The organism is Paenibacillus aurantiacus, assembly GCF_042431225.1.
Classification (GTDB): domain Bacteria; phylum Bacillota; class Bacilli; order Paenibacillales; family Paenibacillaceae; genus Paenibacillus_Z; species Paenibacillus_Z aurantiacus.
In genome coordinates, this window is sequence record NZ_JBHMDO010000055.1 from 1 (window position 1) to 57671 (window position 57671).

The following is a 57671-nucleotide window of genomic DNA, read 5'->3' on the forward strand; positions in this document are numbered from 1 at the left end:
GATCGGAAGAACATGCGACCGCGCAGTGGGTGCGGTAACCCAGTCATTTTTTTAAAAAAAACGGGGGTATCCCAAGGTCATCTTTTGATGACTTTTGGGACACCCCCTTCTTTCTTTGGCGTCCGGCAGCTACTCCCGGACTTGCCGGCGGGCGACGTCGGTTGCCGCGGCCGCCTGCACGACACGTCGGCGCACTTCCTCGACGACGCGTCCGTTGAACACGCTCGGCACGATGTAGAGCGGGCTTAGTTCATCATCGCTGATGACCGAGGCGATCGCCTCGGCGGCGGCCAGCTTCATCGCTTCGTTGATATGAGTGGCCCGGCAATCGAGCGCGCCCCGGAAGATGCCCGGGAAGCAAAGCACGTTGTTGATCTGGTTCGGATAATCCGACCGCCCGGTGGCCAACACGGCCACAAGATCCTCGGCCTGCTCGGGCCGGATCTCGGGCTCGGGATTGGCCATGGCGAATACGATCGGATCGCTTGCCATGGTCTGGATATGCTCCCGCTTCAGGATGCCGCCCGCCGACACGCCGATAAAGACGTCGGCGCCTTCCAACGCCTCCGCAAGACCGCCTGTTCGGCGTTCTTCGTTGGTGTTCTCGGCGTACCATTGCCAGGAAGCGTTCGCATACGTCTTGTCCCGCGTCAGAATGCCTTCGCGGTCGACGCCGACGATATGCTTGGCGCCGCCGGCCAGCAGCATCTTCGTGCAGGCCGTGCCGGCCGCGCCGATGCCGCAGATGACGATCCGCGCCTCGCTTAAGGAGCGTTCCGTCAGCTTGAGCGCGTTCAGCAGGCCGGCATACAGGACGACCGCCGTGCCGTGCTGGTCGTCGTGGAAGACCGGGATGTCGAGCTCGGCCTGCAGCCGGCGTTCGATCTCGAAGCAGCGCGGCGCGGAGATATCCTCCAGGTTAATGCCGCCGAAGCCGGGCGCCAGCGCCTTGACGGCGGCGATGACCGCTTCCGTGTCCTGCGTATCCAGGCAGATCGGGAAGGCGTCCACGTCGGCGAACTGCTTGAACAGCATCGCCTTGCCTTCCATGACCGGCATGGCGGCGTAAGGGCCGATATTCCCGAGGCCGAGGACGGCGCTGCCGTCGGAGACGACCGCGACCGTGTTGCGCTTGATCGTCAAGTTGAACGCTTTCGACGGATCCTCGCTGATCGCCGTACATACTCGCGCCACCTCCGGGGTGTACACCCGGGAGAGGTCGTCGCGATTCTGAATCGGCGTCTTCGGCGCGATCGCGATTTTGCCGCCTAGGTGAAGGAGGAACGTGCGGTCGGATACGTTGACAAGACGAATGCCCGGCAGCTCCCCGAGCGCCTCGGAGATGCGATCGGTCGTACCTTGTTCGGATACTTTGACCGTCAAGTCCCGCACGCTCAATCCGCGTCCGGTCGATATGACGTCGATGGCGATAATGTCGCCTCCGGCCCGCTCGATTGCGGTCGCCGCCTTGCCGAATTGGGCGGTCGCCGTGTCGAGCTCCAGCCGCAGGATGATCGTTTTCCCGTCCAGCGAGCGGTTGTTCATTTCAGTTGCTCCTTTCGTCCATCGCGAGGTGCCAGGAGCGGCACCCTGCATCGATAACATACCTAAGGTATATTTACCCCTTGCGGGGAATGCGCTATGCAGGGAAACATTGCCTCGGCTCGCATCAAAAAGAAAAACCGTCACTGCATAAACTGCAGGACGGCACGGGAGCATTGCATCGGATTATAATATTGATTCCGCTTAGTCAGCAGCTTTCGTCTAAATTGATCGGAGGCATACGGCTCCAGAATTAGCGCGAACCATCGTTTGATCGTGTCTGCGGACTCAAGCATTTCGCCGAACCCCTGCTGCACGAAATATTCGCAGTTCTCTTCTTCCTGGCCCGGTATGGGCTCGTAGAACAGCATCGGGATGCCTTTGCTGAGCCCCTCCGTGCATGTCATGCCGCCCGGCTTCGTCACCAGCAGATCGGAAATATCCATCAGCTTGCTTACTTCGCGGGTAAAGCCGATCACCTGAACGTTAGGGTGCTGGAATCTCGGATCGGCGAGCAGGCGCGCGCGTGCTTCCTCATTATTGCCCACGCAATAGATGAGCTGGACGCGATCGCGGTATTCGGTCATGTGCGCGAGCAGGTCGTCGCTGTTCATCAGACCCCAGCCGCCGCCCATGATGAGTACCGTGGGCATCGGCTTCAAGCCGAATTGGGCCCGGATCTCGGCTTTGTCGTGCGTGTGCCAGAAATTCGGATGGACGGGAATGCCCGTCACTTCGATTCTATGGGCCGGAATGCCGCGTGCGAGCAGCTTCGACATGACGACAGGGGTGGATACGAGGTACTTGTTCACTTCGCCGCTCGTCCACGTGCCATGGGCGTCGTAATCCGTAATGAGCGTGAACAGCGGCACGTCCAGCCCCAGACGCTTCAGGCGGGAGACGACCGCGTTCGGCACCGGGTGGGTGCAGACGATCAGATCAGGCTTCAGTTGTTCGATCACTTGTGAGGTATGGGTATAAAAAATGCGGTGCAACGCAAGCTGAGTGAGCCGGTTGAGCGATTTTTTGTATTGTCTGCGGTACATGATGCCGACAAGCTTCGGCTGTTTGCTGACCGTTTTGCGGTAAGCGTTCACAATCATCGGTCCCAGCACCGGATTCAGGAACTTCCCGAGCTCGATGACGCGAGTCTGAATTCCCGGATCCAGCTCGCGCAGACCGACAGCCAGCGCGTAGGCGGCTTGGGTATGTCCGGAACCGAACCCCTCCGAGAGCAACAGCACTCGTTTCTTGCGCATCTTCTCACCTGCTTTTCTGTATAAAGACGAAGGACTTCGGATCGCCCGCCATCTATTCCCCGCGGCTTATCTTATACCATATTACTTCGGCAGAAGCGCTAACACAAGATTGCAGCGCCTATCTTAGCTGTAAACCGGTGCGATTTGTGCCTAAAAATTAGGTAAATTACCAAGGTGGCGCACACGTCCCCATGAATACGACGAGTGGGATGGGTAAAAAGATGATAACGCTTGCTTTATTCCATAACTTGCTTCCGCTTCGGCAATTCCGATATGCTAAGGGAAACAATAGTCCAAAGGAGCGTGAGCATGTCATGCGAGCAGGCGAACCATATCGTCCCGAAGCGGGCGAGCTTGTCCTTGCGCAGGTGAAGACGGGAGAATATATCGGAGAAGTGGTCGAAGCGGGCGGACCTCGCGCGCTCGTGAAGATTCTGGCGGTACGCAAGCATCCGGAGCAGGGGGATCTGCACCATCCGTACGACCCCGACGTGCCGATGTTCCATGAACGCCGGGCGCTCAGCTACACGGAGAAGACGAACGTGCCTTACGGCGACCTGTCGCCTTACCGGGGGGACGTGCCGGACTATAAGAGCTCGCTCTTGGCCGCGCTCGCGCGCGAGATCGAAGGGCTGGACCGGCTGAAGCGCTGGGCGGAGAAGGGCTTAAGTTCGCTCGAAGCGCTCGGCCGGGAGTACAAGTAGCATGGACGCCGCCGGCGGCAAGCCCCATCGTCCGTTTATCTCAGCGAAGGAGTCGATCTTTCTTACCATGGACAAGCAAATGATGGCCGAGGAAATCTATAAGCTCGCGCATTGGAACGGGGAAGTGCGGATGCGCTCCGGCGCGACGAGCGATAATTACGTCGATCCGTATCGGTTCGAATCCGACCCGCGGCTGATGGGCGCGATTGCCTGGGAGATGTCCACATTCGTGCCGGTCGGCACGAATGTGCTTGCGGGCCTTGAGCTGGGCGGCATTCCGCTTGTGACCGTGCTGTCGCTGGAGACGCGGATTCCGGCCGTGTTCGTACGTCTGAAGGCGCAGCAGTACGGCACGGGACGGGTCGCGGAAGGCGCGGAGATCGCGGGCAAGCGCGTATGCGTCATCAAGGACCTTGTCTCCACCGGCACCCAGGTGCTCCAGAGCGTGAACGATCTTCGCGCGGCCGGGGCGAACGTAACCGACGTGATCTGCGTCATCGCGCAGGACCCGGAAGGACGCCGCAATATCGAAGCGGAGGGCATCCGGTTCCACGCCCTGTTCACGATCGAGGAGTTGACCCGCATTGGCCTGGGCGGAGAGGAAGGCGAGCCGAACATGGAGGAGTAGGGGAAGAAGGGGCCAAGCCCCTTTGACCCCGCTTTTGTTGCTCCCTCTCCCTTCCCCCTCCGCAATGCTGTCAGGTTAAGAAGGGCTCCGCCCCTTTGACCCCGCTTTTGTTGCCCCTCGCCCCTTCCCCCTCCGCCGAGGGGAACCAGAGGACTTCGCCCTCTGGACTCCCTTCTTCGTGCAGCCACTATGGCTCGCGGTCGGCGGTTTGACTTGAGCAGGGCACGCTTTTGTCCTGTCGGACAAAGCTTCAGTGGGTCTTGAAGTCTAAGACATAAGCCTGTCAACTATAGGCCATGGGTGGCTTCACCGGACGTTTTTCCTTAACCTACCAGCATTGGGGGTAAGGCGCAGGAAAACGGAAGTCGCGTTTGCTGCGCGTATAACGCGAACATAATGAGATGAACACGAAACAGCCTGGGAAACGGTCGATAGGCGGCCGATTCCCAGGCTGTTCGTTTTGTGCGCGTATATTAAGGAAAGAAGATTACGGATTAATGAATGCCGTCTTGATTGTTTTGCGATACACGACTTGATAACCGAGGCCTTCCGACAACGCCGCGAGCGGCAAATACGTGGAAAGGGTCTTGCCGTTCTTCGCCAAATAGGCCGGCGTCGCGAGCGGCACCTGCTGGCCGTTCACGCTCATCGTCTTCGCGCCGATCGTGAAGGCGACCTTCTTGCCTCCGGCTTGAATCGTCGCGGTCTGGGTTTTGCCGTCCCACGCGAGCGTGGCGCCAAGGGCGTTCGCGACGTCGCGCATTGGCAGGAACGTCGTATTGTTCTTGATGACCGGCTTGTTGCCGCCCGTCAGCTCCTTGCCGCCCACGACAAGATGAAGCGGCGTGTCCGCGGCCAGCGGAGCGCTCTTGCGGAACTCGCCCCAGATCGTGTTCGCGAATTGCTCGCCGATGACTTCGTAACCGGCATCGTTCGGATGTACGTCTTTGTCGCGAATCGAGGTGAGCACGAATTGTTGGCCGGCGAACGGCGTGGCGATGTCAACGATCGACAATGAAGCACCTTCCCCAGCAAGCTTCGACTTCACGGCCTCGAGCCCATCGTGCAAGGAGGTGACGGCCTTCTCAAGTACGGCATATTGCTCCTCCGTGACAACTTTCACGAATTGGCTCGGCTTCGGTAGAGGCAAATATTGGTCAGACAGCACGATTTTGGCGTCGGGATTAAGGCTGACGATCGCCCGAAGGGACGCCTCTAACGTCTGGGTGTAATTGGCAAGCAGATCGTCGAGCAGCTTCTGCAGCTCGGCCGGTTCCACGGTTCTCGATTGCAGCTCTGTAAATATAGGAAGGAAGTCGTTGCCCCCGATCGTCATGACGATCAGGTCGGCGCCGCTTGCGGCTTCCTTCAGCGCGGCGGTCTTGGCGATCGTCTCGGCCGCGTACGGATACTTGGACAAGCCGCTCTGCGCATCCTCGGCCGCCACGGTCTTGCCTTGGACCGCCGCGTCCAGCCAGTTCTTGAGGCCTGCGCTCTTCAGGCCCAGAACACCGAAGTTCTGTACCTCGGCGGCGCCGTGATAGAGCGCTTGTTCATAGACGCGGCCGACATAACCGTAGAGAGCCGAAGGCTCGGTAATCCCCATTTCGTAGCCGACCGTAAGCGAGTCGCCGATGGCGACGATTTTGTACGGATTGGCGCGGTTGTAAGCGGATACCGGAGCTGCGGCCGCGAGGGGTATTGTCCGGATTTCGGCGAATTGAGCTGACGAGGTCGCGTTCGCATTCGGCGATGCCGCGACGGCTTGCGGGAGCGAGCTTGCGAGCATGACCGCCGCGAGCGAGAGGAGTGTAAGCGGGGTTTTCCTTAAGTTGCTATACAATGAGACCACTTCCTTTTGTTATAGTTAGCCTGTAAGAATGGCCGAAGCTGACACCATGCGTAAAACATCTCTTATCGCGATCATAAAAATATTAAATTGATATCGCAAAGGCCTGATGTTATTATCATATAAATACAAAATTTGCGCATTGGATGTTTGAACTGCGGCACATCGAAGCGATAAAGCGAGATTCCGTACAATCAACATCTGTAGAGCAGGGAATGTTCGTGCTCTCGAAGATGCGGAAACGGTCGAGGTTGCACTCCTTTTCCATTGTAAGCGATTGTGCTTCTAAATTGAAGCGTAGGGCCGTCATGATTTACGTTTGCACAAAAATCTTCTGATAGAAAGGTTGCACGCAATGAAAGAGAATCGTTTCGGATTGCCGCCGAAGCAAGGCCTATACGACCCGCAGTACGAGAAAGACGCATGCGGGATGGGCTTTGTGGCAAACATCAAGGGGAAAAAGTCGCATACAATCGTCCGTCAGGCGCTCACGGTTCTGGAGAACATGGAACACCGCGGCGGCCAAGGCAGCGAGCCGAATACGGGGGACGGCGCGGGGATCATGCTTCAAATCCCGCACAAGTTCTTCGAGCGTGAGATGAAAGGGCTCGGAATCGAACTGCCAGCAAGCGGCGAGTATGCGGTAGGCATGCTGTTCTTGTCCCAGGACGAGACTGTGCGCGGCAAAAACGAGCGCGAGCTGGAGGCGATCATCCGCGAGGAGGGCCAGACGGTAATCGGCTGGCGCACCGTGCCGACGAACGACGAGAAGCTTGGCAAATCGGCGCTTGCGGTCAAACCGTACGTCCGTCAAGTCTTCATCGGTAAATCCGCCGACCTGCAGGACGAATTGTCCTTTGAACGCAAATTGTACGTCATCCGCAAGCGCGCCGAGCTGGCGATACGCTATGCGGGCGCCGAGGGCGGGGACGTCTTCTACTTCCCGAGCCTTTCGAGCAAGAAGATCGTGTATAAAGGCATGCTCACGACCGAGCAGGTCCGCTCGTTCTACGTGGAGCTGAGCGACGAAGCGGTCGAAACAGCGATCGCGCTCGTCCACTCCCGGTTCTCGACGAACACGTTCCCGAGCTGGGAGCGCGCGCATCCGTACCGCTATATGATCCACAACGGCGAGATCAACACGCTGCGCGGTAACGTCAACTGGATGCATGCCCGTCAATCGCTATTCGAGAGCGAGCTGTTCGGCAGCGACATGGACAAAGTGAAGCCGATCATCAATCCGGATGGTTCCGATACGGCGATGTTCGACAACACGCTGGAATTCCTCTTCCTGTCCGGCCGTTCACTCCCGCACGTCGCGATGATGATGGTGCCGGAGCCGTGGTCCAACCACGAGACGATGGACGATACGAAGAAAGCTTTCTATGAATACCACAGCACGCTGATGGAGCCATGGGATGGTCCGGCGGCAATGGCGTTCACCGACGGCACGCAGATCGGCGCGATCCTTGACCGCAACGGCTTGCGTCCGGCACGCTACTATGTGACGAAGGACGATCATATCATCCTTGGTTCCGAGGCGGGCACAGTGCCAATCGAACCGGAGAACATCCTATATAAAGACCGTCTTCGTCCAGGCCGCATGCTCCTCGTGGACACGAAGGAAGGCCGCATCATTTCCGACGAGGAAGTGAAAGCCGCGATCGCAGGCGAGCAGCCATACCGCGAGTGGTTGAACGAGCACCTGATCGGTCTCGACGATCTGCCGGACGCGCCGGAACTGCCGGAGCCGGACCATGAGTCTGTCGAGCGTCGTCAGCAGGCGTTCGGTTACACGTTCGAAGATGTGCGCAAAGTGCTGGAGCCGATGGCGGGCAGCGGCGTAGAGCCGATCGCTTCCATGGGTTACGACGCGCCGCTGGCCATTCTGTCGGAACGCCCGCAGCGTCTGTATAACTACTTCAAGCAGCTGTTCGCGCAAGTGACGAATCCTCCGATCGATGCGATTCGCGAGGAGATCATCACCGCGACGACGACGACGATCGGACCGGAGCGCAACTTGCTTCGACCGGAGGCGGAGAGCGCGCGTCAGATTTCGCTCGCATCGCCAGTTCTTTCTAATGAAGAATTCGCAAAATTGCGCCATGTTCGCCGTCCGGGCTTCAAGTCGATCACGCTGCCGATTCTATTCTCGGCCGCTGAAGGCGAAGAGGGCTTGCGCGCGGCGCTTGAACAGATGAACGAAGCGGCCGACCGCGTTATCGCCAAAGGCCACAACATCCTGATTCTGTCCGACCGCGGCGTAGACCGCGAGAACGCCGCAATCCCGGCGCTGCTGGCCGTCTCCGCGCTGCATCACCATTTGATCCGCGAAGGCACGCGCACGCGCGTCAGCATCCTGCTGGAGTCCGGCGAGCCGCGCGAAGTGCATCATTTCGCCCTGCTGCTCGGCTACGGCGTCAGCGCCGTGAACCCGTATCTGGCGTTCGAAACGCTCGACGACATGATCCGCCAAGGCATGCTGCGCGGCGTGACGCACGAGAAAGCGGTCAAGAACTTCATTAAAGCAGCGACGAAAGGCGTTACGAAAATTCTGTCCAAATACGGAATTTCGACGATCCAATCGTACCGCGGCGCACAAATCTTCGAAGCAGTGGGTCTGCAAGAAGAACTGATCGAGAAGTACTTCACGTGGACGCCATCGCGTATCGGCGGCATCGGCCTCGACATCGTGGCGCAAGAGACGCTGAAGCATCACAACCGGGCATTCGCCGAGCAGGAAGGCCGTGTGAAGGAGCTTGACTCCGGCGGCGAATACCAATGGCGTAAAGACGGCGAAGACCACCTGTTCAGCCCGCAGACGATCCATACGCTGCAGATGGCTTCGCGTACGAATAACTATGAGCAGTACAAGAAATTCTCCGCGATGGTGCAAGGCGAAGACAAGAAGCATCTGACGCTTCGCTCGCTGCTGGACTTTAACTTCGATGCCCAGCCGGTACCGCTCGACGAGGTCGAATCCGTGGAATCGATCGTGAAGCGTTTCAAGACGGGCGCGATGTCGTTCGGCTCCATCAGCAAGGAAGCGCACGAAGCGCTTGCAATCGCGATGAACCGCATTGGCGGCAAGTCCAACACGGGCGAAGGCGGCGAAGATCCGGCACGCTTCATCCCGGACGCGAACGGCGATTCCCGCCGCAGCGCGATCAAGCAGGTAGCATCCGGTCGCTTCGGCGTCACGAGCAACTACCTCGTCAATGCCGACGAGATCCAGATCAAGATGGCGCAGGGCGCGAAGCCGGGCGAAGGCGGTCAGCTGCCAGGACGCAAAGTCTACCCTTGGGTTGCCGAAGTCCGTGGTTCGACGCCAGGCGTAGGTCTCATCTCGCCACCGCCGCACCATGATATCTATTCGATCGAGGACTTGGCGGAGCTGATCCACGACCTGAAGAACGCGAACCCTCGTGCTCGCATTAACGTCAAGCTTGTATCCGAAGTCGGCGTAGGTACGATCGCAGCAGGCGTTGCCAAAGGCCGCGCGGACGTCATTCTCGTATCGGGTTATGACGGCGGCACCGGCGCTTCGCCGCTGGCATCGATCCGTCACGCAGGTTTGCCGTGGGAGCTTGGTCTTGCCGAGACGCACCAGACGCTCATCCTGAACAACCTCCGCGACCGCGTCGTGGTGGAGACGGACGGCAAAATCATGAACGGCCGCGACCTTGCAATCGCAGCGCTGCTCGGCGCCGAAGAATACGGCTTCTCGACGGCACCGCTCGTCGTATTGGGCTGTATTATGATGCGCGTGTGCCAGCTGGATACTTGTCCGGTCGGCGTCGCGACGCAGAACCCGGAGCTGCGCAAGAAGTTCATGGGCGATCCGAGCCACATGGTCAACTACATGCTCTTCGTCGCGCAAGAGTTCCGCGAGATCATGGCGCAGCTGGGCTTCCGCACGGTGAACGAGATGGTCGGCCGTGTCGATCGTCTGAAGACGAAAGACCTGATCGATCATTACAAGCTCAAAGGCATCGACCTGACGCCGCTGCTGCATCAAGTCGAGCTGCCGGAAGGCTCCGAGCGTTATCAAGTGCAGGAGCAGAACCACCTGCTGCACGAGTCGCTCGACATGCAGAAGCTGCTGCCGGCAGCGCAGCCTGCGCTTGAGAGCGGCGAGCAAGTACGCGCGACGTTCCCGATCGCGAACACGAACCGCGTTGTTGGCACGATCGTGGGCAGCGAAGTGACGCGCCGATATGGTGCGAAAGGTCTGCCGGAAGACACGATCTCGTTCCACTTCGTCGGCTCCGCAGGTCAAAGCTTCGGTGCGTTCGTGCCGAAGGGCATCACGCTCTCCATCGAGGGTGATTCCAACGACTACGTCGGCAAAGGCCTCTCGGGCGGCAAGATCATCGTCGCGCCGTCGCCGAAAGCGACCTTCAAGTCGGAGGACAACGTCATTATCGGCAACACCGCGTTCTACGGCGCGACGAGCGGCGATGCGTACATTCGCGGCATCGCGGGCGAGCGCTTCGCGGTCCGTAACTCCGGCGTGCGCGTCGTCGTCGAAGGCGTGGGCGATCACGGCTGCGAGTACATGACCGGCGGACGCGTCGTCGTTCTCGGCGGTACGGGCCGTAACTTCGCGGCCGGTATGTCTGGCGGCGTAGCCTATGTCCTGGACGAAGCAGGCGAATTCTACAACAACTGCAACCTCGAGATGGTCCTGCTCGAGCGTGTCGAGACCGAAGCCGAAGCAGCCGAGCTGCGCGGCATGATCGAACGCCACGTGCAGAACACGGGCAGCGAAGTCGGCGACCGCGTCCTGAGCGATTGGTCGACCTACCTGCAGAAGTTCGTCCGCGTTATTCCGAAGGACTACAAGCGGATGCTCGAGCAGATCGAGAAAGTCGAAGCAACCGGCCTCACTGGCGATGCAGCTCTTCTGGCGGCTTTCGAAGCCAATATGAAAGAACTGGCCCGGGTTGGCGGGAATTAATACAAGTAACAAAAAGAGAGCCTCTAGATGGCTCTCTTTTTGTTTACTCGCCATCATACGACAAAAATAGAACGGCATTCTATGGAATAGCATCTCAAGCTTCGACACATTCTGTAGCAAGAATGCGGTATAATAAATCCGTAAAATTAGAGAGAAAGTGTTACAGATTGGAGACAAGGGAGAGACGGTACATGGGGATGGCGGAGCATTCAAAGGTTGTAAGGTTGAAGCAGGAAGAGAAGAGACCGATCTCGCTCGACATCCATACGGTACTCATGCAATTAGGGCTGCGAGAGAAATGGGAAGCGAAAATGCAACGGCAGAATACGCCGGAGACAAAATAGAGATGATACCGTTTGCGGCTTCGGAGGAAGACTTTATTCCTAGAAGCCGCTTTCCTATTCATAGGAGAGGCACTTCGACAAAAAAAGAGGAAAATAGCCCCAAAAATACGACAGCCTTTGAAAAATGGATTGGCTATACTGAATGAGGTCGAGCAGGCGGCATGAAGCCGCTGAACCATGAAGAAGGCGGGAACTAGAGAATGGATCACCCGAAGAGCTCTCCAGAATCAGAAAAGACACAGAGGAAAATGGTGTTATGTATCGCAGACATTGTCGATCAGCTCGGTATAGATCGTAATAAGCTACCGGCCGAGTTCGTGCGGGTGAGCATAAATAAAGAAAGACGCGGGAATAAAACCATAGCCCGGCAAACCGTGCCTGGCTATGGTTTTATTCCCGCGTATAGGATGCGCGAGGCTTAAGGTTTCATCATGCGTTCCGCGCGGACGAATGCAATGAAACGACGCGCTTCATCGGCGGAGAGTTTCATGCCGTCGATCGTAAGATCGTATTTATCGAGAAGTTCTTCGTCAGACAGCTCCAGCTGGTCAACGAAATCCTTAATCGGTTCATCTAGCGTCATTTGGGTCGAGTTCGTTCGGCCTACAAGGTAATCAACAGACACGTGGAACAGATTAGCGAACTTCAGCAAGGTCTCGCTATCGGGTTCCCGGCGGTTCTTCTCATAGTGCGAAAGAGCTGCACGCGAGATCCCCAGAGAGCCGGATGTCTGTTCCTGCGTCCACCCCCGATCCTCCCTCAATTTCGCAATACGGCTGCCAATATTCATAAAACGCCTCCTAAATTACTGCTCGTTCTTTCATATTAATACGAAACGCTTACAATTGCATTGAATGCGACGAAATGTCGCAAACTTGCAAAAACTATGAAAAACGTATTGACTTGTTACGTTCTGTATCGTAAAGTAAACCTTGCAACAGATACACACTGTATCATAAATTATTTCCTGCGCTAAAACGACCTATACATTCAATTTCAAACTAAATTTTTATTATGCATGTCGTTTCGTCAAAAAACGAAGCGTAGCTTGAAAATCAATATTAATTGGAGGCTTGGGACGTGGAACTTAAGCGATACCTGCAAGTTATTCAGAAAAAATTATGGCTTATCGCATTAATTGTCTGTTGCGCGGTAGTTTTGTCGGTTGTGAAATCGGTCTTTTTCTCGACGCCGGTCTATGAGGCTGAAGCGAAACTAATCGTCAACCAAACGACGCAAACCGAGGGTCAAGAAGAGGAACCGACGATTAACTCGGTCCAGACGAATATTATGCTGATCAATACATATAAGGAGATTCTTCTTACAGCCGCTATCTTAGGCAAAGTCTCCGAGCAATATCCGCAGCTCGAAGCGAGCGCGAGAGAAATTTCGGCGCGCACGACGGTCAGCGCCGCGGCTGAATCGCAAGTGATGCGTTTGACATACCGGGATACGTCCTATAAGAACGCAGTTATGGGTGTCAACGGCATTGCAAAGGTCTTCCAAGAACAAATTCCTTCCATTATGAAAATTAACAACGTGACGATCTTGAATGAAGCGTCTGCTGACGAACCGGCTGCGCCGATCAACTACAATCCCGTCATGAGTGTTCTCCTGAGCTTTATTGTCGCATTGATCGCTTCCGTCACACTCGTGTTCTTCATTGACTACCTGGACAATACGTTTAAAACGGAACAAGAGCTGGAAGAAGAGTTGGGCTTGCCGGTCTTGGCTCTCATCACGAAGAACGACAAGGAAGATCGCAAATATAGGAACAACGCGAAAACTTCTTTAATGGAGGAAGGTAAATATGCCACGATCAACCAGTAACCGTCTTATCGCGCTCGCCAATCCGAGCTCTCCGAACTATGAATCATACCGGACGTTAAGAACGAACATTCAGTTCTCCTCCGTTAATATTCCGACTAAGGTCATCATGGTTACTTCCTCCCAGAAGGGAGAGGGGAAAACGATGACGGCAAGCAATCTGGCCGTCGCGTATGCGCAGGACGGCAAGCGGGTGCTGCTTGTTGATACGGATCTCCGCAATCCTTCTCTGCACAATGTATTCTCGCTTACGAATCGCGCCGGACTTTCGAGCGTGCTGGCCAATCAGGCTGGTTGGCAGGAAGTTATTCGGGACACGGGGGTCGAGAACCTCTCTATCCTGACTTCCGGACCGATTCCGCCGAATCCGTCCGAATTGCTAGGGTCCAGCCGCATGCAAGGATTAATGGAAGACTTGAAGGAACGATACGATATCATTATCGCCGATACGACATCGGTAGTTGCGGTTACGGATACTCTCGTGCTTAGTCCGTTATGCGATGGCGTCGTCCTGGTCGTGGCGGCTGGCAAGGTGGAAAAGGATTTCGTCAAGAAAGCCAAAGCCAACCTGGAGCACGCGAATGCAAGAATTCTCGGTCTGGTGCTAATTAAAAGCAGCCGCAAAGATCCGGGGATGATCAAGCAGGCGAAGTAGTTTTGGCGCATGCCTCCGAACTGCATAGCTTCAGGTAATGTCTACTATACCTTTATCATTGTAGGCACTCGATTACGCTGTGGGTGGCAAACCTTAGACTTCCATAGTCAATGGTGTAATGTGAGGATGGGTTAAATGCCCTTTAATTGGATAAAAGAAGATAAATTATGCCCTTTATCCAAGGGCATGATTTATGTTTTTTTATGGAAATAAACAAGATAGGGTGATGGTAATGAGAAAAGTAAGAAAAGCGATCATTCCCGCAGCAGGGCTTGGCACTAGATTTCTCCCCGCAACAAAAGCTATGCCTAAAGAAATGCTCCCAATCGTAGATAAACCTACTATTCAGTACATCGTCGAAGAGGCCATCGCTTCCGGGATTGAAGACATCATTATTGTCACCGGTAAAGGGAAGCGCGCGATCGAAGACCATTTCGACCATGCGTTCGAGTTGGAAAATAACTTGTTCAGCAAGGGGAAATTCGAGCTGCTGGATGAAGTGCGGCGATCTTCAAACGTTGACATTCACTACATTCGTCAAAAAGAAGCGAAAGGACTTGGACACGCCGTATGGTGCGCCCGCAATTTCATTGGTGACGAGCCGTTCGCCGTCCTGCTCGGCGACGATATCGTGCAGGCGGAGACGCCATGCGTTAGACAACTCGCGGAGCAATACGAGCGCACAGGCAAGTCGGTCATCGGCGTGCAGTCCGTTCATCCTGAGCATACCGATCGTTACGGCATCGTCGATCCGCTGGAGGCTATTGGCAGGCTTTATCAAGTCAATCGTTTCGTTGAGAAACCTAAAAAAGGCAACGCTCCATCGAATCTTGCCATCATGGGACGCTACGTCTTGACTCCCGAAATCTTCGAATTCCTGGAGGAACAGGAGATTGGCGCCGGCGGAGAGATTCAGCTAACCGATGCGATTCAGAAGCTGAACGAGAAACAAGGCGTTTACGCGTATGATTTCGAAGGCGTGCGTTACGATGTGGGCGAGAAACTGGGCTTTATTCTGACAAGCGTCGATTTTGCGCTTCGCAACGAAGAGCTTCGCGCTCCGCTGCTGGATGCATTAGAAGAGATCGTGCACAAGCAAAAACTGGATGAACTTCTGGTAAGCCGAGGTGATCGAGTATGAGCTTGAGGAATCATACGAATGCCGATGTGAAAGCAGCGCCGCGTTCGCTCACGTTGAACAACGCGGTGAAGCGGACCTTGGATGTTACGGGCGCGTTCTTCGGACTTATCTTCCTGCTGCCCGTCATGATTCTGATCGCCATCTTGATCAAAACCAATGATCCCAAAGGCAGCGTATTCTTCAAGCAGAAACGGATCGGTCAACACGGTAACGTATTCGGCATCTACAAATTCCGTTCGATGGTTAGCAACGCGGAGGAGCGGCTGAAGCAAGACCCAGCGCTTTACGCGAAATACATCGCCAATAACTATAAGCTGGATCAGGACGAAGATCCGCGTATCACGAACATCGGCCGGTTCCTGCGGAAGACGAGCCTAGACGAACTGCCGCAGCTGGTAAATGTACTCAAGGGTGAGATGAGTCTTGTCGGCCCGCGTCCGGTGGTCAAGGACGAACTGATCGAGTACGGCAATCGCGTATCGGAATTTTTATCCGTCAAGCCCGGCGTAACCGGATATTGGCAGGTATGCGGCCGAAGCGACGTCGGTTACCCGGAGCGCGTCGATTTGGAACTGCATTACGTCTACCACCAATCGGTCTTCTTCGACATTAAAATCCTATTCAAAACCGTATGGACCGTATTGCTCAAAAGAGGCGCCTACTAATATTCGTTCTGTGAGGTACTAGATGAAAATCGCAATTGTGCATGACTGGCTGGTTACCTATGCCGGTTCCGAGAAAGTGCTTGAACAACTGATCCATTTGTATCCGGATGCGGATATATTCTCTACCGTTGATCATCTGCCAACCGGCGAACGCGGGTTTATTAAGAACAAGCCGGTCACGACGTCATTTATTCAGAAACTCCCGATGAGCAAGAAAAAATATCGCACCTATTTACCATTCATGCCGCTTGCCGTCGAACAGTTCGATCTTTCGTCCTACGACTTGATCATCTCCAGCTCGCACGCTGTGGCAAAAGGCGTGATCACCGGTCCGACGCAGCTGCATATCTCATACGTCCATTCACCGATCCGGTACGCCTGGGATTTACAGCACCAATATTTGAAGGAATCCGGCTTGGATAAAGGCGCGAAGGGCCTTGTCGCCAAATGGATGCTGCATAAAATGCGGCTGTGGGATGCAAGAACGGCGAATGGCGTCGATCATTTTATCTCCAATTCGGGCTTTATCGCCAAACGAATTTATAAGACGTACCACCGTGAAGCGCATGTGATTTATCCGCCCGTCGAGGTGGACCGATTCCAGTTCGGCGCTGCCAAACAAGACTACTACCTGACCTTCTCCCGCATGGTGCCGTACAAAAAAATCGACCTCATCGTCGAAGCATTCTCGACCATGCCGGATAAGAAGCTGATCGTCATTGGCGATGGTCCGGATTTCAACAAGGTGAAGTCCAAAGCAGGCCCTAACGTTCAACTGCTCGGTTTCCGTCCGACGAGCGAAGTGATCGAATACGTGAAGAACGCCCGGGCGTATGTGTTCGCGGCCGAGGAAGACTTCGGCATCAGCATCGTGGAAGCCCAGTCGGCCGGCACGCCTGTCATTGCTTACGGCAGAGGCGGCGCGCTCGAAATCGTGCGGGGGATGGATACCGCTCGTCCGACCGGCATTTTCTTCGATGAACAGACCGTTGATTCGATCGTCGACGCGGTTGAGAGATTCGAGCAGCACGAAGACGCTATTGATTACTACGCTTGCAAGGAGAATGCGGTTCGCTTCTCGACCGAAAGGTTCAGGGATGAATTCAAGTCTTTCGTTGATGAGAAATTGGGCGTCCGCGTCACAAAATTACCGGCTGAGGGTGTATTCGTTTGATTAAAGTCATGTATTTCGGTCATCAAACCGATATGGCCGGAGGCGAAATCAGCCTTCTGCAGCTCATTGACAGCATCGACAAAACTGCCGTCAAACCCGAGATTATTATCCCTGGTCCGGGCCGGTTCAAAAACGAACTGGAGAAGCGGAGGGAACTGAAGAAGCACGAGCTTGACTTGCCCGACGAATTCGTGAAAGGAACGGCTCAATCGTATGAATCGGGAGGCATCGCCAAGAAAGCGTACAACGTCGTTCACTTGGTCAAAACCGCGCTGCAGCTGCGCAGCATTCTGAAGCAGGAGAAGCCGGACATTCTGCACACGAACACGTTGAAGGCGGCGGTCATCGCGACGATCGCGACGTTCATGGGGAAGACGAAACATATCTATCACGACCGGACGCATACGTACAACGTGGCCAACCGAATGGTCTACCGCAGAGCGGAAAAAATCATTGCAATCTCGGATTTTGTCCGCAGCAAGTATGAAGGGTTGGATAAATCGAAGATCGTTCGCGTCTACAACGGCGTTAAGAACAAGCAGCTGGGCAAAGACGAATTTCAGCTTCGCGAGGCGTATGGCATAGGCGGCGATGAGGTGCTGATCGGCGTTGTAGGACGAATCGTGCCGTGGAAGGGTCACCGGACATTCATTGAAGCGGCGATCAACCTCATGAAGGGGTCCTCGCAGAAGTTCAAATTCATCATCATCGGCTCGGCAGAAATCGAAGCGTCGGAAGGCTACGAGAAAGAAATCAAGCAATTGATTGACAACTCTGGCTTTAAAGAACACTTTATCTTCACGGGCTACCGCACCGACGTGCAAAACTTGATGAGCCAGCTGAACGTCCTGGTTGTACCCTCAATCGAAGAGGAAGCATTCGGGCGCGTCATCATCGAAGGTCAGATGAGCAATGTCATCGTCGTGGCCAGCCGCATTGGCGGCATACCGGAGCTGATCGTGGATAATGAGACCGGTTTGCTGTTCCGGCCTGGCGATTCCGGCGAATTGACGGAGAAGCTGCTGGGCATCCTCCGTGATCCGGAGCGGGCGCTGCGGATTCGGGATAAAGGCTATGCGTCGGCGCACGAAAACTTCAACATCGATATTCATTCCGCGAGAATCAAACGCGTCTACGAGGATCTTCATTATGGTAGCTAATATCCGGCACAATCGAACGCTAATCCTGACGTTGTTGACCGCCGTGCTCGGCGGCGCGGTGCTTGGGGTTAGCAGCAACAACATGATATTGCTTGGGCTTGTCGCCGGTGCCGTCCTTTTCGTCGCGTTGTTCGCGGCCTGCCTGGTCAATATCGAGGTATGGCTCGTCAGCTACGCGATCGCCTTGACGCTTCTCCCGCAAACGAATGTCGCCGGAATGCCGGTCCAATTCGGGGATCTCCTCTTCCTGATCGGCCTGTTGATTTTCATGTACCGGCTGAAACGCTTAAAAGGCAGCATGATCTTGACGGCGACGTTCCTGTTCGTCGTGGCGGTTATCGTATCGGTGCTTGGCGTGTTTCGCTATAATCCCGGCATGGCGTTCACGAGCTTCCTGAACGCAGGCCGCATTATCGAGGTCGTCTTCCCGGTGTTCCTCCTGTCGACGTACGATCGTATCCGGTACGACCGGGTCGTCAAGTGGTTTCTGAGCTTGGCGGTGCTGACCAATTTATTCGGCGTCATTCAATTCCTGATTCAGCTTCCGCTCGACTCCAAGACGGTGTGGATCGGAAGCAAGAAGTTTTATCGGGCAGCCAGTATTTTCATGGAGTCCAATAGTTTCGGCCATTTCACCGCAGCGGTCTCGATCGCGCTCAGCGTCCTGCTGTTCGAGAAGAGCAGACTCCCCGCGGTCCAAGCGATCAAAGGCTGGCTGCTTCCGACGGGTCTGGTCATCAGCATTCTCGCTTGTCTGCTCACCTTCTCCAGAGGCGCCATGGCCATCTACCTGATCGGGATTATCTTCTACGCGCTTATCACGCGAAGAGGGAGCGTCTTGATCAAGTTGGCCTTCACAATCTGCATTCCGCTAGCGGGGCTGTTCCTCATCAATCCGGAAGTGTACCAGCTGCTTGCGGGCCGCATCACGATGACGGTTGCCAACATGTTCACCGATTTCGATTCAGTCAGCGGCGGCCGGGTGGATTCGTGGTCCTTGGCCTTCGACGTCATCGGGCAGAACCTGCTCACGGGCATTGGGTATAAGAATACCGTCGAGTACTTCCTTCTCTATTACGGCGAAGCGAGGGCAGGGGACAACAACTATATTACGATCCTGCTCGAACTCGGCGTTACGGGATTTGTCGCATTTCTGTTCATGTCGATCGGGTTGATCTTCTGGCTCGCGAAGAAGAAAGAACGGATCAACGCGGCGATGCAATCGATTTTGCTCTCGGTTTGGGTGGCTACGCTCATCCAAATGTTCGTGCTGGACTCCTTCACGTTTTGGAGATCGCTAACCATACTGTTCGTTTTCATAGGGATTATGTTGTCGTACAAACCAATTAAAAAGGAAGTCTCGTTATGACAAGTCTTAATTTCGTGGTGGTTGGATGGGAGTTGAATTACTCTCGCACACGCATCTTGACGAGGAATTCGAGCATGGCCTTTCGAGAAGTCAGCCTAAACAAGAAGGGCAACCTGTTCGTCAACTATTGGACCGTCGTCAAGAAGCTGTCGGGACTGCTGTTTAAAACAAAAGTCGTCTATATCCCCGCGTTGAATCAGGGAAGCGCGCCGATTTCCATTTTGCTCTCGAAGCTGATGGGCAGAAAGGTCATTACGGATATGTTGATTTCCTCCTTCGATACCGTGACCGACGACCGGAAGATCGCGAAGAAACGTTCCTTGCGCGCGCTCAAAGCGTACGTGGCGGATTATGTCTGCGTGAAGCTGTCCGACAAAATCATCTGCGATACGGAGAAGCACAAAGAGTACTTCGTCGAGCATTACAAGTGCGGGGAAGACAAAGTGCTCGTCATTCCGGTCGGTTCCGAAGACATTTTCAAGCCGATTCCGGTCAAGCGGTACCGGGAAGACAGCTTCAATGTGCTGTTCTACGGCGGGTTCTCCCCGATGCACGGCATCGACAAAATCCTGATGGCGGCCAAAGAACTCGACGGTAAGGAGAACGTCCATTTCGTCCTCGTGGGCGGCGGGCAAACGAAGGACGAGATGCTCCAGCTGGCGGACCGACTGCGGCTCACCAACGTGGAATTTATCGACTTCGTGCCCTACGAGCAGCTGCCGGCGTTCATCAATTCGTTCGACGCGGGTCTTGGCATCTTCGGCGAGACTGGTAAAGCGTTCCGCGTCGTGCCGAATAAAGTGTATCAGATGGCCAGCTGCGGCAAAGCGATCATTACGCTCGACACGCCGGGCATTCGGGAAGTGTTCAGCGACGATCGGGACATCGTTCTCGTTCCCACGCAGGAGAACAACGCACAGGGAATCGCCAAACAAATCATGCGCTTGAAGCAAGACATGGCCGCGACGAACTCGATTGGCGACGCGGCATACGCCTTGATGGAGCAGCGGTTGTCGCATCCGTACCTGCAGGCTTGCTTTGAGCAAGCGGTAGCGGGACTTGAAGGTGGACGCCGATGAGCGCGGAGGTCGAAGCTGGAGACGTACTCTCCAAGACGATTAACCGGATCAAAAAGGATATATTCGTTTACGGTCCGGCACTACTTATACCGGCGCTGCTGAACTTGTTCTCCACGTCGGTGTACACTCGGATTTTCTCCCCGGATAGTTATGGCGACTATGCGTTACTGCTTAGCACGGCGCTGCTGATGACGACGCTGGTCTCGCAATGGATGCAGCAGTCGGTCCAGCGCTACAGACCGCTGTACAAGAGCCGGGACGAATTGGGCGATTTCAACGCGAAGCTGCGCAACGTGCTGGTCGGGATCATGCTGCTGGTGCTCGCGCTAGGCGCGGCCGCCTATCCGTTGGTGCAGGCGTACTCGAATATGACGACCGCCGTCTACGCATGCGTGCTGCTGCTCATCGCCACGCAGACGCTGTATCTGGTGTGCAGCGCGGTGCTGCAGTCGGATTTGAATTCCAAGACATACCGCAAGGTGAATATCGCCGGAGCCGTGCTTAAGCTCGGATTGGCCCTGCTCTTCATCTATGCGCTTTACAAGAATACGCTCAGCATCTTTATCGCGCTGATCGCGACGAACCTAATCGTGCTGATCCCGATGCTTAGGCTGACGGTGCTCAGCCGGAAGGAGAAGGCGACGGAGCGGGCGAGCTTCGGCAGTACGCTTGCGTTTGCCAAGCAATTCGCATTTTACGGATTTCCGATGGTCGGCTGGTTTCTAGGCAATTCGTTGCTCAATCTATGCGACCGCTATATCATCGGTTTCTTCTACAGCAGCCGCGAGGTCGGCATTTATATCGCGAATTACTCCATTGTCACGTCCAGCATCGGTTTGATTTGCAGTCCGCTGCTGACGGCGGCGCATCCGCTGTTCATGAACGCCGCGAGCCAAAGCGGCGTGACGACGAAGCAATTCGAGAAGCTGATTACGATGTTTTCCAAGGTACTGCTGCTCTTCACGATTCCGATCGTCGGATTCGTGACCGTCTACCGCTACGAAATTTGCCGTATTCTGCTCGGTGAAGCGTACACGGAGGGGGCGCTGCTCATTCCGCTGGCACTGGTCAGCGTGCTGCTGTGGAACTTGTCCATGTACGGACACAAAGGCTATGAAGTGCGGGAGAAAACGCGTTGGATGCTCGTCTTCGTCCTGACGTCGGCGGTCGTGAATACGGCACTGAACTTCCTTCTCGTGCCGCCGCTCGGATACCTCGGCGCCGCGATCGCGGCGATCGGCGGAACCTTCACTTACTGCTTCCTGGTGCATATCAATTCCAAGCGGTTCATCGCTTGGCGCTTACCATGGGCGTCGATTGCGAGGGCGGCTGGCACGACCGCGGTCATGGCCGCGCTGCTCCTCCTGGTGAAAGAGTTCTTCGATGGCGGTACGTGGGCGCAGCTGATCGTCGGAGGGGTGCTTGCAGCCCCGATCTATGCCGCGGGACTGATCGTCACGAAAGAGATCGACCTCAAACGAATCGCACCGCTCGCGAAGAAGCGGGCGAATAAAAAAGTATTGGAGCGTGGATTGGAATGAAAGGCATTATTCTTGCAGGCGGTACGGGTTCCCGGTTGTATCCATTGACGAAAGTAACGAACAAGCACCTGCTGCCAGTTGGCAAATATCCGATGATTTATCACTCGATCGATAAGCTGATCGCGGCAGGCATTCAAGATATTCTGATCGTGACCGGCCGCGACCATATGGGCGACGTGGTCAATCTGCTTGGCAGCGGCTACGAATTCGGCGCGACATTCTCCTACAAGGTGCAGGACCAGGCAGGCGGCATTGCTCAAGCGCTAGGACTTGCGCAAAGTTTTGTCAAGGACGAACCGATGGTGGTTATCTTGGGCGACAACATTTTCGCCGACGATTTGACGACGTACGTGGAGAACTTCAAGCGTCAAGGTACCGGGGCGAAAATTTTGCTCAAAGAAGTGCATGATCCCGAGCGTTACGGCGTGGCCGAGCTGAACGGCAACCTTATCGTGGGCATCGAGGAGAAGCCGAAGCAGCCGAAGAGCGCTTACGCAGTAACCGGCATCTACATGTATGACGCCAACGTGTTCAACGTCATCCGGACGCTGAAGCCGTCGGGCCGCGGCGAACTGGAGATCACGGACGTGAACAACGCCTACATCCAATCGGGCACATTGACCTATGATCTGATGAGCGGCTGGTGGACCGATGCGGGTACGCACGAATCGTGGGCGCATGCCAACGAGCTCGTACGCAACCATCAATTCGACTTGAATTTCGGAAAAGAAGCCGTCGCGGCAAAGTAATCCGACCGAAGGAGACATGGAGCTTGAAAATCATAGAGACGAAGCTGAGTGGCGTGCTCGTGATCGAAACTGCCGTGTTCGGCGATCATCGCGGCTTCTTCACCGAAAGCTACAATAAAAAAACATTCCACGAAGCGGGGATTACCCACGACTTCATTCAGGATAACCATTCTTATTCGGCGGAGGCCGGCACGCTGCGCGGACTGCACTACCAACTCGCGCCGAAAGCGCAGACCAAGCTGGTACGTGTTGCCGCAGGCGCGATCTATGACGTCGTCGTCGATATCCGCCAAGGTTCGGAGACGTTCGGCCAATGGGTAGGCGTCATCATCAGCGAGAGCAACAAACGCCAGATTCTCGTGCCGAAAGGCTTCGCGCACGGTTTCTGCACGCTGACGCCGCATACGCAGGTGATGTATAAGGTCGATGAGCTGTATTCGAAAGAGCACGATCGCGGCATTCTGTGGTCCGATCCGAATCTGGGCATCGATTGGCCGACGTCCAAGGTTGTCCTATCCGGCAAGGATACGGTTCATCCGGGACTGAAAGACGCGGAAATCAACTTTACGATATAGGAGACAAGAGACATGAACCTATTGGTAACGGGTGGAGCAGGATTCATCGGGAGCAACTTTATCCGCTATATGATCGATAAATATCCGCATTACACGATCGTCAACTATGATGTGCTGACGTATGCGGGCAATCTGGAGAATCTCGCATCGGTTGAGAAGCATCCGAACTATCATTTCATTAAGGGCGACATTGGCGACAAGACGCTCGTCAACGACACGGTGAAGAACTACGCTATCGATATCATCGTCAACTTCGCGGCGGAATCGCACGTGGACCGGAGCATTACCGAGCCGGATATCTTCATCAAAACGAACGTGCTCGGCACGCAAGTGCTGCTGGACGCGGCGAAGGACCATAATCTGCGCAAATACGTACAAATCTCCACCGACGAAGTGTACGGATCGCTCGGCGAGACGGGGTACTTCACAGAAGAGACGCCATTGGCGCCGAATAGTCCGTATTCGGCCAGCAAGGCGGGTGGAGACCTGCTTGTCCGCGCGTACCATGAGACGTACGGATTGAACGTCAACATTACGCGTTGCTCGAACAACTACGGACCGTTCCATTTTCCAGAGAAGCTGATTCCGCTCATGGTGACTAATGCGCTTGAAGGCAAAGATCTGCCGGTCTACGGCGACGGCTTGAACGTGCGCGATTGGCTGCACGTGATGGACCATGCTTCCGCGATCGATTTGGTCATCCATGACGGCAGACCAGGCGAAGTGTACAACATCGGCGGACATAACGAGCGGACGAACATTACGATCGTCAAACTCATTCTCGAGCTGCTGGGCAAGACGGAGGAGCAAATCCGCTTCGTCGAGGATCGCAAAGGCCACGACCGCCGCTACGCGATCGACCCGGCGAAACTGACCGGCGAGCTCGGCTGGGTACCGAAGTACACGTTCGAGACGGGCATTAAAGAGACCGTGCAATGGTACCTGGACAATAAATATTGGTGGTCGCGCATCAAGAACGGCGATTACATGAACTATTACGAGCAGCAGTACGGTGCGAAGCTCCATGGCTAAGGGGAAGGCGCTCATAACCGGCGCGCAGGGACAGCTCGGCCAAGATCTTGTCGCTGCTTTGACCAAGCTTGGCTATGAAGTCAAAGGCTGCGGCAGAGGCGAATTGGACATTACGAACTACGAGGAGACGAAATCGATTGTAGCCAGCTTCTGTCCGGATGTCATCGTGCACGCCGCCGCGTACACCAAAGTCGATCAGGCCGAGACCGATCAGGAGACGGCTTACCAAGTGAACGCATACGGCTCGCGCAACCTGGCCGTGGCTGCGGAGAACGTTGGCGCGAAGCTGGTCTACGTCAGCACCGACTACGTATTCAACGGGCAGGGGAGCGAACCGTACGACGAGTTCCAACCGACGATGCCGATCAATGTGTACGGGCGCACGAAGCTGGCCGGCGAACAATTCGCCCAACAATTCTGCTCGAAGCATTTCATCGTGCGTACTTCGTGGGTGTACGGACCGAACGGCGCCAACTTCGTCAAGACGATGCTGAAACTCGCCGATGAGCGGGACACGATCAGCGTTGTGAGCGACCAAATCGGCTGTCCGACGTTTACGCACGACCTTGTGGATACGATATGTAACCTAATTGAAACCGAAAAGTACGGTGTGTATCACGTATCCAATGCCGGACACTGCTCTTGGTACGAATTCGCGCAAGCCATATTCGAACTCGCCGGCAAGCCGGTTGCCGTGGAGCCTGTCGGCACGGATCAGTTCCCGAGGCCGGCGAAGCGGCCGTCTTACTCGGTCTTCGACCACAAGGCGCTGGCATACAATGGCTTCCCGCCGATGCGCCACTGGAAGGACGCGCTGGCCGAGTTTATCCGGAATTACGCGTGAACCGTCAACAACGATGATGAAAGGAGAGACGTCATGAAACTCGTACTTCTCTCGGGCGGATCGGGCAAGCGGCTATGGCCGTTGTCCAACGATTCGCGATCCAAACAATTTTTGAAGGTGCTGACCGACCCGCAAGGGATGGCCGAATCCATGGTACAGCGTGTGTGGCGCCAGCTCGGCGCGGCCGGATTGAGCCGCGACAGTCATATCGCGACAAGCAAAGCGCAAGTCGAAGTGATGCAGAGCCAGCTAGGCTACGAGACGCCGCTCATCGTGGAGCCGGAACGTCGGGATACCTTCCCGGCCATTGCCTTGGCTGCCACCTATCTCTACTCCGTTCAAGGGGTTGGCCTTCAGGAGACGATCGCGGTGCTTCCGGTCGATCCGTACGTAGAAGAGGCGTTTTTCCATAAGGTCAAGCAATTGGACGACGTTCTGCATGAGTCAGGCGCCGACCTGGCGCTGATCGGGGTAACGCCGACCTATCCTTCGGAAAAGTACGGCTATATCATTCCGACGGCCGAGGGCGCTGCTGGTACAACAAGCTATCGTCGGGTCAGCCGCTTCACCGAGAAGCCGCGCGAGGCAGATGCCGTCCGGTTGATCGAAGAAGGCGCGCTGTGGAACTGCGGCGTGTTCGCGTTCAAGCTTGATTACATCATTAACATGCTGATCGCGCTCGAGCTGCCAATTCAATATGACGAGATGGCGAAGCAGTACATGAAGCTGCCCAAAATCAGCTTCGATTACCAAGTCGTGGAGAAAGCCGGTCATATCGCGGTATCCCCGTACGACGGCACATGGCGCGATCTCGGCACCTGGAACACGCTGACCGACGAGATGGAGCACAAGGTGCTCGGCCGCGGGATCGTCAGCGAGGATTGCGAGAATACGCATCTGATCAACGAGCTGGACATTCCGGTCACGATTCTCGGCTTGTCGAACGTCGTCGTCGCGACGAGCCCGGACGGGATCCTCGTCAGCGAGAAGGCGTCCAGTCCGAGAATCAAGGAAGTGTTAAACGGAATCGACAGCCGTCCGATGTTCGAAGAGCGACGTTGGGGTCATTACCGCGTCATCGATTTCTTGAAGTTAGCCGATGGCAACGAAGTGCTCACCAAGCGGATCTGCATTAAGGCCGGGCGGAATTTAAGTTATCAGTATCACGAGAAGCGCGATGAGGTATGGACGATCGTCTCCGGCAAAGGCGAATTGATCCTGAACGACGTTCGCAGCGAAGTCGCGGCAGGCGACGTGGTTAAGATCGCCCGGGGCACTCGTCACAGCATTCTTGCGTCGGAGGACCTGGAGATCATCGAAGTGCAGACCGGTTCGGAACTGGTGGAAGAAGACATTATCCGCCTAAGCGTAGGGTGGAACGAAATCATAGAGAAATGCATGTAGCGGGAGTGGATAACGATGAAAATTGCGGTTATTGGCACGGGTTATGTTGGGCTAGTCTCCGGGGTTTGCTTCTCGGAGATGGGTAACGAGGTCATTTGCGTCGATAAAGTTGAGGCCAAAGTTCAAATGTTGAACGCCGGCCAAGTACCGATCTATGAGCCAGGTCTGCAGGAGGTCATGGTGAAAAATGCGGAAGCCGGTCGCCTGTCCTTCACGACCGATCTGGGGGAAGCCGTCCGGAAGTCCGAGGTGGTCATCATCGCGGTCGGTACGCCATCGCTCCCTAGCGGCGAAGCGAATCTGAGCTTCATCGAACAGGCAGCCCGGGACATTGCGTTGTCGATGGAAGACTACAAAATCGTCGTCACGAAAAGCACGGTGCCAGTCGGTACGAACGGCAAGATCAAAGAGATCATTGCGGGACTTAGCGCGCATCCGTTCGACGTTGTGTCCGTTCCCGAATTCCTGCGGGAAGGTTCGGCCGTGCGGGATACGTTCAACCCGGACCGGATCGTCATCGGAGCGGAGAACGAAGCGGCGGCAGGACGGATCATCGAACTCCATCGTTCGCTTACGGACAACATAATCGTGACCGATATCCGCAGTGCAGAAATGATCAAATATGCATCGAACGCCTTCTTGGCGACGAAGATCTCCTTCATTAACGAGATCGCGAACATCTGCGAGAAAGTCGGCGCCGATGTCACGAGCGTGGCTGAAGGCATGGGTTACGACAACCGGATCGGACCTTCATTCCTGAAGGCGGGCATCGGTTACGGCGGTTCTTGCTTCCCGAAAGACACGCAGGCGCTTATCCAAATCGCAGGCAACGTGGATTATGAGTTCAAGCTGCTGAAGTCGGTTGTCGACGTCAATCGCGACCAGCGCTATAACATTCTGCGCAAACTGGAGACGCTGCTTGGCGATCTGAACGGGAAGATCATTGCAATCTGGGGTTTGGCCTTCAAGCCGAATACCGACGACGTCCGCGATGCGCCAGCGATCGAGATCATTCAGGAGCTGCTAAAGGCCGGTGCGTCCATCCGCGCATACGACCCGATCGCGACGGCAAACTTCCGTCAGTGGGTTGACCATGATTCGATCGCGTGGTGCTCCGGCGCGCTGGATGCGGCAGAGGGCGCAGACGCGCTGTGTCTGCTCACCGAATGGCAGGAGTTCGAGCAGGTCGATCTGAAGACGCTGCAGGAGACATTGCGGAAGCCAATTCTGATCGACGGCCGCAACGTGTATTCCGAAGAGCGGATCGCCGAGACCGGATTCGTCTACAGCTCGATCGGACGTCCGAACATGAATCGCGGGGAGAATCGCCACGCGTTCGCGCTTTAATTCAAAGCTATATGCCGGCTGGCCCACACTGCAAGGGGCCGGCTCGTCCAATGCACGGAAGCTGAAGCATCCGGCAGGCTGCGGCCCAATCGACAGATAAAGAAGGAGTATGGTGTCATGGATAAGCCAATCGCGCTCGCTACCGATAATTTCTCGAATGAAATCCGCCTTATGCTTTCGATTCTTGGCGGCGGAGGGGAAACGAGCGCCCTGCCCGATGAATGTCTATCCGGTATCGATTGGGCGCGGTTCCTGCGGATGGTCAAGCACCACCGCGTATATCCTTTGGTATATTCGAATTTGAAGAAATCGGGGGCGGAAGCCATCCCCGAGTCCGTCATGCAGTCGCTTTACGAGGATTATTGTCGGAATATCTTTCAAATGATGCGGTTGACCGCTGAGATGGAAAGAATCTGCAAGATGCTTCAATCCAGCAACATCCGAACGCTTGTCCTAAAAGGGCCAATTCTGGCCAACGCATTGTACGGCAATATTTCAATGCGAACGTCGAAGGACTTAGATATGCTAATCCCGGCCCAAGATGTGGAGCGGATGGAAGCGATCCTTCGGGAACATGGATATGACCCGACGCATGACGTGCCGCAAGTGTTGAATACGAAGAAGTGGAAGACGCATCACCTGGCCTATTCTCACAGAGACAGCGGTATCCAAATCGAGGTCCATTGGCGCCTCAATCCCAATACCGTCAAGGAGCCGACATTCGACGAATTGTGGGAACGGCGCAACACGAGCACGCTCGTCAGCACGCCGATTCATTACCTAGGCGATATGGATCTTTTCCAGTACCTGATCTCTCACGGAGCCAGACACGGATGGTTCCGCTTGCGCTGGCTGTGCGACATTCAGTGCCTGCTCCATCGTGAGGCGAACTGGGAGCTGACAGCGCGCATGTTCCGACAATATGACGCGGCTCATCTGGGCGGCCAGGCGATTATTCTGGCGAATGGATTATTGGGCGCTCCGATTCCGAAAGGACTTCGCGGTCTTGCGGCTCATCCGCTTGCGCTGCGGCTGGCCAATGATGTGCTGGCCTTCGTTCGCGATATCGTGAACCTGAGTCCAAAACCGGAGACGAAGGAGATGGCCGGGAAGTACCGCCGCTATCTATTCGCCATGATGTCCTACCGGGAGAGAGGACTGTACGTCATGAGTCAAATTTATCCGAGCAGCTGGGACGCGCAAGCGCTACCGCTGCCCAAGTCGCTGCACTTCTTGTATTTTCCGCTGCGACCGTTCTTGTGGTACTGGAGAAGGCGGAAGCAGCAGGCCGGCGGACATACCCAGACTGGTTAAAGCGTTGCTTCACGCGGTTTGGCCGTCCGGCCCCGAGGAACGCACAAACCGTTCATCAGGATGAAATGCCGCTTCGTTTGGCCGGGAGGGTGCAACGCCTTCCGGCTGAACGAAGCGGCCTTTTGCGTTTATGTCTTCTAAATTTTTCCTTCGACAAAGCAGGAAACGGGCTGTTTTTTGGAGAATAATGTAGATAAAAGGAGGCTGGATAGTTCCTGATGAAAAAGGCTGGCATAGATCGAAGGACGTTTCTTAAGGGGATGGGATTAGGTGGCTTGGCTTATTTGATCGGCTCGCATTTCAGGGCTCCAGCCCAAGTAACGGCGGCAACCGCGCAAACCGCAAGAAGCTTGAATATTCTGGACTATTTGAACAGCGATCGAAGCATCCAGGATGCAATCAACGATGTGCAAGCTGCAGGCGGAGGGGAGCTTTATTTCCCGCCGGGCATGTATTTTACGGACGATACCCTTGTAATCAAGGGCGATAATGTCATCTTGAAGGGCGCGAACAAGACCTCTTCCATCATCGCAGTAAGAAGTTTCGACATTTCGAAAAATCTGCTTGAGATCCGCAAGCCAGGCGGCAGAATCGTGAACGTCAAGATCGAAGATCTCACCCTTACTTCGGACGCAAGAAAAGCGAGTGCACGCAACAACGACACATCTTTCTACAATCATGGTATCGTGCTGGACGCTTCACATAACGTTGAATTTCAAAATATCCGCGTGGATCATTTCAACGGAGACGGCCTGCGTTTCGAAGACCGCAACGCGGAAGGCGGCCCTGATCAGGTCAGTATTACCAACAGCACGTTCGTCGCGTGCATGAATGGCCTCAATACGAACGATACGGGCCATTCGACGCATATTTATGGCGGCACCTTCGAATTCAACGCCAAGCACGGCATCAACACCGGCGGGCGGAACAGCGTGTTCATCAAGGACGCCGATCTGGAGCAGAATCATATGGCAGGCCTGCGTATTTCGCATTCCTCGAATATCGTAGTGCGCGATTGCACGTTCGAGAACAACTCGCGCAAAGTTTCGCTCAGCGACAAGAAGCATGCGCATATCGTGGTGGGGGATACGGGGGTCGCGCAGAATATCGTAATCGATAGCTGCTACTTTCACGCCAGAAAAATGCGTTATTTGATCAGCGTGGAGCGTGGAGATCATATCTCCATTTCGAACAACTTTGTCGATTTCGCCGATCAGTTCGGCACGACGGCCGGAGCGTTCGTTCAAGTCGGACAAGGGTGCCGCAATATTTTCTGCGATGACTTCTCTTACCGCCAGAAACCGAATGTGAAACGGCTGAGCAATCACCAATATGCCGTCTCCGACTTGAAGCCTTCCGCGGTTCCCTCCCTGCCGGTTCCGAATGAATCGCTGCGGGGGTTTATCACAAGGGTAGAGGGCGGTTCCGGCACGCGAGATGCTTTCTATGTGTGTATCAAGACCGAGCATGGGAGCTACAAGTGGGCACGCATCAATTTAACCGATCTATGACGACGAAGAGTGTCTGCCGAGACACTCTTTTTTGTTGGATTTGGGGTTGTCAATCCATAAATTTTTTGAGAGGTGTAGATTCTCCGAACCTGACGGTGTAATATAGTTGTTACGATACGATATGTATCGCAGCAATGAAGGAGAGGTGTACAAGATTCATGTTGTTGAATCGTCGCTCCGTGATCGCATCTGTACTGCTGTCGTCCCTTCTGCTCGTTCCCCTTCCCGTCTTAGCCGCTCCGGAATACATTACGATTGAAGAGTTCCAGCCAACCAATGATACCGATTCGCCCGTTTACGTCCATGATCTTGTTAACATTCGGCTAAAAACTTCGTCCCTCGATACAGTCTCACGCGTCAACGTCCATATCGATTCGGTCGCTGCTGAGCTTATCCAGGTTGGTACCGACCCGCGTTGCGGGGCGTACGACGGTTGCGCCGTGTGGGAAGGCAGTCTCCAAATCGGTTCCTTGGCCAAAGGTCCCAAGGAAGCCGTAGTACAAGCGACTGATGCAGCCGGCCACACCGGCGTGAAAAAATACCCCTTATTGTATCATAACCCCCCTCGTCTGCAGATCGAACAGCCTAAGCCTTTCGCAGCAGCCTTGCCCTCGCTCCCGATCAAAGCTTCATGCGCGGACGACCTCGGCTACGTCTGTCAGGTGAAGGTCGAGGTGAGAATTGGCGACGAACCGTCGGACGCGAAGCTGCCGATCGCAAGCTATCGCTCCAATATAGATGGGAACTTCCATCTCAATGAAGCGGCTGCCGGGTTGAACGCCCGCGAGAATGCGTATATCGTGTTCACCGCCCGCGATTCCGTCGGTCAGACGGTAACGGAAGAAAGGTTGATCTATGCGGAGGCGGAGCATGCGAAGCTGGAGGCGTTGGCCTTCGATGGCGCAGCAATCGATTATCAGCCATCCAGTCAGCGTGTCCTGTCGTACAATGCGGCTGTGAATCAGCTTGAAATCAAACATGCGATAACGAATGAAGCGCAGACGATACCGATACTGTTCGCCGACAAGCCGGCCTATGCGTATTTGACGCCGAAGGGCGCCATCTTCGAGTGGAAACAAGCCAATGGCACCAATCAGCTGGTGGAATGGCGGGACGGCAAAATCATGCAGCTGGGCAGCGTCAATCCCACTTCTCTGAAAGTCAAAGGCAGTTATGCGATTTTCACGCAATATGCGGCAGGCAAGGGCCAACTGTTCATTCGCCGCAATCTCATATCAGGCATCAATCAAGTCATTGGCAGCGCGCAGTACGTCTCCAGCGGACAGACGGATTTGGCGGAGAACGGTACCGTCGTATATGCCTTGTCAGAACCGGGTAATCAGAACGTGTACAAGTACACCGGCGCACAACCGATTGCGGTGACTCGTGATCCGCTCAAGATCAGCAGCCAACCCGTCACAGATGGCAGCGGTGTGCTGTTCATGCAGATGAGTCCGGATGGGGCGCAGCGCAAACTTATTCTACTGAAGGCCGATGGGAGCACGACCGTCCTGGAAGCTGACAAATATATCGATCCCCCGCTTAAGCTGAACAATGGTTGGGCTGCGTATCGCGCCGCCGAAGCGGACGGCAAGCGGCGATTATGGGTATGGTCGCCGGGTGGAGACAAGAAGTTGGCGTCTAGCCTATCGCAGACAGCCAAGCTTGAGGCGCTCGCAGGCAACGGCGACGTGGCGTTCTCCACCTTTGATCAAGAGTTATATATTAGCCGGGTCTATGGTGATCATCGAGGTTACTCGCGCGTCTCCTCCTATCATGTCAAGCCGTTCTGGAAAGATGCGGCATGGTATGGCAAACTCGGCGATCATCTTGTACGAATTCGCGTGCCGGAGGAGGATGCGGCGCCGCAATGGCCGCCTGCCAGCACGCTGCAGCGAACCGGGAACGTGTTAACCTGGTCGGCTGCGACCGATGACGTGGGTGTTACCCGCTATCGCGTATACGCTGGCGACGAATTCCTAGGCGAGGTGCCAGGCGATATCCTGACGTTCGCGTTCGATCCGACCGCAGTGAGATCGGGCGGGGATATCCACATAAGAGCGGTCGACGCCGCGGGCAACGAAAGCTTGGATCATCCCGTTAGCAGCGAGTTTATCGAGCCAGACGATGGCGGCAGCCCGCCTTACTGGCCGCTCGGGTCTGAGCTTGTCACGCATGCGGGCGGCGGGGCGGTCCGCCTGAATTGGGCGCCTGCCACGGACGACACAGGCATAGTGGCTTACCGCATCTATCGGGACGATTATCTGTTGGCTGAAGTAGGAGAGTTGACGTTTCAGTTAGACCCGCTTGCGGCCGGCCACTCGTATACGTTTCGGGTAGAAGCTGTGGACGGGGCAGGCAAGCGCTCCTCGGATAGCCTGTCGGCTATCCTGAATTTATAGGGCAAGGTCTATGCAGGCACCTCTAGTCCATTCAGCTGTGACTGTTGGGCAGGGGTGTCTGTTTATGTTCTGTACGCTCGGCATCGGGAGGACGAGCGTCGCGACGAAAGGCCGTATATTGACAACGAAAAGACGAAAGAAGAATAACGGGGGTTTGTTACGAATGACAGGACAATCCAAGCTTTTGGCGGTAGTACTAGCTCTTCTGCTTTTGGTCACGCTGCCTCAGACAGGGGTGGCTGCGGAGGAGTCCGCTGGCGCGGTGAGCATGATCGACATGAATCTGAGCGGTGACGTAGAGCAGCTGGATAACCACCTCGCGGTCGGTACTCTATTCCACATCGAAGGTTACATATGGTGGAGCGGTAATATCCCTCCGGAGTTTGCGCGCGTAGAGGCGGAAGTCGCCGGCAAGGTAGCCGTATTGATGGATAAAGGTATCGGCGACAGCCGGTTTTGCCGGGTGGAGTGTACCCTGTTCGTGGGTGATATTGATTTGAGCGGCGTTCCCAAAGGAAAGCAGAACCTTATCGTCCGCGCGATCGAGACAAACGGCAAGGTCACGGAGCACGCCTTCCCGGTTCTATACCACGAAGCTCCGACCCTGCAGATTGAGGAGCCGCTCGCTTATTCGGCTGCGCTACCGAATCTGCAGGCCAAAGCCAGCTGCACCGACGATCTGGGGTACGTCTGCCGCGTCATGGTTGAGGAAACGGATTTTACCGGGTCTTACAGTCTATTAACGCGCATGCGCATCCCGTACAAGCCGTTGGTGGACGAGCCGATCACGCTGAATACACTGGGCATTCAGTACCTGAAGTTTACGGCGCTAGATTCTATTGGACGAAAGACGATTCGATACGTGCCGGTCTATCCTGAGGTCCCGGATTCGCATTATCGCGTCCTGGCTGCATATCGGGGAGGCGTTGTGCTGGATGCGCAGCCCGCCCAGGAGCAGGTTATTAACTACAACACAATATCGAACCAGCTGGAATTATATCAGCAAGGTGCAGTAACGGTCATTCCGCCAGTCATGTCGGATCTCCCTCGTGCATTCTTGATGCCAGGCGGCGCGATATTCGAATATTCGCCCGCCGGCGAATCCGATCACCGGCTAGTGGAATGGCGGGACGGGCAGCTGGAAGACCTCGGGCCGGTCCAAGCGCAGTCGCTGAAGGCGAAGGGGAATTACGCGGTCTTCATCCAATCGGGCAATGACGCCCTCGGCGAACAGCTGGTGCTTCGCGACCTGGCGGCAGGTACGAATCGGACGATCGCCTCCGCGCGCGACGTCTTGCCGGCGCAGCTCGATCTCGCCGAGAACGGGACGGTCGTGTACAGCCTGCGGCAACCCGGCAGCCGGAATATCATGCTGTACCGCGACGGCAGCTTGAAGCAAATTACGCACGATACGAAAGCGTATAATACGTATCCCGTTACGGACGGCGAATCGGTCCTGCTCATTCGCAATACGTACGATTCGGTTAGCGGCGCGCTCATCGTGGTGAGGCTGGACGGCGGACAGACCGAGTTAAACTCGTTCGCGGATCAGTATATGATCCGCAGCGGATGGATTGCTTACAGGACGATGACAGGCGTGAATGAATATTCACTGCGCATCGTCTCTCCAAGCGGCCAACAAATGACGCTGACGGCGCCATCCAGCCAGCAGGAGCTCGAAGGATTGGGGGATAACGGCGACGTTGCTTTCTCGTCGGGTTATCCCGGCTGGCCTGTCCATGATCTGTATATTAGTACGATGGGGGCGAGCGGTCGCAAAGAAACGAAGATGGCCACGACGAACACGACACCATTCCAGGCGCAAGGCGCTTGGTATGGACGCATCGGTAACACGCTCGTGGAACTTCCCGTGCCGAAAGATGGGCTCGCGCCTACGTGGCCGACCGGCAGCGGCGTGACACGCGAAGGGGCGGAGTGGAGTTGGCCGGCTGCGCAGGATAACGTCGGCATTGCTAGTTATCGGATTTACGTAGCGGGTCAGCCTGTGCTCGAGCTTCCCGGCGATATGTTGCATACGACAGTGAACGAGGCGGATTGGACGCGTTACGGCAGCGGCGACGTGCAGCTCGCGGCGGTGGATGCCGCGGGGAACGAGCGACGCCTGCGCGTCATGGAATACAGCCCGGAAGAGCCGGGCATCCCTCGGAAGCCGGATAGTCTTCGCGCGGAAGCAGACGCGACCAGCGTTCGCCTAAGCTGGTCCAAGCCGGAAGGGGATGATTCGATTCAATCTTTCGGTCTCTACCGGGACGACTTCTTCGTCGCGATCGTGCCGGAGAGCGAGAACAGCTATATGTTTAGCGACTTGCCGGAAGAAACCGACTTTGATTTCCGAGTCATCTCGATCGATAAGAACTTCGGTATCAGTTGGCCTGCAGAGACGACGGCTCGCACGACGTCGGATTACAGCGTTCCCGAGTGGCCGGCCGGAAGCACGATCAGCGCGAGCAAGATCGGTCCGCAATCGGTCGACTTGACTTGGACGGCGGCCTCCGACGATAAAGGCGTCATCGCCTATCGGATTGTGCAGGACGGCGTAGTCGTTCGGCAGACGGAAGACGACGCGCTGGGCGCCACTATAGACGACTTGGCGCCACAAACGTTGTATACGTTCAAGATCGAAGCCGGCGATGCCTCCGGCCATTGGTCGACGAACGGGCCGACGATTGCCGTGCAGACAGGCGCCGACGATATGTTGGCACCGACCTGGCCGGCCGGCAGCGCGGTCGTCTCGGGAGGGACGACGACGCGCATCGCGCTCATCCATTGGACGCCTGCCAAAGACGACGTGGGCGTGACCGGCTACCGGATCATGAGCGGAACGAATCTTCTCGCGGAGGTGGACGGGAATACGCGCAAGAAAGGCATTGAAGGTCTTACGCCGGATACGACGTACGTGTTGAAGGTGGAGGCGAAGGATGCCGCGGGGAATTGGTCGACGGATGGTCCTTCCGTCACCGTGAGAACCTTGAAGTAGAGCCGAACGCAAAACACCGCTGCAAACGGATAGCCACTCCGTCGCAGCGGTGTTTTATTTTTAAAAGGTCATGTTGATCCGGCCCCACTTGTAGCTTCCGTCGGCATCCTTAACGCACATGTACAGCGCGTCGGCTTGGCCAGCCGACGCTTCTACCCGGACCATGAAGCCGCGAATCGCTTCATTCGGTGCGGGCAGCGCCGTCACGCTGGACGGTTTGATGTCCGACAGCGCGTATTGCGGGTTGCTGATCCGGCGAACGTTGGGCGTCACGTTGTACGAGAATTCGTCCACGAAGATATTGCGGCAGGCCGCCGACGTCTGGACGAAGGCGCCGTTAGCTGTTCCGAACTGGTTGGCGAAATCAACGAAATTGTTCTTAATGGATACGCCATCGGCCTTATCTACACGGATCAGGGACCGCATCGACCGGCCGTGGAAAAAACACCCATCGATGACGATACTGCGGGCGACATCGTAATCGCCGACCCAAATGTGGGTTCGCTGCGTGCTATCGTTGGCGAAGCCGCGGGCGTTATTCTCGAAGGTACAATCGCGAATGACGATGTTGCTTTGATGGGAGATGCGGATGCCGACGTTCAAGTTTTGTTCAATGTCCGCATCTTTAATAAAGACGCTATTCCGTCCGCCGGTATTAATACCGTAGCGCGTATTGAATTCGTAAGAACCGCCGTAAATGTGGGTTGAGTGGCCGGTGTTATTCATGCTTACTCCGTCGCGGCAAAGGGAGAGCACGCAGTTGTTCAGCGTCGTCTGGTCCGGTCCCCCCGAGCTGACGGTATCCTGAAAGCTAATGCCGTCGCCGTTGAAGTGGTGGATGCGCACGTTGTCGATAATGACGTTGTGACTGCCGTCCAGCACGACGGCATGGTTCATCGTGGAGATGTCCGGGCCCGCCGTGGCCGAACCGGCCGTATTGCCGAACACGTAGCGAACGTCGGATGTCAGCGTCAGGTCGACCAACTTTGTATTCAGAATGCGGCCGCCGGCTTTGCGGACGAGCAGCAGATTTTGATTGGTTAGCGAACCGCTGGCGGTAATAATGCTCGAATCCCGGTTCGCCCCTCGCAAGATGACATTGTCCCCGGTAATTTGAAGCGTACGGTCCGTCCGATAGACGCCAGGCGGGAAAAACAGCTCCCCTCCGCCGGCGTTCTGTACGGCATTGATGGCATCTTGAATGGTCTGGCCGTTATTAAGGAAATCGTTGATATTAATCGCAGTACCTCCTTCCTCAGTGGCGGCAGATACGCTAAGTGGCATCAATTGGCTTGCTATAACATATGCAGCACTTCCGATTCCGATCCTTTTGAGGAAGGCACGACGGTTGAGTTTTGTCTGGTTCATATCATTACCACCTGTTATTAGAAGTGAAAATCAAGCAACAATATCCCTTTGCGACAAGAAACGAGCGAATTTGTTTTTTTTCGACATGTCTATATTTTCGGTAAAATCTCCCGCAAGCTGAATAAGTAAAAATGCTTATTTTTCCAAAGCGGCTAGTCGGAAAGTAGGGGGAGGGTAAAAAAGCAATATAAAGTCCTACCAGAGGGACGAATGGCGTATGTTGAGAAAGCAGGCGGCAAGAAAGGCGATCCGGCAAAAAAGGCGATCCGGCAAAAAAGGCGATACTGCAAAAAAAGGTAACCTTGCAATCATTCGGGCTTGGCCTATGCTTAATGAGATATTCAAGGTTTGAAGGGAGAAGCAAGACGGTGGTAAAGCTAACCGATAAGTTTCCGAATCGCTTCGTCACGTTATTTGGGTTTCTTTTCCTGGCTATTATCATTGTTACCAGTGCGATCGCGTATTATAGCTCGATTCGGCAGATGGAACGGATGGTCGAGGCGTCCAACAGCGAGCTGCTCAGCCAATTGAACCGCAGATTGGAGTTGTCGCTCACGGAGATCGACAAGACGGTGATTACGCTGTTGCGTTCGGTGGACGCCCGCGGTTTTTTCTATGAAGATTCCGATAACCCGAGGCAAACGCTGCAGCTGCAGACCCAGCTCATTAATATGGTCAATTCGTACTCGAACTTGCAATCGATCTACCTGTATTCGAAGCGCGGCAACAAAATATTGAGCGATACGATTTATACGGATGCCGACCAATTTTACGATCTGGATTGGATTCCGATGTGGGGAGCGGACGATGAGTATTATGCGTGGACGAATTTGAGGCCTATAACTGAACAACCGGGCATTACGAAGGAAGTCATCACGTTGATCCGTTCTTTCCCGCTGACGACCAAGCCGGAGGATCGCGTCGGTCTGGTGGCGGTCAATCTGAAGGCTTCGATGCTTAATGAGATCGTGGGGGATTTGGAGCTGGAAGACGGCCATGCCTACATCGTCGATGGGAAAGGTAGCCCGCTGACCGGCATCAATCGTGACGAGGCGTACCCGGAAGCTGAAATCGTCCGTTTGCTGAAGGAGACGGAAGGGGCATCCTCCGGCTTTTGGAAAGGGACGTTCGCGGGGGACAAAAGCTGGGTATTCTATTGTGCGCTAGAATATACCGGCTGGAAATGGTTCTACGTTGTGCCGGAGAGCAAGGTCGGAAAGACGTTCGCCGCTATCCGCAACCTCCTGCTGCTGATCGCCGCCGTCATGTCGGCCGTTGCGGCCGCGGGGGTCGTGCTCGCGAACCGGCTGTCCTATGGGCCGCTCGAAGCCTTTATCCGCAAGATCGATTCCCGGATGGGCGGCTCGGTCTCGAAGGAAGCGGGCACGGACATCTCGCAGCTGGAATCGAAATTCGAGGCGTTCGTCTCCAATTACTCGGTCGTGGAGCAGAAGCTGCGGGAAACGGTTCCGGCGATGAAGCTGCGTACGCTGCTCGACGTGCTGACTGGAAGCAAGACGGTCTACGCGCAGTCGCTGCCTTATTTCGAGCGAGTAGGCGTCAAGCTGTACGAAACGAATTATACCGTCATGCTGATCGAGTTCGATCACCGTAGGCGCATCGGCAATTTGGAGGAATGGAACTTGTATTCGTTCGGTCTGTGCAACGTCGCCGAAGAGCTGGTGAATGCGGATCCGGGCGGGTGCCAAGGAACGGCCGTGCAGGTAAGCGCGACTCAATCCGCCGCAATCTTAAGCTTCCCGGATTCGGATTCACGTGCCAACCAGCTTTCTGCGATGACGCTCGCGGAATCCATTCGGAAATACATCGACGAACATTTCAAGCAGACGGTTACGATCGCCATCGGCAGGCATTACCCGGACTTCGGTTCCATCCGGATTTCGTACCGGGAGGCAGTGGAGCTGCTTAAGTACAAATGGGTGGCGGGAACCAACACCGTGATCACCTGGGAAGAGATCCAAGAGTATTCCGGCACACAATACATGAAAATTTACGGCATGATCGACAAACTGACCGAAGCGGTCCGAACAACCGACTTGGGTGCGGCGACTCAGCTGCTCGACCAGATGTTCGCCGGGATGGTCAAGCTGAATTTGAACGAGGATAAAATCCGGCATATTTGCCAGCAGATTTTGTTCAAGGCTTCGCAGATCTATACGAATACCGGCGCGGAGGCGGATGATCAGGAGCACGGGGATTTCACGCTCAGCGAATTCGATACGTTCGAGTCGATGGAGGAGATCCGGCAAATGCTGCGCCAGCGGATGGAGGACATTATTGCGAGGCTCACGGTCAAAAGAAGCAATAAGGACAAAAACGAGCTAATCGATAATGTGCTGGCCTACATTGCGGCACATTACAGCTCCAGCGAGCTGTCGCAAAACCAGTTGGCGCATATTTTTGATATTTCCCCGAGCTACCTTAGCCGCATGTTCAAAGAGCATACGTCGATCAACTTCCTGAACTACCTGATCGACGTCAGAATGAAAGAAGCCAAGACGCTGCTGCTGCAATCCCAGCTTCATGTGCAGGATATCGCGCTGCGCGTCGGCTATACGAATTTGTCCAGCTTTTTGCGGATATTCAAGAAGTATTACGGTATGACCCCCTCGGAGCTGCGTAACGCCGCTTCAAAGGAGGAATGACGCGGAATCGGACAGAAACGGCGCTGAAGCCGTCCAAGCCTGGAATCGGGGCGGGGACGGCTTCCTTTTTTGCTTTTTCGGGCGGAAATACCCATGGAAACAAAAAAGGAAAGCGCATTCATCATAAAAGGTAACGCTTACATAAAAGGCGATACGAGTTCCGGTAAAAAAACGCGAGCGGTCAGAAAACGGCAGAAATGGCGGAAACGAAATCGTGCAATGGGCGCCAAAAAGTGTAACTTGTTGGGCGCGCCAAACCTTCGATATGGTTAGGGTGCAGCCGGAACAACCCGAGCAACGCGGCCGGCCCGAATCCGCATACGCGAAGACAAGGAGGGAATTTCGCTTGAACAAAACCATCGTCCATTCCGCCCGAAGCCAACACGCCTCGGCGAAGGGGGCCCGAAAGCGCGGGCGGATGAAGGCATTCGTACGCGATCGTTATTTGTACCTCATGCTGCTGCCGGCTATCGGCTTTTACGTCACGATGAAGTACTTCCCCTTATACGGGGAAATCATCGCCTTCAAAGACTTCCAAATCATGAAGGGAATTTGGGATAGCCCATGGGTGGGCTTCAAGCATTTCCGCCTACTCTTTACGAGCGACGATTTCTATCTCATCTTGCGCAATACGCTGCTGCTCAACCTATATAGTTTGGTTTTCGCTTTTCCGGCACCGATCGTGCTGGCGCTTCTTATTAACGAAGTGAAGTCGAGCTGGTTTAAGAAAACGGTGCAAAACCTGCTCTATTTGCCCCACTTCATCTCCTGGGTCGTGCTCGGTGGCATCGTCATCGCGATTTTATCGCCAAGCACGGGCGTAATCAATTTCCTGCTCGAGCGCTTGTTCGGCATCGAACCGATCTATTTCATGGCCGATCCCAAGTGGTGGCCGGTTATGTTCACACTGTCGGGCATTTGGCAGAGCGCCGGATGGGGCACGATTTTGTACTTGGCCGCGATGGCCGGCATCGATCCGCAGCTCTATGAGGCGGCGAAGATCGACGGCGCCGGCAAGCTGCGCCGGATTTGGCACGTGACGCTTCCCGGTATCCGGAGCACGATCGCCATTTTGCTTATTTTGCGAATCGGGCAAATGATGGATATCGGGTTCGAACATATTTATAACTTGCAGAACAATGCCGTACTCGGCGTGTCGGACGTCATTAGCACGTACGTATACCGGATCGGCCTGCAAAGCGCGCAGTACAGTTATACGACCGCGCTCGGTTTGTTCCAAGGGATAGTCGGCCTGATCTTGGTACTGATCGTCAACCGCGTCATTAAGGCGATGGGGGAGAAAGGGCTATGGTAATACGATTCGGACGATTGGTGCTGTATCTGTTCCTGGCGCTTTGCGCCTTCACGACGCTCTTTCCGTTCCTGAACGTGCTGGCCTCCTCGCTGAGCAGCAGCCGCGCGATTCTCTCCGGCGAGGTCACGATCTTCCCGGTCGAGTTCAACTGGGACGCTTACGCGAATTTGCTGCAGGACGGCCAACTGCTCAAGGCGATGAAAAATACAGTCATCATCACGGTCATCGGCGTCGTCCTGCAGATGACGGCCACGACGCTGGCGGCCTACCCGCTCTCGAAGCGGCGGCTGCAAGGGCGGGGCATCATGCTCGGCTTAATCTTGTTCACGATGTTGTTCGGCGGCGGGCTCATTCCTTTATTCCTCGTTTTGAAAACGCTTCACGTCCTGGATACGTACTGGGCGATTTGGCTGCCGGGATTGATTAGCACGTACAACTTGTTCGTCATCAAAACATTTTTCGAGGATTTGCCGGTCGAACTGGAAGAATCGGCTGCCATGGATGGAGCGAGCGATCTGACGATCCTCATCCGGATCGTGCTGCCCGTATCCAAGGCGATCATCGCCGCACTGTCGCTGTTCTATGCGGTCGGCTTGTGGAATACGTATTCGGCGGCGTTGTTCTTCCTTACGAGCTCCGACAAAATGCCGCTTGTCATCAAGTTGTACCAAATGATTCAATCGCCCGCGGAATCGCTGCTGGTCGTCGATAGCTCCGATACCGGCGTCATTCAGCCGGAGGCGCTGAAAGCGGCGGCGATCATGATCGCCACAGTCCCGATTTTGTGCGTCTATCCGTTCGTGCAGCGGCATTTCATAAAAGGCATGCTTATCGGTTCGGTCAAAGGCTGACGGATATCGTTAGGCGCACGACGCCTATTGATATAGAGTTCATCTCGGAGGAGGAAGGTCATGGATAAAAAGAGAGGCATGGGGAAAGTCGTCAAGGTATGGTCGGTCGTGCTATGCACGCTGCTCGCGGTAACCGCCTGCAGCGGTAACGGAGGCAACAACGACCCGAAGCCGAGTGAGCCAGGGAAGAATGCGGCGGCCGGCAACGGGCAGAACGGCGGCAAGACGGAGGAAGGCGGGAACAAGCCGCAGAACGAAGGCGCTCCGCTCAAAATCAGCGCGTCCATCTACGACCGCGGCAAAGTCGCCGCCGAAGAGGGCAGCTACGAGGACAATCGCTGGACCAAATGGATGGATGAACAGTCCGGCGTCGACGTCGAGTGGGTGCCGATCACCCGTAATCAGGAGGCCGACAAATTCAACGTGCTCGTCGCCTCCGGCCAAGCGCCCGATCTGATCACCTCATACGACCGCAACCTGCTCGCCCGGTTCGTCGATCAAGGCGCCGTGCAGCCGATCGACGACTATTTGAACCAGTACAGCACGGTTTACAAAAAGTACTTGGAGGAGCATCCGGAGCTGAAGCCGTACGTGACGTTCAACGGCAAAATCTACGCCGTTGCCAGCCTTCGCAACACGCGGGCGCTTACGACGATCTGGGTCCGTCAGGATTGGCTCGACAAGCTGAAGCTGAAGGTGCCGACGACGATCGAGGAGCTTGTAGACGTCGCTCGCGCGTTCCGCGACAAGGACCCGGACGGCAATGGCCAGAAAGACACGGTTCCGATCGCAGGCTCTCTCGCCTACACGCCGATCATCGAGGATCTCTTCTTCGCCCGGGGCTGGGATTGGTTCATGGAGGACGGCAAGCTGGTGTACGGCAATCTGTTAGACCGCTACAAGGATGTGCTTGCGTTCCAGAAGCAAGTGTATGACGAAGGTCTCGTCGACAAGGAGTACTTAACCGACAAAAACTTCGCCCGTCAGCAGCAGCTGTGGGTCACGGGCAAAGCGGGCATCTATTTCGAATACGTCACGATGGCGTCCTTCCCGGACTTCAAGAAGAACAACCCGAACGCCAAAGTCGTGCCGATTCCGCCGGTCGCCACGAAATACGGTACGAACGGCTACCAGGAGGAAGTACCGAACTACCTGTTGACGGTCTTTAATAAAAACATGAAAAACCCGCAAGCCGCCTTCAAATTCCTCGATTGGATGCTGGCGGACGGTTGGGACGACATCACGAACGGTCAGGAAGGCGTCCACTACCAGAAAGTGAATGGGATCCCGGTCATCACGGATACCGAGAAGTTTAACAAGGAAGTGGCCTACGCCTCCGAATACCGGCTGCTCCACCAAGATAAGCTGACGGCGGAATCGATTGCAGCGGCCGCCGGCGACGATCCGATCGCCAAGGAATTTGCCCAAATCAAAGGGGACGCATTGAAGGTGGCGGAAGGCACCAAATACCGCAAAGATTTGCCGTACCGTCCGGATTTCAAAGAGTTGATCGACATGGAAGCGCAGTTCATGAAGAAGCGCGACGAGATTATCGCCACGGTCGTCATTGGCGGGGCCAAACATACGCCGGAGTGGGGAGCGGCGGAGCTGCTTAAGGAGTGGAACCGTCTTGGCGGCGAAGAGGTGAACAAGAAGGCGATGGAATGGTACGAGAAGAATAAAGCCAATTTCCAATAGGAATCAACCAAACCTAGGGAGGATTGAAACTTCATGAAGAATACCGATCCGGCCATCAAGGCACTGGAAGAAGAATGGGCGCGCCTGAGCACAATCCGCTACGCCGATGCGGAGAGCTATTGGTTCGGAAGTTTCAATCCCGCCATATCCTTCGATATCGCCAATTTCCTGCATGTCTCGGTTCCGCTCTATATCCATCCGCATTCCGGCCTCCACCGGAATGCGGAGCTGCTCGAACGCATTCAGGAGCAGATCGCTTACCTGCTTCGGCTGCAGCAACCGAGCGGCTGCATCTCTTTGATCAACTGCAATATCGATTCGCCGCCGGACACGGCGTTCGCGGTACATTCCGCAGCGCTCTGTTATCGGGCGGCCGCGAATGCCCAGCTCCCGGAGCTTAGCGGCGTCGTCCAAGGCTTGCGGCAGTTTCTGCAGGGGACGCTGCCTTGCCTGCTGACCGGCGGCATCCACACGCCTAACCACCGGTGGGTCATATGCGGGGCGCTCGCGTTACTGTATGAGATTTTCGGCGGCGAGGCGCTCAAGAAACGGGCGTTCAAGTATTTCAGCGAAGGCTTCGACATGAACGAGTCCGGCGAGTGGACCGAACGCAGCAACGCCATCTATAACCCGATCTGCGATCTGTTCCTGTACCATGCGGGGAGGGTGTTCCATTATGAAGACGCATTCGAGCCCATCCGTCAAAATCTGGCCATGATGCGCTACATGCTGCATCCGGACGGGGCCGTCGTAACGGAATATTCGAGCCGTCAGGACCGCGGCGAGATTCTGATGCTGAACGAGGACTACTATATCGTGTGCACGCTAATGGCGCACATGGACGGGGATCCGCAGTTCGCCGCGCTGGCTGGGCTGGCGAAGAGCGGCGCCGACGGAACAGGCAAATCCGTATTATATTCGCTCGTGTTCCCTGATGGAATGGAGGGAGAGACGGATGCGGGAGAACTGCCGGAGCGGTATACCATTATGTTAAACGAAGGGGCGCGCGCGCGCGTATCGGGCGTCATCCCGCACGTGCGCAATGCACCGCATTCAGGCGCGCCGATCGTGCGTCATCGCGACGGCAAGTTGAGCCTCACCATCATGACCGGACAAGAGAATTTTCTGTACTTGCAATATGGCCGCGTCCGTATCGTCGGGGTGAAGCTATCGCTCGGCTGGTTCGGCATTGCCGGGGTACCGTTCTCCGAACTTAGGCGTATCACCGAATCGCGGTACGAGCTCAGCCTTTATCTTGAAGGCGCTTACAGGGGGCCGCTCGACGGGCGGCTCGCCGCTCCGGCGGGCGGGGTGTTCGCCGACATGCCCAACGAGCAGCGCGAGAAGACCCACGTGACCGCACTGCCCGTCGTGGTCGGCGTTGAATGGTCTGGCCAAGAGGTGGTCATAGACGTGCGCGTCGACGCGGTGCCCAATTTGTTCGCGCAGTTGATTTTCGCCTGTGACCGGCAGGCGGAACTCGCGGGGGATACGGTTGCCGCCGCGCCGAATGCGCAACTTTTTAAAGGAGGTGTTGCCCGCCTGCGGCAAGGCAGGGATATCGTGGAGATCACGCCGGGAGCTGGTGAGCACGATTTTATTACGCTGCGGAACGACCATCTGCCGGCCGATGCGCAGCATGTCATCAGCAATTTCGTGACCCCGCTGAACCGCCGGATTACGATTCGTTGCACGGAACAGACGACCGAGGAGTGAGAAGGGTAGATGAGCGCGAAGACGAGAGAATTGCTGCGCCGGGTGGCGGCGCATACGATGAACGCGGATGAGACCGCTCTGGAGCAGGGGTGGGCGACGAGCCAGTTCCACACCTGGCAATGGGGACAGGGCGTCGCGCTGTACGGTCTTGTCCAGGCATACGAGACGTTGAAGGACGGTGCCATTCTCGATTTTATCGGACAATGGATCGACGGGCACTTGGAGCGGGGCGGCATCGGGAAGAGCATCAACACAACTGCGCCTCTGCTAGCCGCCATCAAGCTGTGGGAGTTGACGGGAGACGCCCGCTACGCCTCAGTCTGCGACGCGTTCGCCGACTGGTGCCTGGCGGAAGCGCCGCGCGCGGACGAGGGGGCTTTCGAACACTCCTGCACGGAGAACGTGTATCCCCAGGAGATTTGGGCCGACACGCTGTTCATGGGCGGCATCTTTCTCGCGCAGTGGGGGACGCTGCGCAAGCGCCCTGCTTACGTGAAGGAAGCTGCGCGGCAATTCGTGCTCCATTATCGTTATCTGGCCGATCCGGAGACCGGGCTCATCCACCATGGCTATTACGGCAAGGAGCGAGCGCGCAAAGGCGTGCTGTGGGGAAGAGGCAATGGATGGTTCGCGGCTGCTTCGGCTGATGTGCTCCCACTGCTAGCGGGGCTTGACGCCCACGAGATCGTCAAGCACAACTATATCGCTCATTTGGAAGGCGTGAAGCGCACGCAGCACGAATCGGGCGCATGGCATACGGTCATGGACGACCCGAACACTTATTTGGAGACGTCGTGCACGGCGGCATTCGCCTTCGCGCTGAACCGCGGCGTGCGTCGCGGGTGGCTCGAAGCCGGCGACCGGGCCCTCGCATCTCGGGCAATCTCCAGGCTGGAGGCTTGCGTCGACGAGCGCGGGCAGGTACTGGGCGGTTCGGGCGGCACGTGCGTTATGTCCAGAGGTGACGATTATAACGCGATACCGCTCAGCTTTTCTTATTTCACGCAAGGACTTGCCATGATGGCATTATGCAGCGAATGCGAATTCTAGCCAACATAACAAGGAGGAATCTTTATGCGCGGGCCGATCAGACGGACATCGATTCTTTTCCTGTCACTGTTGCTGTTGTCACTTTCTTTCGGTTTTATGGGCGTGCCCCCTGCACATGCGGAGGAAACCGACTCGGGCTATTTGCCCGACTGGAGTTTCTATGCGAGCGGGGCCCCCCAAACGGTATACTCGCTTGATACGGCGACGTTCCACGACGGCGGCGGCTCGCTCAAGCTGACAAGCGCTTCGAGTAGGGCGCCGAACGTCTATCTGACCGGATTCCAGACGGTCGCCGTCAAGCCGGCTACCTCGTATACGGTCAGCGCTTGGGTGAAAGGCAGCAACGCGGCATCCGGCATGTGGTTCGGAGGCGGAGCGAGCTGGAATGTCCGTCAGGCGCTGCCGAGCGGGACGTTCGACTGGCAGCTGCTTGAGAAGACGTTCACGACCGGCGCTGAGGAGACGTCCTTCACGTTTCGGTTCCTAATCGAGAACACGGCGGAAGCGGTCTGGCTGGATTCGTTCAGCCTGAAGGAGACGGGAACGGGAGCGAACCTGCTCAAGAACGCCGGGTTCGACGCACGGGCAGGCGTTACGCTGATGGATGGCTTCGAGACGCTCGCGGCTTGGAGCGGCACCGTTGGACCGGCAGGCGCCGTAACGGCCATCCAATCGCCGGAGCATACGGAGGGACAGTCCTCCGCGCAGGTGAAATACCAGAAAGCCCCGGACCGCGGGGAATGGCTCAGCTACAAACGCTCGATCGATCCGCCAGCAAACATGAGCGCGGCGACAGCCTTGCTGTTGGACGTCTATCCGCTGTCGCAAACCGCTTCGGTGCGGGAGCCGCTCGGCCTCAAGCTGATCGCCCAAGGCAGCACCGTGCTCGATCAACGGCTGAATCGGCTGATTGCGGGCCAATGGAACACGATCCGTGTCAACCTCCCGGCTTCGGCGCCGCGCGATCAGGTCATACAGGCGAGCCTGAACGTCAACGCGGGCTCGGCCGAGATGGAAGGGCGGACGCAGGTGGAGTACCGGTTCGACAATCTGCGCATTGTCACGCCGGTTAACGACCAGCAGGTTGGCACGGTCGAGCCAGTCACGGCAAGCCCGGCCCCGGGCACCATTCCGCCGAATACGTCGATCACGCTCGCCACGGGAACGGCGGAAGCGGAGATTGTCTACACGATGGACGGCAGCGACCCGAATCAATCGGGCTCGGCCTCCGTTTACGGGGGACCGGTCTCGATGCTAAGCTCGTCGACGGTTAAGGCTTTCGCCCGCAAAACCGGCTGGCAGCCGAGTCCGGTTTCCGAATTCGCCTACGTGGTCGAAGACGACGGTCCCGGACCGGGCGAGACGATTCTGGACTGGGCCTCTTTCAAGGATTCACTCGGCGCGCGCAAGGAAATTCCACTGATCAAAGCCGATGGCATCGTCATTGATGGCAATTTGGACGAATGGGGACCGTATACGAGCATGTCGCTTCCCGCTAATGACGAGCAGGTCGTTCTCTCCGGCTGGGAGGGGGCGTCGGATTTATCGGCGAATGTACACGTGGCGTACGACGAGAACTATTTCTATTGGGCGGCGAAAGTAACCGATAACGTCCACTTCCCGGTGAAGGACAGCATCATGTGGCGCGGCGACAGCGTTCAGCTGGCGTTCGGACTGAACGATGTTTACGGTCCGGACTATGGCTTCAATTTCATGGACGGTCAGACGCAAATTTGGAGCTGGAATCCCGGAAACGCGGAGTTCGGCAAGGATCATATCGATTTTAAAGCAAGCACGACGCCGGAAGGCGATACGGTATACGAGGCTCGCATGCCGTGGAAGACGATTTACTCGGAAGCACCGGCGACGAACGATATCCCGTTCTCCATCTTGATCAATGATAACGACGGCAGCGCAAGGCGCGGCTGGATCGAATGGACGCCCGGGATCGGCAAGGCTAAGGATCCGACGCAGTTCGGTATTCTCGAGAAGGTCGGCGAACTGGATGACTGGAACTTCTGGCTGGAGTCGGCCAAAGGCGCCCAAGTCGACGATTCGGTCGATTATACGATGTATATTCCGAATTACAGCGACGATCCGGTCGTGTTGAATCTAACGTCGGCGAAGCTCGGCCTGCAGGATACGCTGACGATTCCGCCCCATTCCGTCATGGAGAAGAAGGGGACGATGTCGTTCGGCGAGGCAGGCGTGCAGACGGCAGACTTTAAATTGCAGGATCCAAGCGGCAAGAGCAAAGAAAGAATCGTGAGCGTCAACGTATACTTGGGACCAGCAGAGACGCTGGCGCAGTATGATGCGCTGCAAGCGCGCATGCCAGCCTTGGAGAGCCTGCTCGCGCAAGCGAAGGGGCAGGGGATATCAACGGATTACGAGCAGATCAACGTCACGATTCTGAAGGATTTCCTCGTATACGGTCGAGGCGACGTGGAGAATGGGCGTTTGAGCCGGGCCGGATATGTCATCCGATCATTGGAAGCGCTTTATCAAGAGGCGGAGACGAACTTGCAGGCGTATTTGGCCGGAGAAAGCGAGGCGTTCGCCGCGCCAAGGTATACGACGGGCAGGCCGACCATCGACGGAACCTCTTTCATCGCAAACACGAAAGTACGAAATACCGGCGCAGAAGAAACAAGACCGGTATTCTTTAACGGCTACGGCCATTTTGCGCAAGTACGCAAAGATATCGCCAAGTTTCAAGACCTGGGCACGAATATGATTCAGGTCGAAATCGGACCGCGCAACGTCATTCTCTCCAAAGACAACTACTTGAACCAATACCGCATCAACAAGTCCGGCGGCGTCAACGCCGAAGCCGCGCTGGACGATTCCACCACGCACGCGGGTCCGTACTCGCTCAAAATTACGAATGCCTCGCCGCGCGCGGCGAACACCTTCCTGAATCTATGGCAAACGGTAACGGTCAAACCGAATACGACCTATACGGTCAAAGCCTGGGCGAAAGGGTCGAACGCCAAGGATGTCTGGTTCCCGGGCGGCGCTGGCTGGAAACTTCGGGTCAAGTTCCCGAACGGCACGTATGACTGGCAGGAAGTCAGCGGCGAATATACGACGGGCCCGACCGAGACGTCTTTCCAATTCATGATTCTATCGGAGAACACGGGGACGATCTGGATCGATGACCTGTCGATGAAGGAGCATGGCAGCGATACGAATCTGCTGGCCAACCCGGGCTTCGACGACCGCGGTCTCGACGTGCCCGGACAGGAATATCTCGTCTCCCCGGCCCAGCTGGACAGCGATATCAAAGTCGTGCTGCAGAACGCGGCCGCCAATAATATTTCCGTCAACCTTCTCGTGTCGCCGCATTATTTCCCCGACTGGGCGATCAAGAAGTGGCCGGATCTGCAGTATAGCAACAACGGATTCATCCAGTACAATATTAACCACCCGATAGCGCGCGCCATGATGCGGGATTACTTGCGGCTCGTCGCCAGCGAGTTGAAAGATTACCCGGCGCTCCACAGTATTACGATATCGAACGAACCGGTCTTCCAGACGAACCAGGGCACGACTTTCCTGGGCGACTGGCACCAATACTTGCAGGAGCAGTACGGCGATATTGCGTCGCTGAACGCCGTATACGGTACCAGCCATCAATCGTTCGCGGACGTTACGATGCCTTTCGGCCTGGAGCCGACGGTTCGCGGTTACGACTGGGTGCGTTTCAACCAGAAGGTGTTCACCGAGTGGCACCAATTCCTGGCCGACACGATCCACGAGGTGGCCCCGGACATTCCGGTGCATGCGAAAGTCATGGCGGAGATGCGCGCGAGCCTCTCCCGCGGTATCGACGCGGAAGAATTCGCCGAGATGAGCCAGCTGAACGGCAACGACAACTGGAACTACTTGGGCGAAGGCGCGGGCGGTTTCCGCGACGAGATGAGCTACTATGATCTGCAGCAATCGTTCAAGGAAGCGCCTGTATTCAACTCCGAGCATCACGTGATCGCCGACGGCGACAGCCGGTATGTCGCGAAACAGGCGGACCATGTTCGCTCCGTCCTGTGGCAGGGGGCGATCCATGGCAAGAGCGCGTCGACGATCTGGATTTGGGAGCGGACGTACCAAGAGACGAACTCCGCGGAGGGTAGCATCCTTCACCGTCCGGATGCGGTGGCCGCGGTCGGCAGGACGAACCTGGACCTCAACCGTCTGTCCCGGGAGGTAACGGCGCTGCAGAAACAAAAGGCCCGTGTCGCGCTGCTCTATTCGGAACCGTCGTTAGTCTACTCGGAGATGTACGAGAATGTCTTGCTTAAAGGGTACGAAGCGCTCAGCGCGACGGGAATCAAGGTCGGATTCGTGTCGGAGAAGCAGGCTGCGGCCGGGAAGCTTGCCGATTACGATCTGCTGATCGTACCGGAAGCGACGAATGTCGCGCCGGCGACATTGACGGCTATCAAGCAATTCGCTGACCAGGACGGAAGCGTTGTTATTATCGGATCGGAGTCGCTGCGGTTCGATGAACGGCTCCAGCCGTTATCCGAGACAGAGCGAACTGCGCTCTTCAGCCAAGCGACCGTCGTGCCGTCGACCGACGTGACGGCGATGCAGCTTCGCAATGACCTGTATCCGCTGCTGCATGAGAAAGAAATCATCGAAGCGACGCTGGTCGACGCGGAGAGCGGCGAGCCGGTGGAGAATGTCGAATGGAGAAGTGCGAACGATCAAGGCGGCATGCTGCTGAACGTTGTCAACTACGGGAATTTGCCGAAGAAGGTACGCATCGAGCTCGAAGGCGGAACCGCCCTTGGCGCCGTCGACTTGATTACAGGCGAACAGTTCGCGGACGATACTATCGAGTTGAAGTCACTGACGCCTTATTTGTTCCGGCTCCAAGCCGGACCGCAGATCCAGCTCGAGATTGAAGGCGTCGTCGCGGGCGGCGACTACACCGATACCGTAACGCCGGTACTTCGCACGAATCCCGAAGACGGGCTGCGGAATGTAGAGTTGCTGTTAGACGGTAAGGCATTCCTGACAGGAACGCCAGTAACCGCCCGAGGGCAGCATACACTGGAAGCGCGCGCCGTGGATCGCAAAGGCAAAGTGTTGAAGAAAACGGTATCATTCACACTCTATCACAGCATGAATATCTCGGTCGCGTCGGGGGAAGGCGAGTATAGCGACACCGTCCCGCTTGCACTGGAGGCGAGAACCGCGGAAGGAACGCCAGCCGCGGGCAGAACGGTCAAAATGAGCGTGAACGGCGGGGCGGACATTGTGGCCACGACGGGCGAGGACGGTAAGGCGGTCGTCCCTTACAAGGTCGAGTTGGACATCGGGGAGACCGCCGAACAGCAAGAATATGTCGTCGCGGCGCGCATGGACCAGGATGCCGGAGCGTTCTATCGCGGAGGCGAAGCGACCGCGAACTTGGTTATTAAACGCGAAAAGGCGCAGCTTCGTTACACGGGAGAACTTGTCGCCGAGCAGGGAGAAAAAGTAACACTCGCTGCCGTGGTTACGGATGAGCAGGACGACTCGCCGGGATCGATAGAGGGGGTACCGGTCAAGTTCGCGGTCGGCGAACTGCGCAGCGACGGTACGGTCGTCCCGGTGCAGCTTCCCGAGACGGAGACGGTCTACCGCACGGGTAACAGCGGGGAGGCGTCGGTCGAAGTGAGTCTTCCTGTCGGCGTGTATGAAGTGAAAGCGGACCTCGGCGCCAACGGCCGATTTAGCGGTTCGGGAACGACGACGATCGTGGGCGTTCGCGGTCCGGGTCAGGTTAACGTGGTGGCGGCGGGATTCGTTGATACACCGTCCACAGCGAGCGACGCGGAGGCTAAAGGTGTCAACCGCAAAACTCATCTGAAAGTTTCGGTCATCTCTGCCGGCGGCAAAATTAACGGCGAGATTAAGCTGAAAGAAACGCCGAGCGGAGCGGATCTGCAAGGATCGAGCGTGGAGTGGGCCATCCGCAAAGGCGACGAGGTATTCGTCAAGGCGCGCGTTGTCGACCCGGCCGGCACCGACTATGTCATGCTGTTCGTCGCCAAGCTGCGCGCCGGGAAGGCGGAAACGGCTATCATGCCCTTGCCGATTTCGCCGCCGCCGTCCTCGCAGGCGCAGGAAGCGGGAGCCGCCGACGAACTTGCCCGCAATGGCATACCTGTAGGCCGCTCTGGCGTCTCCTCGATCGCAGCCGGCGAAATGTCCGCGCTGTCGGAAGAATCGCCGCCGGCGGCGACGGAGCCGTCCGGCGGAGAAGAGCAGCCAGGCACGCCGCCAGCCGGTGGGGAGGAACCTTCCGGCGGACAGAAGCCGCCTGCTTCTCCGGAAACGCCGGAAGCGCCTGATACGCAAGCGGGTGGACAGCAAGGCCCGCTGGTAACGGTGCTCGTCTGGAAGGCGGACGGAGGGCCTAACGATTTGATTATTCGATACGTTTCGTTGCCACTCACCGGGGCAATCGTCATGAAGTAAATCAGGTCAGGCAGACACCGCGGCGCATGCCGCGGTTGTCTGCCGATTCTTTTGACAAAAACAGTTGAGATTCCAAAAAATAGATGATACAATACGTAACAAGCAATAGGGCTCGGGTGAACAGCCTAGGCACAAAGTCATGCGTTCTCTTAATTTATTCGAAGGACGGATGCGTACGAAGATGAGAACGAAGAAAACCGCGAAAAGGATCCTGCTTGGATCGGCAATCGTGCTGGGCATCGCCGCCATAGGACTGGCCGGCTATGCGTACCGCTTGTACAACTCCATTGAGGAGACGGCTTCCATCATATATGAGGAGCCGGCGAAGCCGGTGTACCAGAGCAAAGATCCCGAGGTGAAGCCCGTGGCGAAGCCTGCCGCGGCGAACGCTGAACAGCCAAGCCCATTCACCATACTGGTCATGGGCGTAGACGAACGGAAGAACGACCGGGGCCGATCGGATACGATCATCGTGCTGAGCGTGAATCCCGTTAAGAAGTCCACGCTTATGTTCAATATTCCTCGAGATACCAAAACCGCGATCATCGGCAGAGGAACAAACGACAAAATCAATCACGCTTATGCATTCGGCGGCATTGAAATGTCCTTGCAAACCGTGGAAAATTTTTTGGACTACCCGATCAATTATTACTTGAAGGTTAATATGGAAGGCTTCTCTCGCATTATCGATCTGATGGGCGGCGTGGACGTCAACAACCCGTTCGCGTTCCGTTACCAAGGGGAAGACTTTCGTCAAGGCAAGCTTCACCTGGATGGCGAACGCGCTTTGCTATATTCCCGCATGCGGTACGACGATCCGCAGGGGGACAAGGGCAGGAATGCGCGGCAAAGGCAGATACTCAAAGATCTTATGAAGAACGGCGCAAGCCTTTCTTCCATCACCAAGATCGACGGGCTATTGGCCGCCGCCGGCGATCATGTGAAGACGAATTTGACGTTCGACGAGATGAAGACGCTCTTGAGGGACTATCGGCCCAGCCTCGAACGGTTGGACACCGAGGAGATCAAGGGGAGCGGCGAGATCTCGGGAGGCATATGGTACTTTAGGGTCAGCGAAGACGAGAAGGCTAGGCTGCACGACGCGTTGAAGAATCATCAGGCGGGATAAAAAAATATTCATCAATTTACAAGTTACATATTGTATCATTGGCGAAAGTATGATACAAATAGTATCAAGGAATTACACGGAGGGCGTTATGAGCATTGTAGCCGGTGTTTACAATTACGATCATGTTTCGGTATCCGATGACATCAAACACCATATCTTGCAGGCGCTATCCAAGTCGACGGCCGATGCCGTCGGCACCTGGCAGCAGGACGGCGTATTCCTGGCCTGCCGCAATCAAACGCCAACCTCCTCTTCGCCTCATGAGCAGCTTCCAAGCTGCGACGAGCCTTCCCGGACCGCGATCACGGCCGATGCCGTCATCGATAACCGCGGCGAGCTCTGCGGCATGCTGGGCCTAAGCCGCGCCGACGAAGCGCGCTTAAGCGACAGCGAGCTGATTCGGCTGGCCTATGTGAAATGGGGCGAAGAGTGTCCACGATATTTAGCGGGCGATTTCGCATTTGTGATCTGGGACGCCGGGAAGCGGACGCTGTTCGGAGCGCGCGACTTGCTGGGGAGCCGGACGCTGTATTACCAGCGACGCTTCGGCCGCTTCGCATTCTGCTCCTTCTTGAACCCGCTCTCGAGCCTACCCGACTTCCAACGCCGGCTTTCAGACGCGTGGCTCTCCCACTTCTTGGCCATCCCTTCCATGGTGGAATCGACAGACCCTTCCGCCACCGTATACTCGGATATCTTCCAACTCCCGCCCGGACATTCCATACGAGTCCACGACGGGAACGTCGAAGTAAGGAGCTATGGTTCGCTGATCCCGCAAGATATGCTGCGGTTGAACGGCGAATCCGAGTACTTGGAGGCGTTCAACGAGCTGTTCCGGCAAGCGGTGGAGTCGAGGGCGAGAACGGACAAAGGCGTGGGGGTGGCGCTCAGCGGAGGATTGGACTCGACGGCCGTCGCAAGCGTGGCTGCCGAGTACCTGCGCGGTCAAGGCCGGAGCCTTCGAGGCTACAGCATGATACCGGCTCCAGGCTTTGCGGACTGGACGTCCGCCAACGAGATGGCCGACGAGACGCCGTTCGTACAAGCCACGATCGACCATGTCGGCAATATCGAAGGTACGTACTTGAACGCCGCGGGCAAAAGCCCCTTCACGGAAATCGACGAGCTGCTCGGAATATTCGAAGCGCCTTACAAGAACTTCGAGGGAACCTTCCGGATCAAGGATATCTACAGCCAAGCTTCGAACGATGGCGTCGGCGTCCTGCTGACGGGCGCGAGGGGGAACTACACCATCTCCTGGGGGTCGGCGATCGATTATTACGCCCTTCTGTTGAAGCGATGGCAATGGATTCGTTTCTACCGGGAACTGACCATGTTCCGCAAGCAGACTCGCGTCGGCATCAATCGGATTATGCCCGTCATTGGGCGCCAAGCCTTCTCGTTCTTGCAAAGCAACGAGCCGGAACCGGAGCCGCCGCGCTTGATTCATCCTGACTTCGCCAGACGCACCGGCGTGTGGGAGTCCTTGCGGCCGGATGAGGCGGGTTTCGGCAAGTCCAAGAACGATGTCCTGCAGGAGCGCCAAAACTATTTCGCCAATTCGGCGGTGCTGCACTTGCAGGGAGCGGTCGGTAGCAAATTATCGGCGAAGTATCGGGTATGGGAGCGGGATCCGACGGCGGACGCGCGGCTAATCCGATTCTGCCTGAGCGTCCCGTTCGAGCAGTATGTGGTTGGAGGCATCGGACGTTCAATGATCCGTCGGGCGATGACTGGCCGGTTGCCGGATCAAGTGCGCCTTAACCAGCGCATTCGCGGGGCGCAGGGCGTGGATTGGGTGTACCGGCTGACCCCGCACTGGACGGAATTCACCGATGAAGTGAAGCGAATCTGCGCCGACTCGGCGGTCGCCGGTCTGTTGAATCAGCAGCAGTTACGGACATCGCTGACGAACGTGGGAGCCTCGCCTCGCCCAGAATTGGCCGGTGACGAGGATATGAAGCTGCTTATGCGGAGCGTCATTTTCTACCGCTTTATCAAACAGTTCCATTAACTAATTGCACTTGAAAGGAGGTGAAACCAAATGAAAAAGAACTGGGAAACGCCAGAGTTGGAAGTACTTAACGTGAGCGAAACGCAAGCAGGTTGGGGTTTGACGAAAATCGACTACACATACGTTAACGGCAAAATCGTTGACGCGGACATCTATTCCTAAGTTTTATGAAGCATGACGCAAGCGCCCTTATACAATAGATCGTTGTATAAGGGCTGCTTTCGTTTTGCGGATCCCGATGTTGAAGGTGAAGAGGTGTTACCGATGCTTACCATTAACCGAACAGCTTACGACGCATTCGGGCTGACGATCAGCAGCGAAATTCCATTTCCAGAGCTGGCTTCCGCCCGTACATCCCATGAGCATGCGGACTTGGTCATTGCTTACGCGGACCTGGCCGGCACGTGGGCGCAGCTGGGCTGTCCCGACAGCGATTATGTAATTACGGAATTGGGCGTGTTCTACCGTATCGCGGGCGTCGCCGTTTTCCAAGTGCAAGATGGCGCGCGCGTGTATGTATCGCCGCTTGAACACGCAGAGAAAGAGAAAATCCGCCTCTATTTGCTCGGCACGGTCATGGGCACGGTGCTGCTCCAGCGGGGCATGCTGCCGCTGCACGGCAGCGCGGTCGTCATTGACGGAGGTGCGTATGCGTTCGTTGGCGATTCCGGCGCGGGCAAGTCGACGCTGGCTGCGGCTTTTCTGGATGCGGGATACGAATTGTTGACTGACGATGTGATCGCCGTTCGCACAGGCGTCATGGGTGAACCCGAGGTGGTGCCAGCCTATCCCCAGCAGAAATTGTGGCAGGAGAGTTTGGATCACATGAAGATGGATGCGAACGAATACGAGCCGCTGTATCAAGAGGTCACGAAATTCGCTGTTCCGGTAAGCGCTAAGTTCCACAACGGTGCAGTTCCGTTGAAAGGCATTTTCGAACTGGTGAAGACGGAGAAGGAAGCCTGGTCCATACGGCCGTTGAATGGTCTGCAGTGCCTGCCTTTGCTGTCCCATCATACGTACCGCAGTTTTTTGATCGGCGCCATGCGATTGATCGGGTGGCATTTCGAGGTTATTACGCGGCTATTAAATCGTGCCCGAGTTTATCGGGTCGAACGGTCGGTACATACATTTACCGCGCCAATGCTGGTCGAGGAAATCGTCAGGTTAGCCCATAAGGAGGAGTTACAATGAGCGGTTCCGTTGCGCTGGAACAATCCTATCAACAAGTAGAAGGCAATCTCGTCAGCGACATGAACGGCGAGAAAGTCATGCTGAGCATCGCGTCAGGAAAGTACTACAATTTGGGCCAGGTCGGCG

40 protein-coding genes (1 of these 40 running past the window's edge) are annotated in these 57671 nt (G+C 56.0%); 35 read left to right on the forward strand and 5 right to left on the reverse strand.

Annotated elements, in window-relative coordinates; all coding sequences use genetic code 11:
• Positions 1-129: 129 nt before the first annotated feature.
• Together ACFFSY_RS33865 and ACFFSY_RS33870 are read right to left on the reverse strand one after the other, a co-directional pair.
• On the reverse strand, positions 130-1545 hold the full coding sequence (locus tag ACFFSY_RS33865; RefSeq protein WP_377502837.1) for an NAD-dependent malic enzyme: 1416 nt from the start codon (positions 1543-1545) through the stop codon (positions 130-132).
• 140 nt (positions 1546-1685) lie between these two features.
• Entirely contained in the window at positions 1686-2801 is a 1116-nt protein-coding gene (locus ACFFSY_RS33870; protein WP_377502839.1) for an MGDG synthase family glycosyltransferase, read from the reverse strand.
• A gap of 314 nt (positions 2802-3115) precedes the next feature.
• Here ACFFSY_RS33870 and kapB point away from each other — a divergent pair, with 314 nt between their 5' ends.
• Positions 3116-3505, forward strand: coding sequence for a kinase-associated lipoprotein KapB (gene kapB / locus ACFFSY_RS33875; RefSeq protein ID WP_377502840.1), 390 nt, complete (start codon positions 3116-3118; stop codon positions 3503-3505).
• Position 3506: 1 nt separating this feature from the next.
• Entirely contained in the window at positions 3507-4133 is a 627-nt protein-coding gene (locus ACFFSY_RS33880; RefSeq protein WP_377502842.1) for an orotate phosphoribosyltransferase, read from the forward strand.
• A gap of 487 nt (positions 4134-4620) precedes the next feature.
• On the opposite strand, the gene ACFFSY_RS33885 is transcribed toward ACFFSY_RS33880, so the two are convergent.
• Positions 4621-5976 carry a stalk domain-containing protein gene (locus ACFFSY_RS33885; protein ID WP_377502844.1) on the reverse strand — a complete coding sequence of 452 codons (1356 nt, stop codon included), beginning with the start codon at positions 5974-5976 and terminating at the stop codon, positions 4621-4623.
• A gap of 361 nt (positions 5977-6337) precedes the next feature.
• On the opposite strand from ACFFSY_RS33885, the gene gltB reads away from it, so the two are divergent.
• Both gltB and ACFFSY_RS33895 read left to right on the forward strand, forming a co-directional pair.
• On the forward strand, positions 6338-10942 hold the full coding sequence (gltB, locus tag ACFFSY_RS33890; protein ID WP_377502846.1) for a glutamate synthase large subunit: 4605 nt from the start codon (positions 6338-6340) through the stop codon (positions 10940-10942).
• A 157-nt stretch (positions 10943-11099) separates the two neighbouring features.
• Positions 11100-11432 (forward strand): hypothetical protein, encoded by a 333-nt coding sequence (locus ACFFSY_RS33895; protein ID WP_377502848.1) that lies wholly within the window; start codon positions 11100-11102, stop codon positions 11430-11432.
• A 272-nt stretch (positions 11433-11704) separates the two neighbouring features.
• Here the strand turns inward: ACFFSY_RS33895 and ACFFSY_RS33900 are convergent, their stop codons facing one another.
• Positions 11705-12076, reverse strand: coding sequence for a helix-turn-helix domain-containing protein (locus tag ACFFSY_RS33900; protein WP_377502850.1), 372 nt, complete (start codon positions 12074-12076; stop codon positions 11705-11707).
• Between the two features lie 290 nt (positions 12077-12366).
• Between ACFFSY_RS33900 and ACFFSY_RS33905 the strand changes: the two genes are divergently transcribed.
• The 19 genes from ACFFSY_RS33905 to ACFFSY_RS33995 all read left to right on the forward strand — a co-directional run bounded on the left by ACFFSY_RS33905 (position 12367) and on the right by ACFFSY_RS33995 (position 36073).
• Positions 12367-13116 carry a YveK family protein gene (locus ACFFSY_RS33905; RefSeq protein WP_377502852.1) on the forward strand — a complete coding sequence of 250 codons (750 nt, stop codon included), beginning with the start codon at positions 12367-12369 and terminating at the stop codon, positions 13114-13116.
• On the forward strand, positions 13097-13768 hold the full coding sequence (locus ACFFSY_RS33910) for a CpsD/CapB family tyrosine-protein kinase (protein WP_377502853.1): 672 nt from the start codon (positions 13097-13099) through the stop codon (positions 13766-13768). Before ACFFSY_RS33905 ends, ACFFSY_RS33910 begins: the two co-directional genes overlap by 20 nt.
• 232 nt (positions 13769-14000) lie before the next feature.
• The gene (gene galU, locus ACFFSY_RS33915) at positions 14001-14909 is read left to right on the forward strand and encodes a UTP--glucose-1-phosphate uridylyltransferase GalU (RefSeq protein WP_377503045.1); all 909 of its coding nucleotides are present in this window, start codon (positions 14001-14003) and stop codon (positions 14907-14909) included.
• Positions 14906-15574: a sugar transferase gene (locus tag ACFFSY_RS33920; protein WP_377502855.1), complete on the forward strand. Its 669-nt coding sequence runs from the start codon at positions 14906-14908 to the stop codon at positions 15572-15574. Before galU ends, ACFFSY_RS33920 begins: the two co-directional genes overlap by 4 nt.
• A 22-nt stretch (positions 15575-15596) precedes the next feature.
• Positions 15597-16748, forward strand: a complete 1152-nt coding sequence (locus ACFFSY_RS33925) for a glycosyltransferase family 4 protein (protein ID WP_377502857.1) — start codon at positions 15597-15599, stop codon at positions 16746-16748.
• Positions 16745-17908, forward strand: a complete 1164-nt coding sequence (locus ACFFSY_RS33930; RefSeq protein WP_377502859.1) for a glycosyltransferase family 4 protein — start codon at positions 16745-16747, stop codon at positions 17906-17908. Before ACFFSY_RS33925 ends, ACFFSY_RS33930 begins: the two co-directional genes overlap by 4 nt.
• Positions 17898-19277 (forward strand): O-antigen ligase family protein, encoded by a 1380-nt coding sequence (locus ACFFSY_RS33935; protein WP_377502861.1) that lies wholly within the window; start codon positions 17898-17900, stop codon positions 19275-19277. Before ACFFSY_RS33930 ends, ACFFSY_RS33935 begins: the two co-directional genes overlap by 11 nt.
• A gap of 74 nt (positions 19278-19351) precedes the next feature.
• Complete coding sequence (locus ACFFSY_RS33940; RefSeq protein ID WP_377502863.1) at positions 19352-20356, forward strand: glycosyltransferase; 1005 nt, start codon at positions 19352-19354, stop codon at positions 20354-20356.
• The gene (locus tag ACFFSY_RS33945; RefSeq protein ID WP_377502865.1) at positions 20353-21897 is read left to right on the forward strand and encodes a lipopolysaccharide biosynthesis protein; all 1545 of its coding nucleotides are present in this window, start codon (positions 20353-20355) and stop codon (positions 21895-21897) included. Before ACFFSY_RS33940 ends, ACFFSY_RS33945 begins: the two co-directional genes overlap by 4 nt.
• Positions 21894-22646 (forward strand): sugar phosphate nucleotidyltransferase, encoded by a 753-nt coding sequence (locus ACFFSY_RS33950; protein WP_377502866.1) that lies wholly within the window; start codon positions 21894-21896, stop codon positions 22644-22646. The genes ACFFSY_RS33945 and ACFFSY_RS33950 overlap by 4 nt, the downstream gene beginning before the upstream one ends.
• Positions 22647-22669: 23 nt before the next feature.
• Positions 22670-23221, forward strand: a complete 552-nt coding sequence (rfbC, locus tag ACFFSY_RS33955; protein ID WP_377502868.1) for a dTDP-4-dehydrorhamnose 3,5-epimerase — start codon at positions 22670-22672, stop codon at positions 23219-23221.
• A 12-nt stretch (positions 23222-23233) separates the two neighbouring features.
• Positions 23234-24253 (forward strand): dTDP-glucose 4,6-dehydratase, encoded by a 1020-nt coding sequence (gene rfbB, locus ACFFSY_RS33960; protein WP_377502870.1) that lies wholly within the window; start codon positions 23234-23236, stop codon positions 24251-24253.
• Positions 24246-25097 carry a dTDP-4-dehydrorhamnose reductase gene (gene rfbD / locus ACFFSY_RS33965; RefSeq protein WP_377502872.1) on the forward strand — a complete coding sequence of 284 codons (852 nt, stop codon included), beginning with the start codon at positions 24246-24248 and terminating at the stop codon, positions 25095-25097. Before rfbB ends, rfbD begins: the two co-directional genes overlap by 8 nt.
• A 33-nt stretch (positions 25098-25130) precedes the next feature.
• Positions 25131-26501 carry a sugar phosphate nucleotidyltransferase gene (locus tag ACFFSY_RS33970; protein ID WP_377502874.1) on the forward strand — a complete coding sequence of 457 codons (1371 nt, stop codon included), beginning with the start codon at positions 25131-25133 and terminating at the stop codon, positions 26499-26501.
• Positions 26502-26516: 15 nt separating this feature from the next.
• Positions 26517-27848: a UDP-glucose dehydrogenase family protein gene (locus tag ACFFSY_RS33975; protein WP_377502876.1), complete on the forward strand. Its 1332-nt coding sequence runs from the start codon at positions 26517-26519 to the stop codon at positions 27846-27848.
• 117 nt (positions 27849-27965) lie between these two features.
• Positions 27966-29162, forward strand: coding sequence for a nucleotidyltransferase domain-containing protein (locus ACFFSY_RS33980; protein ID WP_377502878.1), 1197 nt, complete (start codon positions 27966-27968; stop codon positions 29160-29162).
• 275 nt (positions 29163-29437) lie between these two features.
• A complete protein-coding gene (locus tag ACFFSY_RS33985) occupies positions 29438-30673 on the forward strand; it encodes a right-handed parallel beta-helix repeat-containing protein (protein WP_377502880.1) in 1236 nt (411 codons plus the stop codon).
• A gap of 158 nt (positions 30674-30831) precedes the next feature.
• Positions 30832-33075: a fibronectin type III domain-containing protein gene (locus ACFFSY_RS33990; protein WP_377502882.1), complete on the forward strand. Its 2244-nt coding sequence runs from the start codon at positions 30832-30834 to the stop codon at positions 33073-33075.
• A gap of 163 nt (positions 33076-33238) precedes the next feature.
• Positions 33239-36073 carry a fibronectin type III domain-containing protein gene (locus ACFFSY_RS33995; protein ID WP_377502884.1) on the forward strand — a complete coding sequence of 945 codons (2835 nt, stop codon included), beginning with the start codon at positions 33239-33241 and terminating at the stop codon, positions 36071-36073.
• Between the two features lie 60 nt (positions 36074-36133).
• On the opposite strand, the gene ACFFSY_RS34000 is transcribed toward ACFFSY_RS33995, so the two are convergent.
• Positions 36134-37441: a right-handed parallel beta-helix repeat-containing protein gene (locus ACFFSY_RS34000; protein ID WP_377502886.1), complete on the reverse strand. Its 1308-nt coding sequence runs from the start codon at positions 37439-37441 to the stop codon at positions 36134-36136.
• 368 nt (positions 37442-37809) lie between these two features.
• On the opposite strand from ACFFSY_RS34000, the gene ACFFSY_RS34005 reads away from it, so the two are divergent.
• The 12 genes from ACFFSY_RS34005 to ACFFSY_RS34060 all read left to right on the forward strand — a co-directional run.
• Positions 37810-40107 carry a helix-turn-helix domain-containing protein gene (locus ACFFSY_RS34005; RefSeq protein ID WP_377502888.1) on the forward strand — a complete coding sequence of 766 codons (2298 nt, stop codon included), beginning with the start codon at positions 37810-37812 and terminating at the stop codon, positions 40105-40107.
• Positions 40108-40525: 418 nt separating this feature from the next.
• Positions 40526-41422, forward strand: coding sequence for an ABC transporter permease (locus ACFFSY_RS34010; RefSeq protein ID WP_377503047.1), 897 nt, complete (start codon positions 40526-40528; stop codon positions 41420-41422).
• Positions 41416-42273, forward strand: coding sequence for a carbohydrate ABC transporter permease (locus ACFFSY_RS34015; protein ID WP_377502890.1), 858 nt, complete (start codon positions 41416-41418; stop codon positions 42271-42273). The genes ACFFSY_RS34010 and ACFFSY_RS34015 overlap by 7 nt, the downstream gene beginning before the upstream one ends.
• 60 nt (positions 42274-42333) lie before the next feature.
• Entirely contained in the window at positions 42334-43971 is a 1638-nt protein-coding gene (locus tag ACFFSY_RS34020) for an extracellular solute-binding protein (protein ID WP_377502892.1), read from the forward strand.
• A gap of 33 nt (positions 43972-44004) precedes the next feature.
• Positions 44005-45687 carry a hypothetical protein gene (locus ACFFSY_RS34025; RefSeq protein ID WP_377502894.1) on the forward strand — a complete coding sequence of 561 codons (1683 nt, stop codon included), beginning with the start codon at positions 44005-44007 and terminating at the stop codon, positions 45685-45687.
• A 9-nt stretch (positions 45688-45696) separates the two neighbouring features.
• Complete coding sequence (locus ACFFSY_RS34030; protein WP_377502896.1) at positions 45697-46737, forward strand: glycoside hydrolase family 88/105 protein; 1041 nt, start codon at positions 45697-45699, stop codon at positions 46735-46737.
• A gap of 24 nt (positions 46738-46761) precedes the next feature.
• Complete coding sequence (locus tag ACFFSY_RS34035) at positions 46762-53208, forward strand: beta-galactosidase (protein WP_377502898.1); 6447 nt, start codon at positions 46762-46764, stop codon at positions 53206-53208.
• A 181-nt stretch (positions 53209-53389) separates the two neighbouring features.
• Positions 53390-54337, forward strand: coding sequence for an LCP family glycopolymer transferase (locus ACFFSY_RS34040; RefSeq protein WP_377502900.1), 948 nt, complete (start codon positions 53390-53392; stop codon positions 54335-54337).
• 88 nt (positions 54338-54425) lie between these two features.
• Positions 54426-56351, forward strand: a complete 1926-nt coding sequence (locus tag ACFFSY_RS34045) for an asparagine synthase-related protein (protein WP_377502902.1) — start codon at positions 54426-54428, stop codon at positions 56349-56351.
• Positions 56352-56381: 30 nt separating this feature from the next.
• On the forward strand, positions 56382-56513 hold the full coding sequence (locus ACFFSY_RS34050) for a paeninodin family lasso peptide (protein ID WP_377502904.1): 132 nt from the start codon (positions 56382-56384) through the stop codon (positions 56511-56513).
• Positions 56514-56615: 102 nt separating this feature from the next.
• Positions 56616-57545 carry an aldolase gene (locus ACFFSY_RS34055; protein ID WP_377502906.1) on the forward strand — a complete coding sequence of 310 codons (930 nt, stop codon included), beginning with the start codon at positions 56616-56618 and terminating at the stop codon, positions 57543-57545.
• On the forward strand, positions 57542-57671 hold the start of the coding sequence (locus ACFFSY_RS34060) for a lasso peptide biosynthesis PqqD family chaperone (RefSeq protein ID WP_377502908.1). Its footprint extends 155 nt past the window's final position; 130 of the gene's 285 nt are visible here — the first part of the coding sequence; the start codon lies at positions 57542-57544; its stop codon lies beyond the right edge, outside the window. Before ACFFSY_RS34055 ends, ACFFSY_RS34060 begins: the two co-directional genes overlap by 4 nt.

Coding starts and splice junctions, on each gene's coding strand:
- ACFFSY_RS33870 (WP_377502839.1), bottom strand. CDS start 2,801: ATGCGCAAGAAACGAGTGCTGTTGCTCTCGGAGGGGTTCGGTTCCGGA.
- ACFFSY_RS33970 (WP_377502874.1), top strand. CDS start 25,131: ATGAAACTCGTACTTCTCTCGGGCGGATCGGGCAAGCGGCTATGGCCG.
- ACFFSY_RS33925 (WP_377502857.1), top strand. CDS start 15,597: ATGAAAATCGCAATTGTGCATGACTGGCTGGTTACCTATGCCGGTTCC.
- galU (WP_377503045.1), top strand. CDS start 14,001: ATGAGAAAAGTAAGAAAAGCGATCATTCCCGCAGCAGGGCTTGGCACT.
- ACFFSY_RS34015 (WP_377502890.1), top strand. CDS start 41,416: ATGGTAATACGATTCGGACGATTGGTGCTGTATCTGTTCCTGGCGCTT.
- kapB (WP_377502840.1), top strand. CDS start 3,116: ATGCGAGCAGGCGAACCATATCGTCCCGAAGCGGGCGAGCTTGTCCTT.
- ACFFSY_RS34020 (WP_377502892.1), top strand. CDS start 42,334: ATGGATAAAAAGAGAGGCATGGGGAAAGTCGTCAAGGTATGGTCGGTC.
- rfbD (WP_377502872.1), top strand. CDS start 24,246: ATGGCTAAGGGGAAGGCGCTCATAACCGGCGCGCAGGGACAGCTCGGC.
- ACFFSY_RS34025 (WP_377502894.1), top strand. CDS start 44,005: ATGAAGAATACCGATCCGGCCATCAAGGCACTGGAAGAAGAATGGGCG.
- ACFFSY_RS33900 (WP_377502850.1), bottom strand. CDS start 12,076: ATGAATATTGGCAGCCGTATTGCGAAATTGAGGGAGGATCGGGGGTGG.
- ACFFSY_RS33865 (WP_377502837.1), bottom strand. CDS start 1,545: ATGAACAACCGCTCGCTGGACGGGAAAACGATCATCCTGCGGCTGGAG.
- ACFFSY_RS33935 (WP_377502861.1), top strand. CDS start 17,898: ATGGTAGCTAATATCCGGCACAATCGAACGCTAATCCTGACGTTGTTG.
- ACFFSY_RS33995 (WP_377502884.1), top strand. CDS start 33,239: ATGACAGGACAATCCAAGCTTTTGGCGGTAGTACTAGCTCTTCTGCTT.
- ACFFSY_RS33945 (WP_377502865.1), top strand. CDS start 20,353: ATGAGCGCGGAGGTCGAAGCTGGAGACGTACTCTCCAAGACGATTAAC.
- ACFFSY_RS34050 (WP_377502904.1), top strand. CDS start 56,382: ATGAAAAAGAACTGGGAAACGCCAGAGTTGGAAGTACTTAACGTGAGC.
- ACFFSY_RS34010 (WP_377503047.1), top strand. CDS start 40,526: ATGAAGGCATTCGTACGCGATCGTTATTTGTACCTCATGCTGCTGCCG.
- ACFFSY_RS33990 (WP_377502882.1), top strand. CDS start 30,832: ATGTTGTTGAATCGTCGCTCCGTGATCGCATCTGTACTGCTGTCGTCC.
- ACFFSY_RS33940 (WP_377502863.1), top strand. CDS start 19,352: ATGGCCTTTCGAGAAGTCAGCCTAAACAAGAAGGGCAACCTGTTCGTC.
- ACFFSY_RS33920 (WP_377502855.1), top strand. CDS start 14,906: ATGAGCTTGAGGAATCATACGAATGCCGATGTGAAAGCAGCGCCGCGT.
- rfbB (WP_377502870.1), top strand. CDS start 23,234: ATGAACCTATTGGTAACGGGTGGAGCAGGATTCATCGGGAGCAACTTT.
- ACFFSY_RS33910 (WP_377502853.1), top strand. CDS start 13,097: ATGCCACGATCAACCAGTAACCGTCTTATCGCGCTCGCCAATCCGAGC.
- ACFFSY_RS34000 (WP_377502886.1), bottom strand. CDS start 37,441: ATGAACCAGACAAAACTCAACCGTCGTGCCTTCCTCAAAAGGATCGGA.
- ACFFSY_RS34035 (WP_377502898.1), top strand. CDS start 46,762: ATGCGCGGGCCGATCAGACGGACATCGATTCTTTTCCTGTCACTGTTG.
- ACFFSY_RS33880 (WP_377502842.1), top strand. CDS start 3,507: ATGGACGCCGCCGGCGGCAAGCCCCATCGTCCGTTTATCTCAGCGAAG.
- ACFFSY_RS33975 (WP_377502876.1), top strand. CDS start 26,517: ATGAAAATTGCGGTTATTGGCACGGGTTATGTTGGGCTAGTCTCCGGG.
- ACFFSY_RS33980 (WP_377502878.1), top strand. CDS start 27,966: ATGGATAAGCCAATCGCGCTCGCTACCGATAATTTCTCGAATGAAATC.
- ACFFSY_RS33950 (WP_377502866.1), top strand. CDS start 21,894: ATGAAAGGCATTATTCTTGCAGGCGGTACGGGTTCCCGGTTGTATCCA.
- ACFFSY_RS34055 (WP_377502906.1), top strand. CDS start 56,616: ATGCTTACCATTAACCGAACAGCTTACGACGCATTCGGGCTGACGATC.
- ACFFSY_RS34045 (WP_377502902.1), top strand. CDS start 54,426: ATGAGCATTGTAGCCGGTGTTTACAATTACGATCATGTTTCGGTATCC.
- ACFFSY_RS34040 (WP_377502900.1), top strand. CDS start 53,390: ATGAGAACGAAGAAAACCGCGAAAAGGATCCTGCTTGGATCGGCAATC.
- gltB (WP_377502846.1), top strand. CDS start 6,338: ATGAAAGAGAATCGTTTCGGATTGCCGCCGAAGCAAGGCCTATACGAC.
- ACFFSY_RS34030 (WP_377502896.1), top strand. CDS start 45,697: ATGAGCGCGAAGACGAGAGAATTGCTGCGCCGGGTGGCGGCGCATACG.